The sequence below is a fragment of the Candidatus Endolissoclinum faulkneri L2 genome, from assembly GCF_000319385.1.
In the GTDB taxonomy this organism is placed as follows: domain Bacteria; phylum Pseudomonadota; class Alphaproteobacteria; order Thalassobaculales; family Thalassobaculaceae; genus Thalassobaculum; species Thalassobaculum faulkneri.
In genome coordinates this window covers 1-57,671 of sequence record NC_019566.1, presented here as the reverse complement: position 1 = coordinate 57,671, position 57,671 = coordinate 1, and the positions used below count along the sequence as shown (strand labels likewise).

General features: G+C 33.1%; 39 protein-coding genes and 1 tRNA gene (1 of these 40 running past the window's edge). 14 read left to right on the top strand and 26 right to left on the bottom strand.

The window, feature by feature from the left end; genetic code table 11:
* Both A1OE_RS00200 and A1OE_RS00195 read left to right on the top strand, forming a co-directional pair.
* Positions 1-397: the end of an aspartate-semialdehyde dehydrogenase gene (locus tag A1OE_RS00200; RefSeq protein WP_015087769.1), read on the top strand. It extends 629 nt beyond the left edge of the window; the window shows 397 of its 1,026 coding nt (coding positions 630-1,026); its start codon lies off the left edge, out of view; its stop codon occupies positions 395-397.
* 2,226 nt (positions 398-2,623) lie between these two features.
* Positions 2,624-3,931 (top strand): M16 family metallopeptidase, encoded by a 1,308-nt coding sequence (locus A1OE_RS00195; protein WP_015087764.1) that lies wholly within the window; start codon positions 2,624-2,626, stop codon positions 3,929-3,931.
* Between the two features lie 1,279 nt (positions 3,932-5,210).
* On the opposite strand, the gene A1OE_RS00190 is transcribed toward A1OE_RS00195, so the two are convergent.
* From A1OE_RS00190 to yajC, 8 genes are all read right to left on the bottom strand, one after another.
* A complete protein-coding gene (locus A1OE_RS00190) occupies positions 5,211-5,846 on the bottom strand; it encodes a LolA family protein (RefSeq protein ID WP_015087761.1) in 636 nt (211 codons plus the stop codon).
* 101 nt (positions 5,847-5,947) lie between these two features.
* Positions 5,948-8,353 carry an FtsK/SpoIIIE family DNA translocase gene (locus A1OE_RS00185; RefSeq protein WP_015087760.1) on the bottom strand — a complete coding sequence of 802 codons (2,406 nt, stop codon included), beginning with the start codon at positions 8,351-8,353 and terminating at the stop codon, positions 5,948-5,950.
* Between the two features lie 680 nt (positions 8,354-9,033).
* Positions 9,034-9,876, bottom strand: coding sequence for a phytoene/squalene synthase family protein (locus tag A1OE_RS00180; protein WP_015087757.1), 843 nt, complete (start codon positions 9,874-9,876; stop codon positions 9,034-9,036).
* Between the two features lie 41 nt (positions 9,877-9,917).
* A complete protein-coding gene (locus A1OE_RS00175; protein WP_015087756.1) occupies positions 9,918-11,069 on the bottom strand; it encodes a 2'-deoxycytidine 5'-triphosphate deaminase in 1,152 nt (383 codons plus the stop codon).
* A gap of 208 nt (positions 11,070-11,277) precedes the next feature.
* Positions 11,278-11,682, bottom strand: a complete 405-nt coding sequence (locus A1OE_RS00170; RefSeq protein ID WP_044283165.1) for an Mth938-like domain-containing protein — start codon at positions 11,680-11,682, stop codon at positions 11,278-11,280.
* Between the two features lie 28 nt (positions 11,683-11,710).
* Positions 11,711-12,619, bottom strand: coding sequence for a protein translocase subunit SecF (gene secF, locus A1OE_RS00165; RefSeq protein ID WP_015087754.1), 909 nt, complete (start codon positions 12,617-12,619; stop codon positions 11,711-11,713).
* 6 nt (positions 12,620-12,625) lie between these two features.
* Complete coding sequence (gene secD, locus A1OE_RS00160; protein ID WP_015087753.1) at positions 12,626-14,167, bottom strand: protein translocase subunit SecD; 1,542 nt, start codon at positions 14,165-14,167, stop codon at positions 12,626-12,628.
* Positions 14,168-14,217: 50 nt separating this feature from the next.
* Positions 14,218-14,634 carry a preprotein translocase subunit YajC gene (gene yajC, locus A1OE_RS00155; RefSeq protein ID WP_044283164.1) on the bottom strand — a complete coding sequence of 139 codons (417 nt, stop codon included), beginning with the start codon at positions 14,632-14,634 and terminating at the stop codon, positions 14,218-14,220.
* 1,422 nt (positions 14,635-16,056) lie between these two features.
* On the opposite strand from yajC, the gene A1OE_RS00150 reads away from it, so the two are divergent.
* Positions 16,057-16,689 (top strand): flavin reductase family protein, encoded by a 633-nt coding sequence (locus tag A1OE_RS00150; RefSeq protein ID WP_015087751.1) that lies wholly within the window; start codon positions 16,057-16,059, stop codon positions 16,687-16,689.
* 883 nt (positions 16,690-17,572) lie between these two features.
* On the opposite strand, the gene A1OE_RS00145 is transcribed toward A1OE_RS00150, so the two are convergent.
* The 3 genes from A1OE_RS00145 to A1OE_RS00135 all read right to left on the bottom strand — a co-directional run bounded on the left by A1OE_RS00145 (position 17,573) and on the right by A1OE_RS00135 (position 21,625).
* Positions 17,573-18,319 (bottom strand): pyridoxine 5'-phosphate synthase, encoded by a 747-nt coding sequence (locus A1OE_RS00145; RefSeq protein ID WP_015087750.1) that lies wholly within the window; start codon positions 18,317-18,319, stop codon positions 17,573-17,575.
* Between the two features lie 381 nt (positions 18,320-18,700).
* On the bottom strand, positions 18,701-19,699 hold the full coding sequence (locus A1OE_RS00140; RefSeq protein WP_044283163.1) for an RluA family pseudouridine synthase: 999 nt from the start codon (positions 19,697-19,699) through the stop codon (positions 18,701-18,703).
* 624 nt (positions 19,700-20,323) lie between these two features.
* A complete protein-coding gene (locus A1OE_RS00135; RefSeq protein ID WP_015087748.1) occupies positions 20,324-21,625 on the bottom strand; it encodes a replication-associated recombination protein A in 1,302 nt (433 codons plus the stop codon).
* Positions 21,626-22,545: 920 nt separating this feature from the next.
* On the opposite strand from A1OE_RS00135, the gene proC reads away from it, so the two are divergent.
* From proC to ychF, 5 genes are all read left to right on the top strand, one after another.
* Positions 22,546-23,385 (top strand): pyrroline-5-carboxylate reductase, encoded by an 840-nt coding sequence (gene proC / locus A1OE_RS00130; protein ID WP_015087746.1) that lies wholly within the window; start codon positions 22,546-22,548, stop codon positions 23,383-23,385.
* 678 nt (positions 23,386-24,063) lie between these two features.
* Positions 24,064-24,999 carry a ribose-phosphate pyrophosphokinase gene (locus tag A1OE_RS00125; protein ID WP_044283313.1) on the top strand — a complete coding sequence of 312 codons (936 nt, stop codon included), beginning with the start codon at positions 24,064-24,066 and terminating at the stop codon, positions 24,997-24,999.
* Positions 25,000-25,120: 121 nt separating this feature from the next.
* Complete coding sequence (locus A1OE_RS00120; RefSeq protein WP_044283162.1) at positions 25,121-25,738, top strand: 50S ribosomal protein L25/general stress protein Ctc; 618 nt, start codon at positions 25,121-25,123, stop codon at positions 25,736-25,738.
* A 116-nt stretch (positions 25,739-25,854) separates the two neighbouring features.
* Positions 25,855-26,466: an aminoacyl-tRNA hydrolase gene (gene pth / locus A1OE_RS00115; protein ID WP_044283160.1), complete on the top strand. Its 612-nt coding sequence runs from the start codon at positions 25,855-25,857 to the stop codon at positions 26,464-26,466.
* Positions 26,467-26,517: 51 nt separating this feature from the next.
* On the top strand, positions 26,518-27,621 hold the full coding sequence (gene ychF / locus A1OE_RS00110) for a redox-regulated ATPase YchF (RefSeq protein ID WP_015087741.1): 1,104 nt from the start codon (positions 26,518-26,520) through the stop codon (positions 27,619-27,621).
* Positions 27,622-28,017: 396 nt separating this feature from the next.
* On the opposite strand, the gene A1OE_RS00105 is transcribed toward ychF, so the two are convergent.
* From A1OE_RS00105 to murJ, 8 genes are all read right to left on the bottom strand, one after another.
* Positions 28,018-28,108: transfer RNA gene (locus A1OE_RS00105), tRNA-Ser, on the bottom strand.
* An 830-nt stretch (positions 28,109-28,938) separates the two neighbouring features.
* Positions 28,939-29,598 carry an imidazole glycerol phosphate synthase subunit HisH gene (gene hisH / locus A1OE_RS00100; RefSeq protein WP_015087740.1) on the bottom strand — a complete coding sequence of 220 codons (660 nt, stop codon included), beginning with the start codon at positions 29,596-29,598 and terminating at the stop codon, positions 28,939-28,941.
* Between the two features lie 7 nt (positions 29,599-29,605).
* Entirely contained in the window at positions 29,606-30,205 is a 600-nt protein-coding gene (gene hisB / locus A1OE_RS00095; RefSeq protein WP_015087739.1) for an imidazoleglycerol-phosphate dehydratase HisB, read from the bottom strand.
* A gap of 1,211 nt (positions 30,206-31,416) precedes the next feature.
* Positions 31,417-32,475, bottom strand: coding sequence for a ferrochelatase (gene hemH, locus A1OE_RS00090; protein ID WP_015087737.1), 1,059 nt, complete (start codon positions 32,473-32,475; stop codon positions 31,417-31,419).
* 1,587 nt (positions 32,476-34,062) lie between these two features.
* A complete protein-coding gene (locus A1OE_RS00085; protein ID WP_044283159.1) occupies positions 34,063-34,542 on the bottom strand; it encodes an NfeD family protein in 480 nt (159 codons plus the stop codon).
* Between the two features lie 18 nt (positions 34,543-34,560).
* The gene (locus tag A1OE_RS00080) at positions 34,561-35,553 is read right to left on the bottom strand and encodes an SPFH domain-containing protein (RefSeq protein ID WP_015087735.1); all 993 of its coding nucleotides are present in this window, start codon (positions 35,551-35,553) and stop codon (positions 34,561-34,563) included.
* Positions 35,554-37,084: 1,531 nt separating this feature from the next.
* The gene (gene trpS / locus A1OE_RS00075) at positions 37,085-38,089 is read right to left on the bottom strand and encodes a tryptophan--tRNA ligase (RefSeq protein ID WP_015087732.1); all 1,005 of its coding nucleotides are present in this window, start codon (positions 38,087-38,089) and stop codon (positions 37,085-37,087) included.
* 1,004 nt (positions 38,090-39,093) lie between these two features.
* Positions 39,094-40,641, bottom strand: coding sequence for a murein biosynthesis integral membrane protein MurJ (gene murJ, locus A1OE_RS00070; protein ID WP_015087731.1), 1,548 nt, complete (start codon positions 40,639-40,641; stop codon positions 39,094-39,096).
* Positions 40,642-41,279: 638 nt separating this feature from the next.
* Between murJ and A1OE_RS00065 the strand changes: the two genes are divergently transcribed.
* Positions 41,280-41,495, top strand: coding sequence for a Trm112 family protein (locus tag A1OE_RS00065; RefSeq protein ID WP_044283158.1), 216 nt, complete (start codon positions 41,280-41,282; stop codon positions 41,493-41,495).
* Between the two features lie 311 nt (positions 41,496-41,806).
* Complete coding sequence (locus tag A1OE_RS00060) at positions 41,807-43,009, top strand: UbiH/UbiF/VisC/COQ6 family ubiquinone biosynthesis hydroxylase (RefSeq protein ID WP_015087730.1); 1,203 nt, start codon at positions 41,807-41,809, stop codon at positions 43,007-43,009.
* A 795-nt stretch (positions 43,010-43,804) separates the two neighbouring features.
* Here A1OE_RS00060 and rnhA read toward each other — a convergent pair.
* Both rnhA and ispH read right to left on the bottom strand, forming a co-directional pair.
* On the bottom strand, positions 43,805-44,242 hold the full coding sequence (gene rnhA / locus A1OE_RS00055) for a ribonuclease HI (RefSeq protein WP_015087728.1): 438 nt from the start codon (positions 44,240-44,242) through the stop codon (positions 43,805-43,807).
* 608 nt (positions 44,243-44,850) lie between these two features.
* Positions 44,851-45,807, bottom strand: coding sequence for a 4-hydroxy-3-methylbut-2-enyl diphosphate reductase (gene ispH, locus A1OE_RS00050; RefSeq protein WP_015087726.1), 957 nt, complete (start codon positions 45,805-45,807; stop codon positions 44,851-44,853).
* Positions 45,808-46,665: 858 nt separating this feature from the next.
* Between ispH and gcvT the strand changes: the two genes are divergently transcribed.
* From gcvT to gcvP, 3 genes are read left to right on the top strand one after another with little or no spacing between them, the layout of a single operon-like run.
* Positions 46,666-47,763, top strand: coding sequence for a glycine cleavage system aminomethyltransferase GcvT (gene gcvT / locus A1OE_RS00045; RefSeq protein WP_015087723.1), 1,098 nt, complete (start codon positions 46,666-46,668; stop codon positions 47,761-47,763).
* A 24-nt stretch (positions 47,764-47,787) separates the two neighbouring features.
* A complete protein-coding gene (gene gcvH / locus A1OE_RS00040) occupies positions 47,788-48,153 on the top strand; it encodes a glycine cleavage system protein GcvH (RefSeq protein WP_015087722.1) in 366 nt (121 codons plus the stop codon).
* Positions 48,154-48,192: 39 nt separating this feature from the next.
* A complete protein-coding gene (gcvP, locus tag A1OE_RS00035) occupies positions 48,193-51,087 on the top strand; it encodes an aminomethyl-transferring glycine dehydrogenase (protein ID WP_044283156.1) in 2,895 nt (964 codons plus the stop codon).
* Positions 51,088-51,350: 263 nt separating this feature from the next.
* Here the strand turns inward: gcvP and lysA are convergent, their stop codons facing one another.
* Complete coding sequence (lysA, locus tag A1OE_RS00030; RefSeq protein WP_015087719.1) at positions 51,351-52,631, bottom strand: diaminopimelate decarboxylase; 1,281 nt, start codon at positions 52,629-52,631, stop codon at positions 51,351-51,353.
* A 1,375-nt stretch (positions 52,632-54,006) separates the two neighbouring features.
* Between lysA and secB the strand changes: the two genes are divergently transcribed.
* On the top strand, positions 54,007-54,483 hold the full coding sequence (gene secB / locus A1OE_RS00025; protein WP_015087718.1) for a protein-export chaperone SecB: 477 nt from the start codon (positions 54,007-54,009) through the stop codon (positions 54,481-54,483).
* Positions 54,484-54,494: 11 nt separating this feature from the next.
* Here the strand turns inward: secB and dnaQ are convergent, their stop codons facing one another.
* Genes dnaQ through A1OE_RS00005 form a run of 4 tightly spaced genes read right to left on the bottom strand, consistent with a single transcriptional unit; the run spans position 54,495 to position 57,271 of the window.
* Entirely contained in the window at positions 54,495-55,193 is a 699-nt protein-coding gene (dnaQ, locus tag A1OE_RS00020) for a DNA polymerase III subunit epsilon (RefSeq protein WP_015087717.1), read from the bottom strand.
* On the bottom strand, positions 55,154-55,819 hold the full coding sequence (gene coaE, locus A1OE_RS00015) for a dephospho-CoA kinase (protein ID WP_015087716.1): 666 nt from the start codon (positions 55,817-55,819) through the stop codon (positions 55,154-55,156). The genes dnaQ and coaE overlap by 40 nt, the downstream gene beginning before the upstream one ends.
* Positions 55,816-56,457 carry a Maf family protein gene (locus tag A1OE_RS00010; RefSeq protein WP_044283155.1) on the bottom strand — a complete coding sequence of 214 codons (642 nt, stop codon included), beginning with the start codon at positions 56,455-56,457 and terminating at the stop codon, positions 55,816-55,818. Before A1OE_RS00010 ends, coaE begins: the two co-directional genes overlap by 4 nt.
* The gene (locus tag A1OE_RS00005) at positions 56,450-57,271 is read right to left on the bottom strand and encodes a pyruvate, water dikinase regulatory protein (protein ID WP_015087714.1); all 822 of its coding nucleotides are present in this window, start codon (positions 57,269-57,271) and stop codon (positions 56,450-56,452) included. Before A1OE_RS00005 ends, A1OE_RS00010 begins: the two co-directional genes overlap by 8 nt.
* Between the last annotated feature and the right edge of the window lie 400 nt (positions 57,272-57,671).

The following is a 57,671-nucleotide window of genomic DNA, read 5'->3' as shown; positions in this document are numbered from 1 at the left end:
TAAAGAAGAATGGAAAATGACGTTTGAGACCAAAAAAATCCTTGATCAAGATATTGAAGTTGTTGCTCACTGCGTTCGTGTTCCGGTTTTTATTGGCCATTCCGAAGCTATTTTCATCGAAACTAAAAAACCAATTACTGCTCAATTAGCTCGTCAAGCTATGCAATCTTTTCCTGGTTTAGTAGTAGTTGATGACCCAGCAAAAGAAAGCTATTCTACTCCGTTAGACATTGCAGGCGAGGATGCAGTTTATGTCAGTCGTTTGCGCCGCGATCCCACTGTAAATAATGGACTAGTGCTTTGGTGTGTTAGTGATAATCTCCGAAAGGGTGCTGCACTAAACGCTGTACAGATTGCTGAAAATCTGATAGCTAACTTTTTTAAAAAAATTGCTTAATTTGCTTTAGTTTAGTTTCTGTTAAGCGAAATTCATAATAATTAAAGGATATAATTAATAACCGCATTAGTATTCGCAGAATCTTTATCGATATAAAATTATAAAAATTAATCTACGAAAACAAAAGAACAGGTATTTATAATACTAACTAGAAAAACTTTTAAAAGTGCTTAACTATTATGTAGATATTACAAATATAATTGTCAGTTTTCTTCTAAAGAAATATGAATAAATAATTTAATATTATTATATCGGCTAAGCCAATTGCAACTAATTGTCTAAATAGAAAAATACGCAAATTATTATGCATTATTAACAATATACACAATTACTTTTCTGTGCTAATATCTTTAGTTATAATTATCATATAATAAAATTATTTTTAAAAATTATAGTCAAAAAAGACATAAAAATCCCTAAGGTAAATTTAAACACATAAACACTAATTACAGTAGAAATTGCCAATTATTCTGGCTTTTTAATAAGAGATATATACATATAGTTATGTTATAACATAACTATATGTATATATCAAAAAAAACAAATTATTCAATAGATCAACATAGATAACAATCATCAATTGATATCATATACGAAAATACACATGTAAGAATTTTCGATGGTAATCGATAAAAGGTCGATTATATATAACAGTGAAAATCAACATTAAGTCTGTGATTTGTTTATTAAACAATGGTGTTCGATCTGTTGGAACAACTGACAGATATAGTTTTTTTAATGTATTTTCTGGTAATTAACTTTCGCGCAATTGCTTTTTATCTTTTTTCCTAAGGCGTTAGGTCGCAGAATGTAATTTAATAATCTTTATTACGCAGACGATGTATTTTAACTGTTTACTTGAGCCAATAAAATTTTTTTATTATTACATACTACTTTTATTATTAATATGATAAAGTACTTCTTTTTTATTATCTATTATTACGATGTAACTGATATTTGCTACTTTACTAGCACATAGTTAAATACTATGTGTAATGTTGTTAGGTTTTTCATTAAAACAGGAATTAATAATAAATGCTGCTTAATAGCAGCATTTATTGCTTGTTTATTGTTTATGCTTTTGTTTATAAATATAAAGAAGATTTATTGTAGAATATTATAGTATATTTTAATTAAATGTAACAATTATGTCAGATATGTTAATTGTTGTGTAGATACAATTAACATATCTGACATTTGATTGCACTTAAGTAGTCATAATTGTTTTGAACAGCTGTTTATCGCATAATGATTTGTTTTTTATGTGCTAGCATAAATAGGATTGTGCATATGATAGATTTTTTTGATCATTTATTGCAAACTTGCAAATATTATATAGTAAAGATTATTGATTTTCTCTTTAATTAAGTTAAACTTATTGCGTTTAGTGTTAATTGTTAAATGATAAATTTATTATTGATTCTTGACTTAAACAATTAACTGAGGGGCGGTATTGTAGCAATCGATGCTAATAACCATTAATGCTACAGTATATTTTGTATATACTAATACTAATTTACATTTTGTGATTCATTAATTTAATTAACTAGTATAACAGCAGGTATTAACTATAAATACTCTAAATTATTATGTGATAATTTTGATTGATTGAACTATATTCTGTTCTTCTTTTCTATAAGATATTATGCTAACAAAACGTAGTTCTATGCAGAATACATCCTCATACGAGAATGTATTCTGCATTTATTGTTCGCAGTATATTCTCTTATCTAATTAAAAATTTGTGTGATGTGTAAACTTTTATATTTAATCTAGTATAACGGGTATTCTAATAGCTTTAAGACACTCGTTAGTTTAATGCAATGATTAATTGATTAAGTTGATTGTGATATATCCGTTAGAAAAATTAATTCTTCTTTCTAATTATCCAATACTATAATTCTTATTTTATATGTTTGATAATCAATTTAAAGAAGATGTTAATTTGCATAATTTCTCTAATATTTACTTACAAAGTTATAAGCTCTTCGTAAATGTATTCGGTATTTTGAATTTGTATAATGAAATATCATGTGAATTGTACGCTTTGATGTAAATTAGTTATTTTTCACTTGTATATGTGCGATAAGTTTGATGAATAGGCTAAAAGATAGGTGAATATATTTACTTATTAAACCAAGCGTGATATTAATCGTATGCCACTTGTAATGATAATTACATCGTATAATTAGTGCATTTAAAATCTTGGTTGGATCTTGTGCCTTGATGTGTCAATTGAGTGGTGAGAAGGATAGCAATTTGAAAAAACTTTCGTTATCTAACATTCATCTAACTACACTTGATAACAAGCTGACTGTAGCTAGTGATGCTATGGTATCCGTAGATACTGCGTCTGTCGGTTTATGGATTGGTGTAGGGACGCGTCATGAAAAATTATCTGAAAATGGCTTAGCTCATTTGATTGAGCATATGTTATTTAAGGGTACAGTCAAGCGCGATGCGATTACTATTGCGCGTGAGATTGAAAATGTAGGCGGTCATATGAACGCTTATACTGCGCGCGAACAAACTGCTTACTATGCAAAAGTGCTATCCGATGATTTGCCGTTAGCGATCGAGCTATTGGCTGATATAGTACAAAATTCTGTTTTTGACACATCAGAGCTTGACTGCGAGCGATCAGTTATCGTACGGGAAATAGCTCAGATTAACGATACGCCTGACGATGTTATTTTCGATTATTTTCAGGCAGCAGCATTCCCTAATCAAACTTTGGGACGTTCTGTACTTGGTAATGTAGAAGTAGTACGTTCAATAGAACGCCAGTCTCTAGTAAATTATATAACGCGGATGTATCAGGCGGAATCTTGTGTTTTAGCAGTAGCCGGTCTAGTAGATCATGAACAATTGGTTAATATAGTAGCCAAGCGCTTTAATACCTTGCCGAAAGGCACTATGAAAGAAGTGGACTTTTGCCATTATGTTGGCGGCGAAATAAGAGTCGAACGTGAATTAGAGCAGCTTCACATTATCCTTGGATTTAGAGGAACTTCTTTTTTTGATCCAGATTTTTATACTATTCAAGTTTTATCAGTAATTTACGGCGGTGGTATGTCTTCTCGTTTGTTTCAAGAAGTACGAGAGAAAAGAGGTCTTGCCTATTCTATTTATTCTTTTACTTCTGCGTATTTAGACGATGGTTTATTTGGTGTCTATCTAGGCACCGGTGTTAAAGAAGTGGTTGATGCAATTCCAATTGTTTGTGAGCAGCTTATGTTAATTCCAGATACTTTAAATGAAAGCGAGCTTGCTAGGGCTAAGGTTCAGATTAAGTCATCATTGCTAATGAGCCGAGAAAGTACTAGCTCACGTAGTGAGCATTTGGCAAATCATTTTATTATACATGGTAAAGTTCCTAATTTAACAAAAATTATTGATAACGTTGAGGCGGTAGATCAATCTTCAATACGTCGAATGGTAGGAAGATTGCTTAAAAATCCCCCAACCCTTACTTCAATTGGTTTTACAAAAACACTTGAAGATTACGATAAGATTTGTGCTCGACTGAGTTAGTTTTTATTTCTGACATATTTTTATTATTAATTTAAACTAGTGTAATCAGTAGAAGGATGATTAATTTTGCTGTTTAATACATTAAATATTTTTATATAAATTAATCTAAAATATCTAGTAGATTGACTTTTTAAGTAGTGATATTGTATTAACGATAAATTATTCAGTTGTTTGGCAACTGAATGAACAATACTATCTAATATAACTTTAGATGTCTTCAGCAATTCGACAATTGTAGTAAATATAGTTTAATATTTCTTTCCGACTAAAAGGTAAGTTCTCTATAGAGAATAATATTATTTATTAACAGTTTTCAAATCTTTTTTCTTAATTTTTATCTATCCTAGCCAAGAGAATATTATAACGCTAGTATTCTCTTGGCTAGGATAGATAAAAATTACTAATAGAAAAATATTTCTTCAAAAATCAAAATAGTAAAATAATATATCGCTAATCGACTAATAATTAATCGTTTATATTATGTAATTATTCTTATTTGTAAAATCTTACAAAAAGACTTCAGACAAAATATCAGCTAAAGGTTGAATTGATGATTTCTGAGGATTTTATCGCATAGTACGCTATGTTTGTTGTATTAATTCAGTGCTAATACTATAGAACTTTACACCTTATATCCTAAATCAAATTGTATAAATTTTACTCAAGCTATTATATAGCTATTTAGATATAATTATTCATATCTATTGTAGTTGATACCTTTTAAGGAAATAACTGCTACAAAATAATATACTCCCATACCGATTTTATATCGGTAAATAAGTCGATGAAAATAGCAAAATAATTTCTTTATTATAAGATTAATTATTTTAACTTAGCTAATGTGCTATGTATTAAAAATACTAAGTATACACCACTAATGTTAAAAATAATTTCGTTATAATTTGTTAAAATTAAACAACAAATACTATTTTTTAAGTTAATTTGATGATACGAAAACATATGAAATACTATGAATATTATTTTAATGAATTTTTAAAATTAATTCTAATGATCTAGTTAGTTTATACAACACTTGATTAAACTACAAAAAATAATGCAATGAGTTTCATTTAGACCAATTTTATTTAATAAAGTAAACTAAAAATAATTTTACTGCGTTGTTTTATCGTTCGGCCTTGAACTATATTCAGATATAATGGAGTAATACTATGCTTAAAATTAACATTTAACATTCATTAATCTTTCAAAATATTAAATAAAAAATTAAAAAAATAATAATTGTCAATACATCATTATCGTACAATAATAAGTTTATTTGCTAGCGTTCTAGCGCACCAAATTTTTGACCAAAGTCTTTCGGACGCCAAAGCTTAGAAGGAAATTTTAGATCAAAGACGGGATTAAGCAAAACCACTTTAACTTCTGAGCCGTTATTATCAATTATACTCCATTGCGTTAATGATAACGGATTATCTTGGAAAGCAAGTATTATCTTACCTTGAGTCGGATCGTCACGTTGATAAAGTTGTACAAGCAACATTTCACAACTTTTGTTCAAGGTTTGTACCACCAAATCGTCCGTAAAGCTAATATATTTAGAAAGTAACACAGAAAATGGTGAACTTATTAACGGAATCTGAGTGGTTTGTTTTAGCTCATTATCTTGATAAGTTAACCAAATACCGTCAGAGGTAAGCAAAACTGAAGATGGCGGAGCATATTCAAAACGCATTTTACCTGGCCGCTCAATCCACATCACGCCACGAGAAATTAAACCAGCAGAATTAATCTGTAAAAAATCTGAGTGTATAGTAATAATTTGATTGAAATAATCTTCAATACGCTGAATATCATCCTTTTGTATGACCTTCAATACATGGCCAAAAGCAGAAATAGGATTTCCTGTAACTACAATAAAAAAAATAGCAAAAAAACAATAAAATCTGCTTGACATAAAAATTAAATAATTTTTATGTCAAGCAGATAATAAATAAGAATAATCATAATAAAATTACCATTTCAAGATAGAACATATACTGTCAATATCTTTAATTGTTAATAAAGTAAGGATTTATCAACTAAGACCTGACGCTTGCCTACATGATTAGCTTCGCTGACTACTCCTTTATACTCCATGCATTTGATAAGCGCAGTGGCTCGTCGGTACCCAATGTTTAGCTGGCGTTGTATTAAGCTATTGGATACTTTGCCATCGCGTAAAACAATATCAACAGCCTGACTGTACAATTTATCTTCCAAAGAACAATTAGCTTCTCTATCTTCAAATAATTCTGATCCATTCGATAATAAATTATATTCGTTGATAATAGTTTTTTCGTATTTAGGACTGCCAACATTGCGTTTTATTTGACGGACTATATCTTTTACTTCTTTATCGGAACAAAATGGACTATGCACTCGAGTAATTCGTCCTCCACATGACATATAAAGCATATCACCCATTCCCAAAAGCTGTTCAGCACCAGATTCACCTAAAATGGTGCGGCTATCAATTTTTGAAGCAACACGAAATGAAATACGAGCAGGAAAATTAGCCTTTATAATACCAGTAATGACATCAACCGATGGGCGCTGGGTTGCCATAATAACGTGAATACCAGCAGCACGCGCCATCTGAGCAAGACGCTGAACAGCACCCTCAATTGCTTTACCAGCAATCATCATTAAATCGGCAACTTCGTCAATGACTACAACAATATACGGAAGCGCTACTAAATCGGAGATTTCTTTCTCAAATAATGGATTATTTCTATCTATCACCAATCTTGCTTGTGACGAAGGCTTTAATGAGTAATCTTTTTTTATCGCATCAGCAATTAAGGCATTATAACCTTCGATATTCCTTACACCAAGCTTGGACATAATGACATAGCGATTTTCCATTTCTCGAATGGTCCATTTTAATGCGACAATCGCTTTATTAGACTCCGTAACCACCGGTGATAAAAGATGAGGTATGCCGTCATAGACTAATAATTCTAGCATTTTTGGATCAATCATGATCAAACGACAACGCTCAGGAGATAAACGGTAAAGTAATGACAATATCATTGTACGAATTGCCATAGATTTTCCTGATCCAGTAGTCCCAGCAATCAAAAGATGTGGCATACTAGCAAGATCAACTACGATTGGTGCGCCTCCTATATCCTTACCAAGTGCAATAGCTAACTTGTGTGCCGAGGACTTCATAGCACTGGATTCTATAACATCGCGAAAATATACAGTTTTACGTTGAGGATTTGGTATTTCAATGCCGATCACATTGCGGCCTGTGATTACAGCAACGCGAACTGAAACCGCGCTCATATAGCGAGCAATATCATCAGATAGTCTTATAACACGTGATAGCTTTGTACCAGGAGCAGGCTCGAATTCGTATAGATTGACAAATGGTCCATAGCGCACTTTACTAATAGTACCTTTTATACCGAAATCACTCAACACAGACTCTAGCAAGCGTATACTATTTGTTAGACTATTCTCTTCTTCTTTTTTGATAAATTTTGATCTATCATTTAACAAGCTTGTCTGAGGAGAGACATTTTCTTTATGTATATTGCCAGAAAATTGGCGTTGTTTTAGCTTATAAATACTAAAAATATTTAACATTTTTTTAAATCGAGGAAAGTATTTATGGTTAGATTTAGAAATATGATCCATCCTACGTGGTAACTCAAACTCTCCTCTTTCTTCTTTGCAGAAGGAACCATTATCTTTGTTAAGATAATCATCTACTTTACTTGTAAACCGCTTCTTATGATGTATCTCTAAGCATGGGTCAGTATTTTTTCTCCTAGTTATTGCTCTAAAAATAGTAAGAAAGGTATAGCTAAACAAATAGATTATTCTACGTTTAGCTTTTAAAAAGTTTATACCAATCGAAGAAATGCCAAAAAATAAAGCCAACAAACTGTACACAACAACAATAGGTAACAATTCGTCAATTGGTGTAAAATAGCTAATTAATACTATAGAAGATGACAAAACAATTAGCCCTAATCTTCCACCTAATCCATAGTGCAGTAACCAAGCCTTGGGCGGAGTGATTGCAGCACAGGCTGCAGCAGTAAAAAGTATGGATAAAAATAGGAAAACAATACGCAGAATGTAACTGCTAATCTGCTTGTGCTGAAAGATGCGACAACCCCAGATTAAGGGGATAATTATAAGGCCAGCACTCGCTACCCCTAACGACTGAAGCAGAAGATCTGCAATCAAGGCACTGGCATAATCAAAATGCTGATAAATCTTATTATTTCGATTATTGTTGTTGAGTAATGAACTAGCATTATTATATCCTCCTATAATAATTGCCAATATCCCAGCAACTACAATCAACGTCAAACCGCACGCTTCTTCTCCACGTCGTCGCAAGTACCTGACTAACTTAACACGCAAAATCGTGCTTTTCTGATGGCTGCAAGACGCGCGTGCCATGCATTATAACCCTCCCTTAAGGTTATTATACATATATTAAGGAAAATGTATATAAAAATAAGCTGTTGATAATTAAGTATAAAAAAATATTAAAAGCTACTGGTGAAGATAGAAAAATATTCAGTAGTATATTTTATAAATACAAAAATACAAAATTTATGACTAACAATTTTAATCTGATTTAAATACAGCAATATTATTACTGTAAGATCAATCTACCTAGAAATCAAAAAAACTAATCTGCAGCACTAAGCTTGTTATTAAAATATTTCGAAGATTAATATTAACGAAAAATAAATAAAAAATAATTACTTATTTCTCAGTTAATTTTATATTAATTAATATAATTTCTAATATAAAATTAACAAATAATCAAACTTTAAATATATGGTATATTGTAGAAAAGCACATACAAACGGTCATGTTAGAACATAAAAATATTAATCTCTGTAGTATAGTTATTCAAGTACGAATAATAAAAAATCTTTGCTTTTTGAGTATTGTGCCAAGGATAATTTATATACAAAATCGAAGTTAATCATAATCTACTAAAATTTATAATCTACATTTAAACTACATAATATTACATAATAGTAAATCTGCTAAGTTACTATAACATAACAATTTGGATAATTTTTGCACATATTACAAAATATGCGAGCGTAGCGCTTATATATCGATTATTGAAACTGTGAACGCAAACAAAACCAAACTGATCTCATGACATGGCGCCAAATAAGGCCTGTAGGAATCTCGGCGATAGGGAAACTTCGCGGATTATAGTAGGCACTTTCAATGTTGCGCGATATATCATCTGTTCGTGCCGCCAACAGCCACATTACATGGGCTGATTTCTGCATTAGTGCAGAACCTGACAAAGCGGCATCCAAACGAATTCTACTAAGTTCAATGATTGGCTTACATAGCGAAATAAAATTGAATGAAAAAGGATGATCTATTAAGCTAGATGCTTTAATGCCGCTTTTATCAAGGATCGACTCTGGTATCATGAATTTTCTTCTTTTATTTATTACTGGCAGCGTGCGCACTAAATTAATAAGTGACCAAGCCGTGCCAAGCTCTCTGGAATTTTTCAATTGCGCACCAAGAATATGCGCCATAGAGTTAGTTATCAATCCTTCCGTCATAGCAGCATAATTTTCAAGTGATTCTAAATCTGGCAATAATCTATCTGAGAAATCTGCTTCATGCGCATTGACAACTCTACGCAAATCGTCCAAAACTGCCGGATGGCGTTCAGCTAGTCTAGCTAATGACAAAACTACCTCATAAGAACTAGGAGTGCCTAATTCAATTGCATCAAATGATTCTTGCCACCACTGCAGACGAACAAAGCCAATTAATGGATCGCTTACTACATCAACAATTTTAGTGATCTCATGATTAACAGCGAGTACAGTAAATAAATCTTCACACATCTCCGGTTGTGCGAAAAGAGATACAAGATATCGCTCGCGATCATAGCGTCGCACAATTCTTGCACATTCTGTAATATCTCTCATGATAAAATCGTCAATTTTTAATCTACTAAATCAACTTAATATTAAGTATCGATGACAAAATGCCTAGCAAGAGCTATTTTTTGACCTTGATAATTAGAGTTTACTGCTGCACCATAAATAATGTCAGTTTGACCGCTAGCAATACGAAGATAATGTAACCAGCCAACGATTTGTCCATGCTCTAAGACAAAAGGAGCACCATAAGATCGCACCTCAAGTACAGCTCGACTTCCTTGAGCTTGACCATTAACCCAACCAAAACCAGGATCAAAAAAGCCAGCGTAATGCACTCGAAACTCTCCAGATTGATTGTTGAAAGGAAGCATTTCAGCAGCTAGATCAGGTGGTACAGCTAATTCTTCACGCGTACCGAGAATATAAAACTCATCCTTTTCCAATATCAATTGCCCATGATCCCAATAAAGCTGCTCCCAAAATTCACTAACGGGATAAGTGTATTTACGCTCGATATCAATTTTACACGTATTTTTTTTAGCTTTATATCCTACTATCGTTCCTTTTCCTGATCCTTGCAAGTCGATCGAGCATGGTAATAGCGTACCGCGCGGCGATATTAGTATATCACCATCAGCAACCTTGGCAAAATGACCAAGAGCGTGGCGTTTGCGCATCTCCTTAGAAGAAATCTTACTTTCGCCACGTTGAAAACGTAGCTGATTTAAGCTAGATCTATAACTAACAACTACATTGAATGATAATGATACTATCTCCAGAAATAGTCTACCTTTATAGCCTTTATCAATCCGATCAAAAGCTGTACATCCATCAGTAATCAAGCGTGTCAATATGTCAAGGCGGCCAATCGAGCTTTTCGTATTAGCTAACGCTTCGACATCATGTGGCAAATTAAGAGTTTCTAATATTTCAATAATATACACACAACCACGTTCTAGTAAGGCGCCATTAAGTAAATCCAATACTAGATCTCCGTCTAGTTGATCGATCTTATCCATAACCGCACTGCTTAAACCAGGCAAAAAGCTTGCACGCATTTGATAGGCTAATCTACCAAGACGCAAATCTAAGCTAGCTGGCTGAATTTGCGAAGAATCAACAGCGGTAGCACACCTGATTTGACCTTCTTCAATCATTCGCTTTATCTCCTGATATGGCATAATACCGCTTATTGAGTTGTTCCAATAGGAGTGAGTGTTATAATGATACTTGGTCAATTTTCCTAGCGCGTAAAATGTGTTGGGTGAAATGATGATTCACTAAGGTCATATGAAAGTAATATACACAAGAAAGACTGCAAAAGGATAATTTTCCAAAATTGTAATTATTATTCTAGAGAATAATAGCTGATTATTGAGTTGAATAAATTGGTCAGTGAATTAAAAATAATCTAGCCATAAATAAAATAGCAATGAATTTAAATGGTTAAGCCTCTATCAACCAACCAATCGGCAACAAAGCTGCTGCTACCCGTCGCCCTTCGGCCAGTAATAATGAAAAAGTACGACAAGCCGCTGCAGTGCTCATAACTTCGACAACAGGACCTTGCTCTCGAATGCGCAAGCGCAGAGAAGGTGGAAAAAAAATCTGCCTACTGCCACTACCGATGAGAAGAATGTCATATTTCTGTTTAGCCTCAAAAATTGGTTCTAAAGTTAAAAGATCAAACTTTGACCATAAAACATTACTCTCTATATCCCAGTGCCGAATATTCTCCTGATCTACTAGAATAGGGCCAGTATAATTAATGTCTTTAATAGTAAACCTACTTTTATCATAGCATTGAATAACTTGCATGTTATCAGTTAGCATAGGAGTGACATTAACCATTGTCTTCTTTCTTTTTACTTTCAAGTATCTAGCTAGTGAGTATTCTTTTATCCCGCACACCAGTGTATAAAAGTAGTGGCACAGCTATGAAGATGGATGAATAAGTACCAACCAATATCCCCCAAATCATTGCAAGCGCGAAATCTGTTAATCCAGCACCTCCAAAAAAATACACCCCTGCCAGTGCTAATAATGTAGTAAGTGAAGTTATAGTAGTTCGTGATAATGTTTCATTAATAGATAATTCTAGCAATTTAGTTAATAACATATTTTTATATCGCTGTAGATTTTCTCGGACTCGGTCATAAATCACTACAGTATCATTGACAGAGGAACCAGCTATCGCCAATAATGCTGCAACAGTTGCTGTATTAAATTCGTGTTCAATCAAAGAAAACAGACCTATAGTCAAAATTATATCATGAATCAATGCCAAAATAGCGCATAGACCGAATTGCCATTCAAAGCAAAACCATATATAAATCATGATTGATAACAAAGCCAAAACTATCGCCAATACAGCAGCATTAATCATCTCTTTACCGACAGTTGGACCCACAAACTCAGTTCGTCGAAATTTAATATTAGATGGAATAACCTGACGTATTTCTTTGATAATATTTATCTGTTTATTTTGATCGTTTTCTTGACAACCCACGCGAATTAATATCGCGCTGTCTTCGCTGAACTCCTGCAAAATAACTTCACCTAATCCAAGTTTATTCAAGTCTGAACGAAGCCGAGCGATATCGGTTGAAGCGTTAGTTTGTACTTCGATTACCACTCCACCCTTGAAGTCGATGCCAAAACTCAGCCCAATGCTAAATATAGCAAAAATTGAGCCAATTAGCATCAAAGCCGAAAATAAAAAAGTAATTAAATGGTATTTAATAAATGGAATATTGGAGTTCGGAGGGACGAGATGAAGTAATTTCATTTACAGTCAAATAGGTAACCTAGTAGGCTTATAATATCGCAGCCAACAAACAACAAACATTCGGGTAATCATAATAGCTGTAAACATCGATGTAACGATACCGATAGTTAAAGTCACGGCGAATCCTCTTATTGTACCTGATCCAAGTACAAAGAGAAACAAAGCAGCCAACAAAGTTGTTACATTGCTGTCTACAATGGTTTTTAAAGCACGCCTGTAGCCAGCATCCAAAGCTTGGAGCAGTTGCCGACCAGCTTTGTATTCATCGCGCATTCGTTCAAAAATAAGCACATTAGCATCCACTGCCATGCCAATAGTCAGCACGATACCTACTATACCAGGCAGCGTTAGAGTAGCTTGTAAAGCTGACAACGCACCTAAGATTAAAATAATATTAACAAATAGGGCAGCATTGGCAAATAATCCAAATAAACCATAAAAAGCTATCATAAAACTGATAATTAAAATTAAACTAATTACAGCGGCCATACAACCTGCATTAACTGAATCCTTACCCAACCCAGGTCCAATTGAGCGCTCTTCTAGTACTTTCAGTGGTGCAGGCAACGCGCCCGAGCGTAATAATAGCGCAAGATCATTTGCTTCCTGAACTGTAAAACGACCACTGATTTGGGCAGAACCACCAAGAATCGGCTCGCGTATCACAGGTGCGGAGATCACTTTCCGATCTAGTACTATAGCAAATGACTTTCCTACATTTTCTGTCGTCGCCCGAGCAAAATTATAACTACCAAGAGTATCAAAACGTATAGTAACAGCCGATTGATGATTTTCATCAAAAGAAGTCCGAGCATCTAATAAATTTTCACCGCTAACCAAAGATCGACGATCTATTGAGATACTACCGCCTTCTAACATTGGAAGAGTAAGCACATTTGAAAATTGCTGATTAATTTCAGGGGCGTTAGTAACTAAATGAAAAGTTAGCTTAGCTGTCTTACCGATTAAGTTCTTGATTCTTTGTGGATCATTTATACCAGGCACTTGAATAAGTATTCTATTAACACCCTGACGCTGAATCAAAGGCTCGCGCGTGCCTGTTTCATCTATTCGACGACGTAAAATTTCAATGGCATTCTGAGTCGCGTTAGTCTTAATTTGGCGAATTGCTTTCTCCTGTATCGATAATAAAATGATATTACTATTCCTATCGATTACCAATTCACTACCGAAACTACTCACAATTTTTTCCACAATTGTTTTATCTATCTGACTAAGCAAAGTAAAACTAACAACATCACCACGTATTCCCAAACCAACATAACCAACTTTTGCTTCACGCAAAGCTTTACGAACAGATCCCAGGACAGATTCTAATCGCTCTTGAATGAGAACATTAGCATCAACTTCCAGTAGTAAGTGTGCTCCCCCTCGAAGATCAAGTCCAAGACTAATCTGCTTGCCTGGAAAACCTATCGGCCACTCATCAGCAATTGTTTTATCTAAAACGTTAGGAATTGCGTAAACAATTCCAATCAGACAAACAAATATATTAATGATCGCATTCCAAGTTTTGAACTGCATCATGGGAAAATTCTACAATAATCTTTTAATGATGTATGACATCAGGCAAATTATTAAATTTTATTTCCATCAATCATCGGTGGAAGTACATCAGCTTCATTTACTTTTGCTGTAGCTTTAGCATTAATTGCATCTTTGTCAGTATGGCTATTCGCTAAATTATTTTTTCCTCGCACTTCTGCAAGCATTGAACGTAAAATCTGTACACGCACACCATGGGCAATTTCGACGGTTAGCATATCGCTTTTAACATGAACCTTAGTAATTATACCAATAAGACCACCATTGCTAACCACCTGATCTCCGCGATGCACATTTTCAACCATTTCCTTGTGCTGTTTAATACGTTTTTGCTGCGGGCGAATCAATAAAAAATAAAATATCGCAAAAATAACAATTAGAGGTAGAATTTGGATAACATATGAAACACTACCATCGAAAGAATGTGCGTAAGCTATCGAGATAAGCATATAGAGATTCTCCTCAAACTGCATTCTTCCCGTCTATTCCAGCACATAACAAGACGGGAATAAAATTGCTGAAATTAAGTTGTAGCGACATAAAAAAATAACGATGCAATAGTTTGAAACGATTTAATTCTCAGTAACAAATACGCCTAATGATGAGTTGTTCTGTGAAATATATATATTCATTATTCATAGACTATGGTTAACTAACAAATTATATTTTTGTGTTGTATTAACAAATTAACTATTTTTTAGACTTAACAATAATCATCCCATTTATATTGATATCCTGCAGCGATTAAATCTAAATTTAACTTTTAAAGCAACAACTTGATACTTAGGAAGCTTGCATTAAACCTGTGAGTGTTTTTTCCTTACAGCACACATGAAATAGACTATTAAAATTCATAAACTTAAATCTGTATTTTACTATAAAAATTAAGTATCCAAATGATTTTACCCTAGCAAGGCTACAAAGTAGCTCTACTAGTTAGTATAAAGTTTTAAATATAATCGAAAGTATTGATGCTATAATTGAAAATCATTTCGTATAGCACATATTTAGACGATTATTAGTTATGTATTTACGGTAAGATATTATGTGATTTAATTGTATTAATCAATTTTAATTATCGATGTCAATTCCCTGGTTTAGTTTCGTCATGTTTTAGTAACTTTATCAATGAGATGCATGTAAAAATAAGTTTATTAGTAGTAAACTAGGTGTTTTTTGGCATTATATTTTATCCTTTATAATAAATTATTAGGAATAAGTAGGATTTATTTACTTTTATAAAGTAGCATCTTCGTTGATGTTAACTATTTTACATTATTGTCAATATAGATTTTAGACTAGCCTGAGATTATAGAATGCGTAATAGAAATAATCTTACTGATTAACTAGAATATTCGTAATGTCAAGATTTTTTTATTAGGAAATAGCTACGATTAAAACAAGCGCATTCGAGCATAGCTATCTAAAATAAGTGCTAGTAAAATAAAACTATAATGTTGTCAACTATAATGTTGTCGAAGAATATTAGTTTTCATTAATAAATTCTAATTAGTTGATTGTAGCGCTTAGCACATCCAATATGTATAAAAAAATCAATATATAAGCAACTTAATAAAAATAATTTTGCCGTGATTTCTTCAAAAGGCGAGTATTTCTGCTAATGAATAGCACAGTATTTAGCTTATTAAATAAAGATTATATTGTGCTGCCGTCAATAAATAATAAATTAAAATTTTTTTGATAACAGTAAACTAACAATAAATTACCTTTCCAATAGACAATTAGCTACTCCGTGCTATAACTGATTTCTGCTATCTTCGTGGTAATCAACTAAATTGTTTAATAAATTATTTTTACTTTCATGTTATCAAATAACATGCGCTAAATAATAGAAAAACGCAGTATAGATTATGCTAGGAAAAACAAACATGATTTTTTACGAACCGGGACAACACAAAGAACATGGATTTAGTCAAGATCCATTTAAAGCTTTTTGCAGCCCGCGACCAATCGGGTGGATTGGTTCGATCGACAATCATCATCGTACAAATCTTGCCCCATACAGCTTTTTTAATGCTATGGCTTCAAATCCTCCCCAAATAATATTTGGTAGTGGTAGTCGACCGGATGGCAGCAAAAAAGATAGCCAACGCAATATAGAAGATACAGGTCAGTTCACACTCAGTATTGTTGGCCATGCACTTAAAGAAGAAATGAATGCTACTTCTATTGCCTTGGCTCATGGCGAAAGCGAGTTTGAATCGGTCGGGATCGAGGGTGCAGCTTCGTACCTTATAAACCCGCTTTGGGTTGCTAAAGCACCGATCGCATTTGAATGCGTCTATCGCCAAACAATCGACTTGGAAAGTTGGGATAGTGCACAAAGAAACTACGCGCTAATTGGTACAGTCGTCGGTATTCATGTTTCCGAAAAGGTAATCGTCAACGGCAAAGCAGATGTAACTTTATGGCAACCAGTTTCACGGCTAGGTTATTATGACTATGCTACAATTACTGAAGTATTTGAAATGCTTCGTCAATAAAGGAGAAATGCTAGATAAAATAAAAAAACATATATGATTTATCCATAACAATTTTTTAACCTTGATTAGCTTTAATCTCACAACCACTAGTAGAAACTTTTATTGCTAGTTATGTAATCTCATTCGTTTGGGCAATGCCTAAAATATAATGTTATTAAGGTGACCTCAGTTCTCACTAACAACCATATTCAGTAACATAGCACTATCTAAAATGTAACTACTAAGGATTTTAATTTTAAAAAATTTAGTTAGTGCGGCAAACAAATATAGTTCATAATATGCGGAAATTTACTATGTACTGTTACACTCTAACAAAAAAAACAAACCAGCACATTGAACAACAATAATCATCTTTACATTATACATTATTTATCTTTGTTATTATATAATACTAAAATTAATTAATTTGCTGTTTGTATTTATCCATTAGCATTGTGATGCTTATGTAGGCAATAAAGCATTTACTGTTATTTTCGATTGCAGCATTCTTTTTTCTAGAAAAGTGATAAAAATCAACACTATCCCTTCAGTTGTCGATTAAATTAGTAATGGTCACAATTAGTAACAAAAATTACTTATTATTTTAATTTATAAAATTTAATTACTGCTACAAAGCAGTATGAAGTAATGTAATTTCGTTAGTGGAAAGTTAGTCATTGTAGTAATTTTACTATTACTTTTTTAAGTAATCATGTGTATTTAAACTACAAAGCAAATTAATCTAAAGTAAATAAAACATGTGCAAATTCAAGCATTCTTTTAAATTTACAACTATTGGCTTAAAGCGATATTGACAAGAAATTAAAATAAATTTCATGATACTTGTTAAATAAATAAATAATTGATTTCATATCCTATTTAACGTAATGCTAATGTATTTATACTATGTACCTTTTAATACAAGTTTAGCATTGTAAGCCCATACAGCCTCTTCTAGACCCATCCATAATGCTTCACCAATAAAATGGTGGCCTATAGAAACTTCATCTATCCATGGTATTGACTTTACTAAAGTAGGCAAATTTTTTAGTGTTAAATCATGTCCCGCATTAATACCAAGACCAAAATTACGTGCAGCTTTGGCAGTATCGGCAATTTTCTTAAGAACTAATGCATTTTGCGGTGTATCGAATGTATTAAAATAATAACCAGTATAAATTTCGATCCGATCGGAACCTATCTTAGCTATTTCCTCAATAAAATCTGGCTCAGCGTCAGAAAATAGTGAAACCCGGCAGCCTATACTTTTTAGTTCAGCTACTATAGGAAAGAGAAAGCTATTTTGATCTAGTAAATTCCAACCATGGTCTGATGTTAATTGACTAGGCGTATCAGGTACCAAAGTGACTTGATTTGGTTTAATTCGTTTAACAAGAGCTAAAAAACGCGCATCTGGATATCCCTCTATGTTAAACTCCCTTTTACTGTATGATGGTTCTTTCATTAATTCAGCCAAATCTAGCACATCTTCCTCAAGAATGTGGCGTGCATCAGGCCGTGGATGGATAGTAATCCCAGCGGCTCCCGCATCTAGAACTGTACGAGCCGCACGCACTACGGATGGGTAATTATATGTGCGAGTATTACGAAGGGTAGCTACCTTGTTAAGGTTAACACTAAGTGCAATCATGTTAGCTCCACGAATATAAATTTTTATTTTGTTAATTATATCAAGAACAAAAAACTTAAATTAGTTATTCACTAATTTAAGTTTTTTTACAAAGTAACCGATCTAAATTGTAATAATTTATACAGCCCTTTACCAAAGAAAAAACAAAGGTATTATTAAATTCCTAGTTTTAATATTCGCTCAGATGATCATTGATTAATGATCACAGTCTCTACTAATCTAGATAAACAAAATCTATTCATTTACTAGCACAACAATACGTCCGATCCTTTGTTGTCATTTTCTATTAAGTCAAATAAATAACACCTTCATACACTAATTAAAATAACTAATTGTATTAATTAATTAGTGTAAGAATATTTTTACCCAATGTTGCTAAAATTAACTTATATGATCAAAAAACCTGAATGGTAATTCATACCTCTCTGGTTTTACCCCAAAAAAGCGAAAAGACTTAATCATATGATCTCTCAAAGGAGCAGTTACTTCTAAATCATCTCCGCTATAACTTGGAATACGAATAGCACAGGCATGCAAATGCATATTTTTACTCACCAATTGACCTTTCAAGAAAGCTTTTACACCTCCATACTTACTGTCTCCAAGAATTGGTGTACCTATGCCTGCCATATGCACTCTAAGCTGATGGGTACGACCTGTGACAGGAAAAAGAGCAACAAGAGTTATATGGCAACTTAATTTTTCTAAAGTAGAATAACGAGTAAGGGCGTGTTTTCCATTTTCGTAATCTACCATCATCTTCTCACTCACTTTGTTTGCTACTTTAGCAATAGGTAAATTAATTTGACCAATTGCAGGCTTGGGTTCTCCGATCACTAAGGCTAAATAAATTTTTACCGCTGATTTAGCACGAAAAGCATTGATTAATCTTCTAGCGGAGCTTTGTTGACGAGCCAAGATAAGCACACCTGAGGTGTGCTTATCTAAACGATGAACTAGCCGTGGCCTTTCGCTTGCTTCGAAACGAAGACTATCAAGTGCTCCATCTACATGCTTAGTTAGTCCTGAGCCACCCTGTACTGCAAGCCCGGCTGGTTTATTGATTACAATTATTTCTTTATCACGATACAAGATCGATTTAATTAGTTTATTTCCAGTTTTAGTATCCTGTTGATATGATTTAATAAAATTATTTTTGTATATTAAATTATTACATAATGGTGGTACACGTATTGTTTGGCCCAATATCAAACGACAGTTTATTTTAACGCGCTTACCATCAACACGAACTTGACCTGTACGTAATAGTTTAGAAATTTGACCATGTCTAATAGCAGGGAAATGCTTATTAAACCAATGATCTAATCGCTGACCGACTTCATCAATAGCTACTATACGACTTTTTACATACCCACTCATAAAAATAATTTGCTTTGTGATGATTAACTTAAAAAGTAAATTTATCAAAGGTGTAAAAAGGGATCATACATTATACCAAACTCCTTACCAAAAAATGCTTATTGTTATAGACAATCACACATAAAGTTATAATAACTAAAATAGATTATTTACTGCTAGTGAATAATCTATTTTAGTTATTATAAGCACAAGTAATTTTACTTATCTTGTTTGTTAATATACAATAACACTTTACCGTAATTACCTAAAATATCATCTTATATTTATTTTACATAACTTAACGCTTTAAGAATAACTGGTGCTGGAATAATATCATGTAGTATTAAAAATTTAACGAGGATAGCTAACTTATTTGAAGAAATCAAAACACTAAATTTTAATTAATCGGAAAAAACAATTAATCTATAAAGTTAATCAGAAAACTTAAATATATAATAGAGCATTGACAGAGACCTATTTCCCCTAAAAGCGCTAAACAATTTTAAGATCAACCATTATTTGTAAACTTATCTTGCGCTAATGCTTTGCTCGCTGCTAAAATTCAAGTCTTAATTAACCTATTGTGGAAAACTCCTCTAAGGTCAGGCAATAGTTTTATAGTTATTTGTTTAAATTAACATGGTCTTAAGTTCGCTCGTTCCGACGCTTGCAACGCAGGCTATCAAAATAAGCTAGTCTATTACTAATCTCTAGCTCAAAGCCAACTTTTACGGGATTATAGAAACGCTGGCGAACCATTCTATCTGGAAAGAAATTTTGACCAGAAAAGGAATTATCTATTTCATCATGATAAGAATAATCTAATCCATACGATAATTTTTCCATTGACCTGGTAGGTGAATTAAGAAGATGGTTTGGAGGCATTAGCGAATGTGTTTTTTTTGCCAAATGCTTAGCAGCTTCGTGAGCTTTATACGTAGCATTTGATTTATTTGCGGTCGCAAGATGTATAACAAGATAACTAATCACTAAGTCTCCTTCTGGAGAGCCAAGTCGCTTATACGCTTCCCAACAAGCAATAGCAGTGGTAATAGCTGTAGGATCAGCCATACCGACATCCTCCACAGCGAAGCGAGTAAGTCTACGTAAAATATATGTTGGATCCTTACCGCTATTAAGCATACGTGCTAACCAATACAATGCCGCATCTGGATCTGATCCACGCATTGACTTATGCAACGCGCTGATTAAATTGTACTTTTCTTCTCGATTTTTTTTATAATTAGTTGCAGCATGAGATTGCATTCTTGATATAATTCCAGAGGAATCTAGGGGTTGATTCGGAGAAAGATCAAATACTTCCTCGGCCATCTTCAATAAACAACGTCCATCACCATCAGCGATCTCTCGTAAAGTAGCTTTACCATCCTCAGTTACAGGTAGTTCCCTTCCCTCCTTTTCAATAGCACGGCTGAGCAGTAGATCTAAAGCTGTGTCATCAAGTCGACGAAGTACAAAAATTTGAACACGAGAAAGAAGCGATGCACTAAGTTCAAAACTAGGGTTTTCTGTTGTAGCCCCAACTAGGATCACTCTACCATCTTCTATTACGGGAAGTAAAGAGTCCTGCTGAACTCTATTAAAGCGATGAATTTCATCAATAAATAGTAAAATGCCTTTGTTGCCAACAGCATGCAATACTCGAGACTTCGCAAACACTTTCTTTATGTCGGAAATACCAGAAAACACAGCTGATAGTGACATAAATTCCAATCCAACTTTTTTCGAAAGTAACAAACCAATTGTCGTTTTTCCACATCCTGGCGGCCCCCACATAATCATTGATGCCAACCGCCTTTTAGCTAACATGCTGCTAATTAGACCTGATTGACCCAGTAGATGATCCTGACCAACCACTTCATCTAGTTGTTTTGGCCGCAATCGATCAGCAAGCGAACAAATAAATTGATTTTTAAAGAGGTCCATAAAGAAGATTTTATCTTAATGTTAAAATAGCCATCAGTTTAAAATGCAATTATGGCTTACAGCTAACTAGCAATAATCTTACTGCTATGCGATGACTAAATTGCTGTTCATTATTATCTATTGAAACAAGACTACATGCACAATGTTATGGAAAAATCATTGGCATCAATATTCAATATAATAATTTTTACATTATAAACCAGTTAATAATTTTTTCCTAATTTCTTTCTTCTGTTCATGCACAATCTGAAATCACACCTTTAACGCCATAGTAGAAGTTAATTAAGCTTATGAGCTTATTCCAATTAAATCATTGTCTTAGCTATAAATAACTAACTCATCTTAAACTACTAATTATAATTAAAGCATTATTGCTTAAAGTATTAAGCAATAATTGAAACTACTAGTTCATTCGAAATATTAAAACCGCATGATACAAGAAATAATTTATTGAGCCTAAATCAATACTTTATATTAACATTCATCTTTAAATAATTTTACGATCTTTTTTTTTATTGAAACACAGGCGCTATCGTTTTTTTGTCAAAAATCAGAGTTAAATCAACTGAGGATTTTTTTTGACTACATTACATTAAGATTTAGAAATTTTTCTCATTTGTAATATCATTGACTCTTTTCTTAAAAAAGAATAAATCAGCAATTTATTCTAAAAAAAATGGATTGTTAATCTGATATAAAAGAATTATAATTCTTTATCTGTAAGGTTTTATCTTGATACTAAATTTATAATTTTATTAATTAAACTATCTATACAGTTTAGCGTAGAAATTACGCATCTTATGAAATAATAATAAAACAGGAGTCGATAGTCAAATTTATTAATTTTAATCAAATTAAACTCATACTTCATATATTTATTACTCAATATATATTCAGTTTGTCACATAACAGTTTCATCCATGTATTCACTAAATAAAATATTTAATCCATTATTGCTCATTGGCTGTGGCAAAATAGGAAAAGCATTGGTGATTGGTTGGCTAGAAAATGGTTTAGAAGCTGACAGTATTCATATTGTTGATCCTAATATTCAGAATACGAAGGCTATATCTCAGCAGTATGGCGTAAAAATTTATGATCAAGTTGAAGCAATGCCTCAACATCTTGTCCCCATTATTGTGGTCATAGCTGTGAAACCACAAATGATGAATAAAGCAATCGTATCAGTGTCTAGGTTTAGTCATTTCGGAACCTGTTTTCTTTCCATAGCAGCCAGTAGCACTATTAGTTATTTCGAAAACAAGCTTGGCAATACTGTACCGATTGTGCGTGCCATGCCAAATATTGCTTCTGCTGTTGGGCATGGAATAACAGCTTATTTTGCTAATTGTAATGTGGTAGGTGATCAAAAAATTCACATTCACCAATTACTTGAAACCATTGGTGAAGCGATCGAAGTTGATAACGAAGAGCAGATTAATGCTGTCACTGCTCTGTCAGGCGGTGGACCGGCCTATGTCTTTTTGTTAATCGAAACCCTTGCAAAAGCTGGTATAAAATCAGGTTTACCAGAAAAAGTAGCTATGAAATTAGCACGCACGACAGTTATTGGTTCTTGTGAGCTATTAACACGATATCCATCTCAAGAAGTTTCACAACTTCGTCTTAACGTCACTAGTCAAGGCGGCACGACAGCAGAGGCGTTAAAAGTACTAATGGACGATCATACTGGTATTCAGCCAATATTTAATGCTGCTCTTGCTGCAGCTACTGAACGTTCAAAAGCTCTTACTTGTTAGTATAGTTTTTTATATTAAAAATTTTAGCAAACAAAAAATTCTTCTTTTTGCGAAAAGAAAATTTGATTTTCTGCAAGAAAGATTAGCAATGATTTTGTCTATCGTATTATTTGGGGAAAATGACAAATAATAAGGTAATCTATTATAGGAATAAATTAGATCTAAATTATTGATGCATGCAGTCAAACTATTAGTCATTACACTGGATATTATTTATTACAAAATTTAATATGCCGGTAGTGCTAAGTTCTATATTAGCGCTGATATATTGAGCTATTTAAATTAAACTAACATATAACTATACCTTCACAAGTGAAAGAAATTTATGCTTACTTTAAAATATTAAATAAAAACTTTTTTGTTAATTGAGGAATGTTTAGCAATATGGGAATTAATGGTATTTTAGCTCTAGCATTTGAAAATTTTGGATACCTGGATACAGCAGACTAAAAACTAATAGTAAGCATAATTCGTAAATATTAGCAGCATTATATTTAAAATAAAGATTATGAATAAAGCCAATATAATCTTAAATAAATTAAGAGCTAGTTTAGTAGTAATAAAGTATTGTGTTAAAATTTCTAATTTAAAATAATAAAAAATTATTACATACTACTATTTTAGCTAGATTTTATCTTTTTATTATTTTTTTTGGGTGATTTTATGTCCAAATCTTCTATAAAAATATTATCCTGCAACTCTAATCTACCATTGGCTGAAGCAATTTCTGTTTATTTAAATTTACCTTTGACTAAAGCCAACATATTACGCTTCTCCGATATGGAAGTTTTTGTTGAAATTCAAGAAAATATACGCGGTAAAGATGTTTTTGTAGTACAATCTACTAGCTATCCAGCTAATGATAACTTAATGGAATTGTTAGTTACTTTAGACGCTCTGCGCCGTAGCTCAGCTCGCCGTATCACTTCAGTGATTCCTTATTACGGTTATGCCCGTCAAGATCGAAAGTCTGGTTCTCGCACACCGATCTCCGCTAAACTAGTTGCCAATCTTATTACTAAAGCAGGTTCTGATCGGATCCTAACTATCGACCTACATGCTGGACAAATACAGGGCTTCTTTGATATCCCAACAGACAATTTATTCGCGGCTCCGGTATTTATCGATAAAATTAAGAAACGCTACGAAAAGGATGATCCTTTAATCGTCATATCTCCAGATATTGGCGGTGTAGTACGTGCACGCGCAATCGCTAAACAAATCCATGCAGATCTTGCTATTATAGATAAGCGCCGCGATCGCGCTGGCGTATCTGAGGTGGTGCAGATTATAGGAAAAGTGAATAGTCGCCGTTGTTTGCTGGTTGATGACATCGTCGATAGCGGTTGTACACTTTGCAAAGCAGCTGAAGCGCTGATAGATGAAGGTGCAATTTCCGTTGACGCGTACGTTACTCATGGTGTTCTGTCTGGTGATGCTATAGCGCGCGTAACATCATCACCACTAAAATCTCTTCTGACCACAGATTCTATACAAGCCACTGAAGCTATTCGAGTAGCGCACAACATCCAGCAGTTGACAATTGCCCCACTACTTGGTGAAGCGATCCATCGTATTAGCGAAGAACGCTCAGTATCCAGTCTATTTATCTGAACTTAATCGTTAACCAGCTTATGTTATAAGACATTATATAAATAATTTTTTAGAGATTTAATCGTAATCTTTACGATTCCTTCATTTGGAAAATACATTATTTTATCTAGAGGAAGAGCAAATGAGCAAAGTTGCTATTTTAAATGCCAGCGTACGAGAAAGATTAGGTAAAGGATCAGCTCGCGCAGCACGTCGTCAAGGTTTTGTGCCGGCTATTATTTATGGTGAAAAAAAAACTCCAATTGCAGTCCAAGTGCTTCGGCGAGAACTTGATAAAATTTTGAATAGGCCTGGTTTTTTTTCACGCTTGATTTTCTTAAAAGTTGGTACAGAAAATTATCGTGTTTTGCCGCGTGATCTGCAAAGACATCCAGTTAGCGATTTACCATGGAATATAGATTTCTTACGCGTTTCAGCTTCTGCTGTTCTAACGGTTGCAGTTCCCATAGAATTTATCAATAAAAATATATCTCCAGGCGTAAAAAGTGGTGGAGTTTTAAACGTTATGCGTCATTCAATTGAGGTTTATTGTCAAGTAGAAAATATTCCAGATAAGCTTACCATTGATTTAAGTGATGCTAAACTCGGTGAATCTATATATGTTTCTTCAATTTCTTTGCCCAATAATGTAAAGCATACGATTAACGATCGCTACTTTACTATTGCGACCATTGTTCCACCAATCTTACTTACTGATATTAATGTAGAAGAATCTCAAGGAGAAAGTGAAAAATTCTAAATTAGAATATCCTAGTAACATCAAAATTTGAAGATGTATGGCGTAATCATCAATGATCGACAAAAATATTTAGTTTATCGCATCATTTGCTATATATTTATAATATGGTATTAATAATGAAACTATTTGTAGGTTTAGGCAATCCTGGTTTACAATTCAAATACAATCGCCATAACATTGGCTTTATGGTAATTGACAAGATTCTCGATCGCTATAATTTTGGTTCATGGAAAACTCATTGCAAAAGTATTACCAGTGAAGGTATAATTGCTGGTGAACAGATAATAATTTTAAAACCAATGACATTTATGAATCGGAGTGGTTGCTCGGTTGGTGAAGCAGTTAGGTTATTTAAATTACCTTCAGAGAACATTTCAGTTTTTTATGACGAATTAGATTTATCCCCGGGCAAAATACGACTAAAACGCGGAGGTAGTAGCGGCGGCCATAACGGTATAAATAATATCAATCGGCACATCAAAAACAACTATCGCCGAATTCGGCTTGGTATTGGCCACCCTGGTGATAAGAGCAAAGTTAACAATTATGTGCTGTCAAACTTTTCCAAAGCAGAAAAAAATGCTTGGTTAACTACTCTTATTGATACCGTGGCTAATGAACTAGAGATGCTTATACATGACGAAGACATTAACTTTATGAGTAAAGTTTCCAATGCAGTATTTCCTCGACTACTGAATCTATCTGATCTTAGACTTACAGTAAGTTAGTGATTAATCCAAAAAAAAAGACATTTGAGTCAATAAATTGAGCATAAAACGATGGGATTTAGCTGCGGCATAATTGGATTACCAAATGTGGGTAAATCAACACTTTTTAATGCGCTAACCGCTACTGCTAACGCAGAAGTAGCAAATTATCCATTCTGTACGATCAAACCTAACACAGCTAGCATAGCTATGACTGATCCGCGTTTGGATATCTTAGCTAAGATCGCTAATTCTTCTAAAATTTTACCCACCAGAATTGAATTTATCGATATAGCTGGCCTAGTCAAAGGTGCTTTCCGCGGTGAAGGTCTTGGCAATCAGTTTCTTGCCAATATTCGTGATACTAACGCGATTATTCACGTGCTTAGATGCTTTGAAGGTCAAATTACTCATGTTGATGGATCCGTTGATCCTATTCGGGATGCAGAAACAGTGGATACTGAGCTAATATTAGCCGATCTAAACAACTTGGAAAAACGCATTTCGATACTTGATTCTACTATCCGAAGACAAGATAAGAATAGTATTCACATGATGGCACTTATGAAAAAAATACTTAGTTTCATCCGTGAAGGTAAACCCGTTAGGATAATGCTTCCCACATTAACCAGTGAAGAAACCATCCTGCTAAAACAATTGCAGCTCCTTACTGCTAAGCCAATGCTTTACTTATGTAATGTGGAAGAAGAGAATGCTGTATCTGGTAATCTACTATCCGCCAGGGTGGCAGATAAGGCTGCAGATGAAGATGCTAAGACTCTCGTAATTTCGGCTGCTATTGAAGCGGAGATCGCACAAATTTCTAATGCAGAGGAAAAAAAAGAATTTTTATATAGTTTAAATCTTGATGAATTTCGTCTAACTAAGCTAATTAGCAGTTGCTACAAACTGTTAAATTTACTGACATTCTTTACAGTTGGATCTAAAGAAACACGCGCGTGGACTTTACGCCACGGTACTAAGGTAGTAGAAGCAGCTGGCAAAATTCATAGCGATTTCCAGCGTGGTTTTATCCGTGCAGAAACCATATCTTTCGCTGACTTCGCAGAGGCAGGTGGAGAACAAGCAGCTAAAGAAGCAGGAAAAATGCGAATCGAAGGTGCTGAATATATTGTACAAGAAGGTGATATATTTTATTTTCGTTTTAATATATGAATAACATAATTCTTTACTAAAAAGAACAGAGAAAAAATATAAAGTAATAGTATAAAATATTTTCTTCATATTTTTTAATCTTGAGATTGAGAAAATAGCTTTTAGTTATTTAAAATAAATCAAGAACAATTTCTTAAGCGACATAATATGCTGCACTAAAATACTCACTGACGTACGAATCAATTGTTATCGATAAGATAAACTTTTATTAATCACCTACTGTTATAATATTTTTACTGTAAGTAATTATATTACATTGTTTCTATTCTTTATTAATTATTTGATTTTTTTACCGTAATAATAAATCTAATTTACTATTATTGGCTTATGTTAAACTTATAAAAATCCCAAAATCAAACCAAAAAATTTATTAATATACGAACTGCTATAAAAAAATGGCGGAGGGGATGGGATTCGAACCCACGTTAGGAGTTAACCCTAAAACGGTTTAGCAAACCGTCGCCTTCAGCCTCTCGGCCACCCCTCCGCCGAGGGCGGAATATACCTGACAAGCATATTAATATGCTTGTCAGGTATATTTAATATAAATTAAATATCTTCTAGAAAAACAATTTTGCTAAATTTTATTACTTAATAATTATTAATATTATTTATTAGTTTACGTAGACTGCAGATGTAATTTAATTTCAAATTAACATTTGAATCTAAGAAAGCAATGCTACTCACATTTATAGCATAAATTTTTCATTACAAGTTAGTTAAAAAAACTAAAAATACGTGTAACAAAAGCAAAAAAATTTTTACTTATTAAGAATAAATCACGTACATAAAAATCCTTTATCCGTTTTCTAATTTTTTCTTAGATAACCCATAAATTGCAGCATAATCGATACTACTTCTTAATATAAGAACACTAAAATAACAAAAGTACAAGAATAAATTGATTTATAAAAGCATAATGATTAGCCAGTAATCTACTAAAAATTTAATAATAATAAATCAATAGGTAATCAGAAAATCCCTATTCTTTTATTACTCTAAAACAAGAATATGTATCTTTTTTATCTTGCATAAAAAAATGATTGCTTAAAGGTTTACAGCTTACAAGGCAAAGTTAAACTATAACCATATAATATCAATTGGGATCAAAATCTGTTAGGCAATCATAGTTAAAAATAAATTTTTACCCTAATACAAAACATATTTTTATTAATATACTCTAAATATGCTACTAGCATTAATTAAAATTACTGTTACAATTTTTCATGTGAATTTCATGTAAAGCATACCTTCACGAGTTACCAATATAGCAAATTAATATATTAATTAAAATATTTTGGAGTACAGTAAGTTATTTTACGGTGACCATTTGATAAAGTTATAGATAAGACGCAAGCCAATTGCCTGGCTTTTTTCCGGATGAAACTGCGTACCGATCATGTTGTTTCGACCAACTATTGCGCATATCGAACCACCATAATCAGTAATTGCAAGCTGCTGATCGGTATCGTGAACGCGTATAGCATAAGAGTTGAGAAAATATACATGGTCTCCATCTTGTAAACCTAATAGTACTGGATGATAGTTAGTGCAAAATTTAAGCATACTCCAGCCTATAAGCGGTACTTTGTAAATTTGCCTTTTTTCTTTATCTTTCGGAATTATCCGGTGTACTTCCCCGTCGATCCATGAAAACCCCTTAGTAGTCATATGTTCAAATCCAACTTTAGCCATCAGTTGCATGCCTACACAAATACCAAGAAATGGTATTGAATCGTGAATTACTCTCCTCTCCAAGACATCATACAATCCATGCACTCGATCAACCCAGGACCGACAGTCCGGAAAAGCTCCCACACCAGGAAAAACAATGCGATCAGCTTTAGCGATGATCCCAATATCACTAGTCACTTTAATATTAACTAATATGCCATAATCTCGAGAAGATCGTTCAAAAGCTTTCGCTACTGAACGTAAATTACCAGCACCATAATCAATAATAGCAATAGTGTTCATTAATCCTTTAACCTATCTGTAAACTACCCTTGGTCGATGGCACAGAATTAGACTTACGTAAATCAATTTCTACAGCAGCACGTATGGCGTAAGCAAGACCTTTAAAACAAGTTTCCATTATATGATGGCTATTTTCGCCTTTAAGATTATCTATGTGTAGACTAGCGCCAACATTTTGTGTAAACGCTCGAAACCACTCTTTAAACATTTCGGTATCTAAAGCACCAATTTTTTGTGTTGGGAACCTAACACTCCAAGATAAGAAAGGTCTACCTGATAAATCGATAGCCACACGAGTGAGCGCATCGTCCATTGGTAATACGCAATAACCATAACGTGTAATACCGTGTCGTTCACCAAGTGCTTGAGCAACAGCAGAACCAATTGCATAGCCAGAATCCTCAATCGTATGATGATCATCAACATGTAAATCACCATATCCATTAACAATCAAATCAATCAAAGAATGGCAAGATAGCTGTTCTAGCATATGATCAAGTAATCCAATGCCTGTTGAAACATCATAAGACCCAGAACCTTCTAAATTTACAGATACAAAAATACTCGTTTCATTAGTAATACGTTTAACTTGAGCAGTTCTTGCCATTGAAGATCATTAATAATTGAAACAATAAAAACAAAGACAATAATAGCTATTATAAGCTAATTAGAAAGCTTGTTTTAAAAAAACAAGCTTAACAGATAAATTTAACATTTAGTAATAATTAAGATAAGGAGATTGTGCTTCGTAACACGCAATCAAAATAATAATAACAGTAGCTTAATAATAATTAAGGCCACAAGGATATCTAAAGCTAAACTAAAACTTTTATATTAATGTTTAAATAATTTTTTAAAATATTAGTTAATAACTCCTAATGTTTCTCCCTAGTAGGATACATTAATAATATTGTATGCTTATTGGAAAAATTGTATAATAATTTACCCTTCTTAAGAGAGATTTGTTATAATCTTTAACGATATATAGCGCCTAATAATCAGTGCTACATGGTGAATGACAAGGATAATCTTTATATCTTAAATAAGGATAAAATAAATTTAGCACATAAAAATAACACTCATAGCAATTGGATAATGGTATAAATTGGTATCTCTTAAGCAATTTTAATTATTCACTGTTCAGAAAGTAATTTCAAATCTATTATTTTTCTTATTATATTAGTACGCCATATTTTAATAATATACTTAAGTATCGAGTAAAATACACGTCATTTTTTTTAAAATTGGTATACATTAAAATTAGTTTTTACACATAAAAACTAGATTATGTTATACGTCATTAGGTTTTTTTACTTAAAATTCCTAATGCCTACTAATGAGCAATCTTTAAGTCTTTAATGACAAAATATCTATTAGTTTTAACTAGAATAAAAAAACATTTCATTAGTATAACTATTTTTGCAGTAAACATTAAAAATACGAATATCAAAACTAACAAGTCATGTTATTACCTACCATAGTAGCAAAATTTGAATACACATACACTATATAGCTCATAAAATAATTATATTATTTATACAATTATTTTCTTATATCAATAAAAATAATTAGTCAGTAGACTAGCAGTTTTCCTAGGGAAATATAACGTATCTACTGCATAATTAAACATTAATTTATTCAAAACACAAACAAGATTATAATCCAAAATTGTCTGCTTAAAAAGTTACAATCGCTATTATTAATACTTCAATATTATTCATTAACAGTGGCTTAATGAGCATTTTATTGGATTTCTATTAATTGAATAAGCCAAACAACTATAAATTTTAACTTTATTATAAATTATATGATCGATACTTAACATTTACTCCACCAGCCGCATAATTCATTAATAATGAGAGTTTCTAACATATTGATTGCAGCGTCACTATAGTTAACACAAGGAACAATAGAAAAATGAGTGCCGCCAGCTTTTTTAAAAGTTTCACAGCCCTGCATACCAATCTCCTCTAAAGTCTCTACACAATCAGCGATAAAACCTGGCATCACTACGACAAGACGTTTAAATCCATCATTTTGCGATAAAGCAGCAATAACCTCATCGGTATAAGGTTGTAGCCATTCTTCTTTGCCAAACCTGGACTGAAATGCCAGACGGAATGTATTTGTGTTTAATCTTAAGCGCTCTCGCAACAAGCGTGCAGTCTTTAAACAATGGCAATGATACGGATCACCAGATAGCAGATACCTTTTAGGTAATCCATGAAATGAAGCTAAAATTACCTCAGGTTGCCATTTTAAAGTGGATAAATGTTTTTCAACACAAGTAGCAACTGCTTCGATATAAGCTGGATCGTCATAAAAAGCAGGATGAATACGAATTGCTGGTTGCCATCGCATGGTTAGCAACTCACGAGCAACTTCATCAATAACTGTTCCAGTTGTGGAAGCAGCATACTGCGGATAAAGCGGTACAATCAACATTCGATCACAGCCTTCTTTCTGCAACGCACGCATACGATCCCCGATAGAAGGTCTTCCATAACGCATAGCCCAATCAACAATTAATGTTGTTTCTGTCGGATCAAGTCTTTGTTTTAACTTAACTGCCTCTTCGCGAGTATAATGGCGTAAAGGAGATTCTTTGCTTTCCTTCATCCAAATAGCGCGGTAAGCTTTAGACGTTTTCTGTGGTCTTGTGCGAAGAATAAAACAATGCAAAATCAGCTTCCATAAAATCGGATTAAATTCAATCACACGACGATCTGACAAAAACTGAGCTAGATAACGCCGCACATCGGGGATATCAGTTGAATCTGGAGTGCCAAGGTTAACCAATAGAACCCCGATAAGACCTATTTTGAGAGTAGGATGATTAGGTACATCAGAAGTCGGACAAACAGTGCGATAAATCATTGTTCTTATTTCTTAAATAAGTGAGCAACAGCATTATAAATTGTTGATTTTTATAAAAAATTAAATAATGTCGACTATTTCCGACAATATATAAAGCCTAGATTTATAAGATGCAGCGATTCTTATTTTATACCAAACATCTATAAGCCGTAAGGCAAAGTAAATCTCAATAGGTATCGTCTCATCCTGTTCTCCGCTAATAATTACAAACTGGTATTAGATAGATAATCTACGATTGTATCTTAATTGAGCATTAGTAGAACAAGTTTATATGTTGAAAAAATAAACGCGGGGTTGTAAGATAAATTATTTACTAAAGTTTGTATGAAAGATATTTTTTCATCAAGTCTTATATTTGGAAACCAGTCAAATTAGATAAGCAAAAATAAAATTGATCTGAGGATCAGATATAGGCAATAAAAATTCACATATATAGAGTAAAAAATGTGACATTCTAATACTAATATTGATATTAATAGTTTAATATTATTTTATATCTTATTAAGTAAGATCAATTCTAGAAATTAGTGATGTGAGTAACTTCACTAATTAGTTTAGTTGAATTTCCTAATTCTAAAAAAAAATAAAAAGCCTAATTTGATATTATTCCGCAATGCTGTGTAAGGGTATTAATATAGGATAATTAAAACTTAAATGTATTAAGCTAATAAGTTTTTTTATTACTTAAGATTAAATTAATCAACATATAATTCACCATTAGATATCATTAAATCAAAAATAATATTCTAACCTTCAATATACTACAAATTATTGATTAAATCATAATTAAGTTATCATATATAACATTTTATATCTTATAGATAATTAGTTTATTTTATTATATTAATAATGTTGCATTTCATACAATCATCTACTATAGAGGCATTAGATATAACATTATTTCTTGAAAATAATCAATAAAGCGCGCCTATCCTTAAGCTTTGTTAATAGCAATTAATAAAGTAAAAAAATAAAAAATTTTGCTAAACAGCCAAATCATTTCTATAAATAAAAAATTATTGATTGAATTATCATTTATAATCACTAGCTAATTCATTCTAATGTCCACAGTTTACCATATATTGCTCAATATATGCAGCGAATGCTAAAATAATCTTGTTTTTTATAAACGAATCCGGAGATAATATTACAATATTTATAATCAATAATACGTTTATATATGAAAAGTAACATCTTCATTAATGTTACTTTAAAAGATTCCTAAAAGTCTTGGCTGTAATATAAAAAAAACCTACCAATTAATTTTAATAAACGGCTCATCGAATAATGAATAGCCAAAGAATTTTTTACATATACCCTGATATCGTCAGATACTCACAAATTAAAACACGCAAATAAAACATTTAAATACTTCTATCAAAAGATAGAAATAAAAGGGTAAAATGAGTAAATATACTTACCTATTATTTAACAGTGCTGGATAAGTTGTATAAATAAAAAATAACTAAAGATCTATGATTAATAGGAATTAATAAGCTAATTCACATCAACAAAGTCCTAGTAAATAAATCGACCTAATGTATAAAAACAAAAAATTAAAATTTTCCCCTGTTCACAAACATAAATTTATCGAGTGAAGGAAGCTTCATCAATTATAGAAGAAGTCCGACGCACCTGCAAAGTTATACCAATCACTGAGACCACCTCAACTAATGATCCAACTTCAAGATTCTCTTCACAAGCAATTTGCCAACGTAAATCACTTACTTTGGCGGCACCAAAACCATTAATCACTGCCTCACTTACACTCACACGATGGCCAATGAGGGAATAGGCACGTTGATTAAGATCTGCAGCCGCGGCCCAATCATTAGACTGTTGGTGATCAGTAGTAAAAAACCTTATTGGCCAATAAGAAAGCAAAGCAAATAAGCTAAATAGCGCAATTTGGTAAGAAAAAGTCACATCAATTAAGAGGAGGAAAAAACCTAGTACGACACCTGAAAAACCAAACCATAAAAGTAAACTACCCGGTAGCACAATTTCCAAAGCCATTAATAATAAGCCTAAGGCAGTCCAATGCCAAGCTTCTGGATTTATCCTCAAGGATACATACTCCAAAGATTAACTACTCATTTTGGGTGGAGTTTGTTGGATGTTAGGAGGAGGAGATGATAATTCAGCTCCAGCCGAAACCGTATTTAGCAATTCCTTAATTCCGCCAATAGAGCCAATGATTGAAGACATCTCCATTGGAATAAAGATAGTTTTTTGATTTGGTGATTTGGCAAAATCCGATAAAGCCTCAATATATTTCTGAGCGACAAAATATTTTACAGCATTATTGCCAGTCGAGCCAATTGCTTCAGCCAAAAACTTAGTAGCATCGGCTTCAGCTCTAGCTAATCGCTCTCTGGCTTCTGCTTGTCTCTGAGCAGCAACTAGCTCACCTTCAGCATTTAGAATGTCAGACTGCTTTTTACCCTCAGCACGCTGAATAGCAGCAGCTCTATAGCCCTCCGCATCTAAGATCTGTGCTCTTTTCCCACGTTCTGCTTTCATTTGGCTAGCCATTGCATCTAGCAAATCCTTAGGTGGAGTAATATCTTTAATTTCTACGCGTGTGATTTTTGTACCCCAAGGATCAGTAGCCGCGTCCATCACCTTCAAGATATGATTATTCATCTCATCGCGCGAAGATAGAGCTATATCAAGATCAGTGCTTCCAAGCACCGATCGGATGTTAGTTAGAGCTAAATTTACCAAAGCCGATTTTAAATGCCTAACCTCATAAACCGCCCTACGTGCCTCTATTACTTGATAAAACACAATAGCATCAACCCGACAAGGTGCGTTGTCTTGAGTAATAACATCCTGTTCAGGAATATCAAGTACATTTTCCATCATATTAACTTTATTACCGATTCGACTAAATAATGGATTGATTAAGCTCAACCCTGGTTCTAAAGTATATACGTACCGACCAAACCTCTCCACTGTCCACTGCTCACCTTGTGGTACAGTTCTAATCCCTTTAATGACTAAGATGATGAGAACGATTGCAAAAAAGATAATTGTAATCTCTCCTCCGGAGAGGAGATTTAACATATAGTTCATAAAAAACCTCGCATACCTAACTCATACATAAGCTAATTTTAATAAGTCAATAATCCGTTTTACTGGCCAAAGCAAAAACTATGAATTACAAATATCATAAACTCCGTTAAACGGTAACTAAGCTATGTTTATAATCATCATTAATATAAATATAAATTTTTTAAAAAATTAACGCATCGGCCATTATGCTGTTTATCCAATAATAAAAAAGTATTAAATAAATAATAAATCTTATATAAATGCTAATTTAATTTAGATGTTATCTACATTATTAACTATTTAAACATTCTTTTTAAGCAAAGATTTTATTAAATAAATCAAACTATCTGTTTCATAACATCAAAGCATTTTATTAAGATAAATTTGAATTATTTCAAACCATTGAAATAGCAACTCACTCATTATAAAGTATCAATAATAATGTACGTATTTAAAATATACACAGCATTAAGCTACAGCTATTAACTGCGATAAGTTAATGTTTTATTGCTAACATATAAGTGATTTTATTCTAGCTTTCATTTGTAAAAATTTTATCAAACTACTATTAATAGTTTTTTAAATTACTCACCATACAAGCAAACTCTCACTTATCTGATTAATGAAAGAAATTATGATATAGCATATAAATTTTTAGACTAAGAATTTAACTAGATAAAAATACATGTTTGTTATTCAATCAATAAAAGTAAAAATAACTAATATTCATGGATATTAGCAATAATTGCTTTTTCATTTAGTTTAATAGGTAAATATACAACATGTTATTCTTTTAAGATAGAATCCTAGAAGTGGTTTTTTGCTTACGCTCGTATAACAAAGCATAATTAAAGAATTTTTTAAAAAAAAACTGTAATTTTTTTACAAACGATAGCGTTTTATTAAACGCCAATTGAATAAAATTCATATAGATTAAAGATTATATTGAATATATAAACATTAAGCAAGCAAAGCTTAATTTGCATAACAAATGCCTATGATATTTAAGTATCAAATGAATAGATTAAATCGATTCAATATAAAGCTAAGTAAATAATATAAAATAAATTTTATCTAATACTAATCCGAATAATTAAATCACGAATAAACTATAGCAGAATATAGATATAAGCAAAGCTATAGATTAGTTAAAGACCATACTTTATCACAGTTGATCACTGTGCTGTAATATTCTAGATTTATTTATAATTTTCCTATGTTCCAAGCGCAAAACCACACTTGCACGACCGCCATCGACTATCTGATGTAATATTCAACAAGACGATACAAGTTTAGATCACTCAGCATGCTAAGATTTTGTTCGACAGATCAATATACATTGCTTTTTTGATAAAACATTTAATTGTAATCTGAAATAGAAATAGCGCTTGCAAGCTCTGCTATCATAAAACAGCTTATTTAACAATAACTAGCAAAAATAAACCAAGCTTTACTCAGATTTATAGTTCACTTAACTTATCTAACCAATTTAGTAATCATCTATAAAAATGATCAATATACGTTGATATAATCTAAGTTAAATAGATAAGGTTTATGTAGATAAGAAACCAATAGTATCATAAACTTCCTTAACAATTGGCTTGGAAAGTGCGCTAGCCCGTGCACTACCTTTTTTAAGCACATTATCGATATACTTAATATCGGACATAAGCCTATGTACCTCCATGCGTATTGGCCTTATTACCTCTATTGCTAATTCAGCTAGGTCTCGCTTAAGTCGGCCAAAACCACAGCCACCATATTCTAATAAAGCTACCTCTACACTTTTGTTTGATAAAGCAGCATAGATAGTAATCAAGTTTTGCGCTTCAGCTCTTCCAACTAAACCACCTGTTTCGCTTGGCAAAGAATATGAATCAGTCTTAGCCTTTTTAATTTTATGAGCAATAGTATCAGCATTATCAGTTATGTTAATGCGTGACATATCAGAGGAATCTGATTTGCTCATTTTCTTTTTTCCATCACACAAGCTCATTATACGAAATGATTTACTTAAAATTTGTGCTTGCGGTAAAGGAAAAAACTCAACGCCGAACGCAAAGTTATAGGAACGAGCTATATCTCTGGCAAGCTCTATATGCTGTTTCTGATCATCGCCGACTGGCACATGTGTGCCTTTATAGGCCAAAATATCAGCGGCCATCATAACTGGATACCACCACAAACCAGCGCTTGCATTATCCTTATCTTGATTAGCCTTATCTTTGAACTGAATCATGCGATTCAACCAACCAACCCTCGTCAAGCATCCAAGAACCCAAGCAAGTTTCATATGTTCTTCAACTTGTGACTGGTTGAACAATATGCTATTCACTGGGTCGATACCAGCTGATATCAAGCAAGCTGCTGTCTCCTGGGTTGATCGTTTTAACGCACCTATATTCTTTTGAACGGTAATTGCATGCTGATCAACTACACAAAAAATACAGTCGCATGATGCTTCATTTTGTAGTGCCACCCAGTTCTTAATAGCTCCGAGATAATTGCCCAAAGTTACATTGCCAGTCGGCTGAATACCAGAGAATATACGTTTCATAAATCAAAAAGGACTAGGTGCTAATATTCAATTATATTATTCAATAAATACATTTGAGAATCATCGACAATTAAATTGTCACAATATGCTAATATTTAAATTTACTATTTTGAAAAGATATATCTACAGTACAACAATAAAAAAAGAAAAGCTGCAGTTAATCTAATAAAACCTGTGCCTAAAACTTAAAATCTATCAGATTTTATACTAGTTAATTAAGTATTTAAGGCATTTTGACATTAATATATTACTTCTTATCAAACTTTATTTCCCCTCTTCTAATGAAGAAGCCTATAATCATAAAAAGAAAGATACTATATCTTCAATCTACAGCTCCATAAAGTGTAGGTTGGCTTTACGAAACTAAATAAAACTGTCTAAGGCATACTAAAATTATCTATTACCCGATAGCATTTTTAGCTAGGAAATAACTACTAAAATCACTTATAAAAAAAACAAACAGATAAAATCCTAAACCATGCTCTATAATAAAGAAAGCAAAAACATCTATTTAAATTTTAATAGAAAAAGCAATAGACACTAGGTAATACAGAACGTTTAGAATATAAATACTAAAAAACACTATTTACAATAATGTTTTTTTTAAAAACTAATACAACAGTCAAGCAAAATAACTTTGATAGTCAATTAAACAATTTTAGTCTAGGGCATAATTAGCTTTACCTAACTTATCCAATGTAAGTTTACATTTTATTACACTAAATAATAAATTACCTACTTTTATTACAAATAATAACAGCTATAAAAGCAACATTTTAGTTATGGATGTCAGGTAAAGCAACTAAAACTATACTGAGCTGAAAATTCACCCATGTGGTTTAGTAGCTATGTTAGCTGATTACTGGATAAAAAGTAACCCCATAGCCGAAGAGAAAATACCTAGTTAACATTCTATTCTCAAGATGAACCAAAATTAACCACTGAGACTTCACTTATTTTAAAGTTTAAAGAGAATTTTTAACGATCATTAATAAAACTAAAAATTATCTGTAATTGCGCCACACGATGGCATAATTTCTTAGATAGATTATTTTCATCATTAAGCAAGCGATAATGTATAGTACGGTACCGCATACAGATAAACAGAGAACAGCTATAGCTTGCTCAAACTTATCGCCAATAAGCCAATGATTAATTTTATTCATCAAAAAACTAACTCCAGAAGCCATCGCTGTGGCTGATAGAAATATTTTCAGCGTCATAATAAACAAGCGCTTATCTATCATAATATGTCTACGTCTATAAAGCAGGGTAGCGAGCATAACCGCGTTTAGCCAGGAAGATATTACACTCGCAACAGCAATGCTGATTTGATCAAATATAGGTAAAAACATAATGCTACAAAAAACATTAACAATCACAATCACAATTGCAATCTTAACAGGAGTAGATGTGTCTTGACGAGCAAAAAAACCTGGCTGCAGTATTTTGATTAGGACGAAAGCAGGTAAACCAGCTGCATAAGTAGCAAGAATGCTAGCAGTTTTTTCGCTATCTATAACTGAAAAAGCACCACGTTGAAATAGCAAAGCTATTAGTGGATCAGCGAGCAAGTAGAAAAGTATAGCAATAGGAACAGTCAAAAATAATCCAATTTCCATAGCTTTATGTTGGGTTAGCAAGGCTGTTTCAGCTTCCTTAGCACGTATTTGGCGAGCCAGCATAGGCAATATAGCGGTACCAATCGCTACACCAACAACACCCAATGGCAGTTGAATAATTCGATCAGCATAATAGATGTAGGAAATAGATCCAGTTGGTAGCAATGAAGCTAACCAGATGCCAATAAAAGCGTTTAATTGAATTACACCAGCTCCAAGAGCAGCTGGGCTAATTAATACTAGTAATCGCTTTACTTCAGGCGTCAAGTGTGGAAAAACCAATGGGGGTAATATGCCTTCTTGATGACAGGCTACAGCTAAAAAAAATGCTTGGACAATACCAGCAACAGTAACAGACCAAGCCAATGCGTGGCTTGGAGTTTCTAAAATTCCAGGAGTGATTAGCAGGGAAGCTATCATAATTAAATTTAACAGTATAGGTGCTGCTGCCATCGCCGAAAATTTGCCTATACTGTTCAGCATACCACCCCACAACGCCACAAGTGAAATCAGTACTAAATAAGGAAAAATGATTTTAGTTAATTCAATGGCAATGCTGCAGCGATTATCATCTCCAATAAAACCAGGAGCGAATAACATGATTAAATTAGGCGTGGCAAACTCAGCTAAGGCTAACAAAATTAGCAGAAATAGTAGCAATATAGATTGCACTTGACCTGCAAAGGTAATAGCTAAATAGTTGTTTCGAGACTCAATCATTTCTGCAAACATTGGAACAAAAGCAACTGTTAACGCACCTTCACCTGTCAAGCGACGAAAAAAATTTGGAATTTGAAAAGCTACAAAAAATGCATCCGCAGTCGGCCCAGCACCTCCAATCGAAGCTATCAGCATGTCGCGCAAAAAACCTGTTGCTCTACTTATCATGGTATAGCCGCCAACGGCGGCAATAGTGCGTACAAAATTCATAACCAATTGATTAATATGATGATCAACGATATGATTTTCCTAAAATATTAAAATAAAGATAATTGTATCTTTTTAATAAAACCATTTATACTTAACTCGTTAAATATGCTGAAGTTAGGCGTAAAAATTAGATTTGGGGCAATTCAAGTTAATTAAAAACTTTTACATCGCACTGATTGTGTTAAATAAAAAGATGATTTTTAGTATTCTAAAATACCTTTAGTTAATTAAACTTAGAAAAGTATCTCATAACATCGGAAAGATTTGTTTTTATTAATATTATGAAGCGATATTTGACAAGATAAATATACTTTGCTATTAATCGCTTTGATGAACAGCAAGAATACAGTTGGGCATAAGTCTACTTAAAATAAAATTTGTGTTCTTATTGCACCAAGAATAACTGTAATTGTATAGCAATCTACTTGAAAGCAACCAAAGATAATATAAGCTAAAAAGCAGCTCACTGAAATATTTTTAAAATTATTTTTTAGATTAAGTAATGGCCAATAAAAAAACGATCATTGTATTAAACTTTAAATTATTGCACTAGTTGATATCTATCAACATTTCTCAGCGATGGTTGTTCTTATCTAAGTTTAACATTATTTGGCGTATATTGTTAAGGGGCAACATTTATGAACAACTCCGATGTTCCAGTATTAGTCAAACAATACGATACCATAGAACTTGATCATAGGCTATTAAAAATTCTTGTATGCCCCGTCACAAAGCAAGCTTTAGTATATGATAAAGTAAAGCAAGAACTTATCAGCGAACATGCAGGACTTGCTTTTCCAATTCGGAATGGTATTCCGATCATGTTAGTAGAAGATGCAAGAAATATTGTGTGATATAAAAACTACGAAGATGATCTGCTACTATCAAAAAAATAATCAGGTACTAATTTGCTATGAATTGTATTAAAAAATATAATATACATTGAGGATATTAACTGACTAATATCACAAATAAATTGCTTGTATGCTAATATTATGTCGTTATTAATATCAAAAATACATAATAAAGTGTATTTAGAGGGCTAAATTACTTACTAGTTAAGTTAAAATCGGAACAACATTTAGCTATTGTTTTAATTTTATAAAATTAATATTTTATAATAAAAACTATGATTTGGTATTCAATCAGAACGGATTAAGCAGCTATGGATGTAACTATTGTTGGAGCTGGTTTGTCTGGACTAACATTAGCTTTAGCCTTAGCTAAAGCCGGATTACCTAGTCTTCTAGTCGACAAAATTAGTCCACATGCAGCCGTAGCAAAAAAAAACGATATACGTACCACAGCTATATCCTTATCCTCACGACGCTTATTCACTGTACTGGGCGTATGGCAAAAGATCGCTGATAACGCTTATCCTATACATGATATATTGGTTTCTGAAGCTGGCTCGGAGAGCATTCTACATTACGATTCCCGAACTATCGGCCAAGAACCAATGGGGCATATTATTAATAATAATGCCCTAAAAAAATCTTTATTAAGTCAATTAGAAAAATACTCAGATTTTGTTAGTTTTATTGACAACCGATCAGTTATAGCTTTAGAGATCAGAAAAGAACAAGCTTTACTGACTCTTGATGATGGAAAAGTGATTGTATCCAAACTTGTAATTGCTGCCGATGGACGTGATTCCCGCATAAGAACTCTAGCTGATATCCAGCATACCACTCTAGATTATCACCAGAGCGCCATCGTTGATACCATTCAACATTCAAAAAGACATCATAATTTAGCACATGAGCGCTTCCTTCCAGGTGGTCCTCTAGCCTTACTGCCATTACAAGAAAATCACTCTGCTATGGTTTGGTCTGAGCGAACTGCCGTAGCCAAAAGAATTGCTAATCTAGATGACGAATTTTTTTCTACAGCACTAAAAGAACGATTTGGTGATTCCAGAGGTATCCTAAAGTCAATAGGACCAAGGGCAGTATATCGTTTAGCAATAACTGTAGCGCAGTCAGGAATTTCCAAGAGAGTAGCGCTGATTGGTGATTCATTTCATTGTTTACATCCTATAGCAGGCCAAGGCTTTAACATAAGTGTACGAGATATTGCTGTGCTCGCAGAGCTAATTGTGGATGCAGGAAGGCTAGGATTAGACATTGGCAGTACTCCAGTTCTGAAAAAATATCAGCGTCAGCGAAGATTCGACATTATGACTATGGGAGCTGCTACTGATATGCTAACCCGGCTATTCTCTAATGATTTTATTACATTAAAAACAATTCGTTGTTTTGGATTGTTCGCCATGAATAATATTAAACCACTAAAAAATATTACTATGTTACATGCCATGGGGATGCTTGGTATCCTGCCCAAGCTGTTAAATGGAAAGACAATATAAAAATATATTACACAATATTTAAAACAGAAATGCTATAAAACACCTGTCATTATAATTGCCGAATCAATTGTCAGAAAAAATCTAGATTAAAATTAAATTTATTAAAACAATTTTTAACGATGCATTATAAATAACCTTATATAACTAACGGTTGTCATTCTTGTAATTTTAGCAAGATTGTAAAGATTCTAAACACATATAATCCCAAATTTTATTATTAATCGAGTTCATATATTCCAAATACAAAACAATTCATGTTATCTTCTCTAAAAGAGAAGCATTGAAAATGCTAGTAACTAATATAAAAATACAATAAATAAATGCAATTTAGCTATGAAAATTATTACCTAACTTGTAAAATACGATTGATTTGGATTATTTACTTAACTATTTTATCATTATCAATATTTACTTGATGCATTTTGCTAGCTAGTTTTTATCTCATCGAGGTTCAAAGTAATAAAATAATTAATTATCTAACAATAAAATATATTACAATCTCTTTAGAGAAGGTTACAACTTTATATTATCAAATAATCTAAAGCAAAATTATCATAAGTAAAATAATTATATTCCAATTCTTTTGAATAACTTCAGCCTAATCAATCAAACTTTCAAAAATATTTAGCAACATCTTTCAAAATTTACTTTTGTACTTGAATAAATTGATATATACAACAGTACAATATTTAGATCAAATATTAAAAAAATTTACTCTATCCACTAAACAATGCGAGAAATAAATTTAAGTGACATAAATAGCAAGTTCTCCAGACTTTGGTTTAAAGATTATCTTTAACTTATATCCTTTATAGCTGCGCGAGCGAGCTCATCACAACGTTCGTTTTCAGTACAACCAGTATGCCCCTTAACCCAATGCCATTCTACAACATGACGATGAACAGCAAGATCAAGGATTTCCCAAAGATCACGATTTTTTACAGGTCTCTGATTGACTGTTTTCCAACCACCAAGCTTCCAAAGAGTTATCCATTTAGTAATTCCATTACGTACATAGGTGCTGTCTGTAGTTAGATCGACTGCCATGCACCTATTCAATGCTGTTAGAGCAGAGATTACTGCCATCAACTCCATGCGATTATTAGTAGTTTTAACTTCATACCCAGATAACTCTTTTACCTTTCCGCGCCAACGTAAAATAGCAGCCCAGCCTCCTGGCCCAGGGTTGCCAATGCAAGCGCCATCCGTAAACATTTCAACTTTATTCTCCATTCACTACAGCCCCTAACGAGCAGAATATCTAAAATCCTAATAAAAGCAAACCTCATTATTATCTACTAAAATTGTTTGGATAATTATTGAATATTCATTCAGAATAACTTAAGTCAATTATACTAAACATATAGTATAAATATCACTCTGCTAATGCTATAATTGGGAAAATTGTGTTTCTTATAACCAAAAGAGCAATTTATTTTAGTATTTCTAAAGTTATTAATTTTTTAGTTAACCTGAAACAACATAATATAAAAACAAGTCTAATTTTTAAGATAAAAACTAAGCTTGTCTTATAATTAAATCTTAGCTTTAAAAGCTGAGAACATTGATGAATTAATTTAAAATAAAAAATAAACAACAACACATTTAAATTTTAAGATTGCATCAATTTAACTAGATTATTTTCAGAATAGAAATATCGCTATTCTTCATGTTTTTTATAAATTAGAAAACTCATGATTGACGAGAAAAAAATGAAATTAATTTTTTATAAAAAGTTAAAGTTAGTGAATGTTAATTAGATTCATTTGTTGAAAACAAACTCACTATCAAATTATTATAATAACTATAAGTTAGAATAAAGTGCTATTTTTATCATAATTTTATGCGATTAAAGGTGGTAGTTTAAAACGAATATCTTCTTGAACAACCTCTACCTCCTCCAAAGTTACTGTATAATGCAAACGACAAAAAGCAATCAACTGCTCTACCAGATGCTCTGGTGCAGAAGCACCAGCAGTAATACCAAGCCGATGTACTCCAATCAACCATGCTATATCTAAATCTGATGCTCTCTGAATCAACCGAGATTTTTCACAACCACAGGCTTTAGCAACTTCAACTAAACGTCTAGAATTAGATGAGTTTTGCGCGCCGATTACTAAGATCGCATCACAATTTGATGCTATAGCTTTTACAGCATTCTGTCGGTTGGTGGTTGCATAGCAGATATCTTCATTCTTAGGGGCAAAAATTGCTGGAAAACGTCGTTGCAATATCGCAACAAGGCGAGCGGTATGGTCTATCGAAAGAGTAGTTTGGGTGATTAAGGCGAGACTCTTACTCGACTCTGGTTGGGTAAACTTTTCTGCTTGTGTTTCGTCTTCTACTAAACTAACTGCTCCGTCAGGCAGTTGACCAATGGTTCCTATTACCTCCGGGTGGCCAGCATGTCCAATTAGAATTACGTGACTACCTAAGCGATAATAGCGCTTAGCTTTCAGATGCACTTTGCTAACTAGTGGACAAGTAGCGTCAATATACGTAATCTGGCGTCGCTCTGCTTCAGAAATTACCGATTGTGGCACACCATGAGCACTAAACATAACTGGTCGATCAACAGGGCACTGATCAAGCTCTTTGACAAAGACAGCTCCTTGAGCTTCAAGATTTTCTACAACACATTGGTTATGTACAATCCAATGACGAACATAAATCGGAGCACCCCATTTGCTTAATGCCTGTTGAACAATATTAATCGCGCGCTGAACACCAGCACAAAAACCCCTGGGAGAAGCAAGCAGCACAGTTATTGGTTGCTTTTGGCATAATGCAATCATATCTGAATCTTCCTTTGTAGCAAAATCGAATTTTCTAAAATGAAATTAGTAACAATAGTATTCTTAGCCGTCATAAAAGACATCTGTCGGAATAAACGAAAAAAGTTTATTTAAAAACTGCAATCATTAATTAGGATCGTAAAATTTCTGCCTTACTTCTGAATATTAAAAAATTACTTAAATATTGTACTATAGCTATAAAATATGTGGATTTTGAACACAATAAGTATTTTATAATATTAATTTTTAATGTTTAGCTTGCTTCACATTAGATTTTTGTATTCAGAATGACAGTCAATACTATAACTAACGAAATTAATGTTAAGTAAAAAAGATCCAAATGTAGTTAACGATTTATAATTTTATTGGATGTAAAAAAAAACTAATTTATTTAATAAATACTGGGCACTTAATTCAAATAAGAAATTTTATTTTTTGAATTAACCTGTTCGTAAAAAAAATTTAGTATGCAGAGTAATAAGGAGAATAAGAGTTAAAGTGCAGTTTATGAATATAAAGATTTTTATAAATACCAATACTTATTATCTCACTAAGTATATATTTAAATTGATAAAAATTACATTTAGCGAATCGCTACTCTATAACACCATTTTTATAAGATATTAGTTTAGGCATACTAATAGTTTGCCTACTCTAATTTGTTCAGGTATTCTATGAATCTTAAAAATATTAGGTAACAAACTAAAATTTGTCTTCGTCCTGGAAGTGATGGTAATTACTTTCGCTATAGATCGAAAAAAAAATAACATTATATTAAGTTAGTATTTTAATATTGAGGCACCAAATTAGGTTAAGTCTAAATCTCTAGACGTACACGTAATCCATTACGGAATATCGATGAGCGATGCTAAGCTAAAAACTACCCCCCTTAATCATCTTCACCGAGAGCTTGGCGCCACAATGGTGGCGTTTGTCGATTATGATATGCCTATGCAATTTCCTCTGGGAGTGCTTAAAGAGCACAGACATACACGTGCTAAAGCCGGATTGTTTGATGTATCTCATATGGGACAAGTACAAATCTATGGAAAAGATCGGGCAAAAATTTTTGAAACATTAGTGCCAGGTAATATCAGGGGATTAAATAGGGGATGTATGCGTTATACGCAGTTTACTAACAGTAATGGAGGCATTCTTGATGACTTGATAATAACCAATGCAGTTGATCATCTATTCGTTGTGGTTAATGCAGCCTGTAAAGAACAGGATATTGCAATTATGGAATCCGCTTTCGGCGAAGGACTAAAAATACTAGATAATCGCGCGTTATTAGCCCTCCAAGGGCCTATAGCGGTTAATGTGCTTGTTAACTTAGCGCCAAAAGCTGCTAATCTAACATTCATGACCGGTGCATCAATGGATGTAGGGGGATTTCATTGCTTTGTAACCCGTTCAGGCTATACTGGAGAGGATGGATATGAAATCTCAGTCCCAGCAGAGAATGCAGAATGCTTGGCACGCGAATTATTAAATTATACTGAAGTAGAGGCTATCGGGCTGGGCGCTCGTGATTCCTTGCGGTTGGAAGCAGGATTATGTCTGTATGGCCAAGATATCGACATTAGTACCTCACCAGTAGAAGCATCTTTGCTTTGGTCTATCGGTAAACACCGTCGTAAAAATGCTGATTTTCCTGGAGCAAGTCGTATCCAGAAAGAAATTATCGAAGGTACTTTGCGCCAAAGAGTAGGTATAAAAACGAAAGGTCCCGCCTTAGCTCGTCGAGGTTGCAAAATTCTTGATGAAAATGGCAATATTATAGGGAAAATAACTAGCGGCTGCTTTGGCCCAAGCGTCCAAAGCCCTGTCGCCATGGGTTATGTTGTTAGAGAATATGCCGCAGCAAATACAGTCGTATTCTTAATGATACGCGATAACTTAGTACCGGCGAATATAGTTAAACTGCCTTTTATCACTCCTGGGTATAAACGCTAAAACAAATTACTTTAGGAAAGTATTATGTTTGTAAAATATACTAAAGACCACGAGTGGATTTCTATCAATAATGACATTGGTACTATTGGCATTACTGATCATGCCCAAAAACATTTGGGGGATATCGTGTTCGTAGAACTACCTAATTTATATAAGATAATTGCCAAGGGCGATGAAGCTTGTGTGATTGAATCTGTAAAGGTAGCTAGTGAAATCTATGCTCCAGTTAGTGGTGAGATCATTGAGATCAATGAAATATTAGGCAATACACCAAGCATAATTAACATGGATCCATTATACGAAGGTTGGATATTTAAGATTAAGATGTCAAATACAGAAGAAATCAACACTCTAATGGACGAAATTGCTTATAGAAATTTTACAAGCTAATTTGCTTCCATCAATCCCCGCTACCGCAGAGAGCAAATTATGACCGATTACAGAAAAAAGATTGACCATTTGTATGAGCAAAGTGCATTCATTAGACGGCATATTGGCCTTAGCAAAAAAGAAATCTCTCAGATGTTATCATTCCTAGGATATGATAGTCTGGACTCATTGATTACTGCTGCTCTACCTCAATCAATACATTTAACAGAATCCCTCGACCTTGATTCTCCTAAGGGAGAATATGAAACTATTAACGAATTGGCTGAAATAGCATCACTTAACAAAATCGCAACCTCATTAATCGGAATGGGATACTACAATACGATTACCCCTGAAGTGATTAAGAGAAATGTATTAGAAAATCCATCTTGGTATACTGCATATACCCCATACCAAGCAGAAATTAGTCAAGGCCGACTTGAGGCATTGCTAAATTTTCAAACCATGATAACCGACCTAACTGGTATGGATATTGCGAATGCTTCTCTGCTCGACGAAGGTACGGCAGCAGCAGAAGCCATGGTGCTTGCATATAAATTAGCAGCAGAATCTCATAGCACAGTATTTTTTGTCTCTAGTGGAGTTCATCCACAAACTATTGCCGTACTTCGCAATCGAGCTGAGCCAATCGGAATAGATATAGAAGTTGGAAATGAATTCGCTGAATTACCTGCCAAAGCATTTGGTTATTTACTGCAATATCCGACAACCCGTGGGGCGATAGAGGACTACCGAGAATTTGTCCAACAAGTTCATGATCAAAAAGCTATCGTAGTAGTTGCTTCCGATCTTTTGGCTTTGACTTTAATCACTCCACCAGGAGAATGGAATGCCGACATAGCCATTGGTACTACTCAGCGCTTTGGAGTACCAATGTTTTTTGGCGGCCCACATGCTGCTTATTTTGCTACTCGTGATATATATAAACGTAAAATACCTGGACGTCTCGTTGGAGTATCAATCGATGCCAATGGTCGCCCTGCATACCGCCTCACACTACAAACTCGTGAACAACATATTCGTCGCGAAAAGGCAACCTCTAACATATGCACTTCTCAAGTGTTGTTAGCAATTATTTCATCTATGTACGCAGTTTATCATGGCGCTGAGGGTCTAACTCGAATTGCTAAAAGAATAAATCGACTTGCTACAATCTTAGTCGCAGGACTTAAACAGCTCGACTGCAAACTAGACAGTAATACCCTATTTGACACTATAACAGTTAATGCGACGGAGCATCATGCTATTACTATCTGGGAAAAGGCTAGATCTGAGGCTTTAAACCTACGCTTATTGAAAAATGCCGTTGGAATTAGCTTAGACGAAACCTCAGACCAAAACGCAGTTGAACGTATATGGTCTTGTTTTTGTCAAAATTACAAAGCCAAATTTACCTTTGATCAGATCGATGCAATTAGCAATGATACTATTCCCGTTGAATTACGCCGCAAATCAGAGTTCTTAACACATTCTATATTTAAGCAGCATAGGTCTGAAACCGATATGCTACGCTATTTGCGCCGACTATCAGATAAAGATATTGCGCTTGATCGTTCAATGATTCCTCTTGGATCATGCACCATGAAGCTAAATGCTAGCACAGAAATGACAGCGATTACTTGGCCAAAATTTGCTAATATTCATCCTTTTGCCCCCACCGATCAAACGCAAGGATATTTGCGTTTGATCGGTGAGCTTGAACAAATGCTTGCAAATGCAACTGGATATTCAACTGTCTCCGTTCAGCCTAATTCCGGCGCTCAAGGAGAATATGCTGGCATGTTAGTAATTCGTGCTTATCATCGTTCGCGAGGTGAAGCACATCGTAATATATGTTTAATACCTTCCTCAGCTCACGGTACCAACCCAGCTTCAGCCGCAATGGCAGGCATGAGTGTGGTTGTAGTTAGATGTGATGATAAAGGTAATGTCGACATTAATGACCTGAAAAATAAAGCAGAAACATATTCCAACAATTTAGCTGCTTTAATGATAACATACCCATCTACTCATGGTGTATTTGAAATTAAGATTAAGGAAATTTGCCAAATTATTCACGAAAATGGCGGTCAAGTTTATACCGATGGTGCTAATCTAAACGCCCTCCTCGGCCTATGCAAGCCACATGAATTTGGCTCTGATATTAGCCACATGAACCTACACAAAACTTTCTGTATTCCGCATGGTGGAGGAGGGCCTGGGGTCGGACCAATTGGTGTAGCTCAACATCTAATCAAATTTTTGCCTACTACAGAAAAATACAAACGTAATGATCAATCTATCGGTGCTGTTTCATCTGCTCCTTATGGTAGCGCCGGTATTCTTCCGATCAGCTGGACATATATACGTATGATGGGAGCTTACGGTTTAAAAAAAGCAACTCAAGTCGCTATTCTAAACGCGAATTATATAGCAAAATTGCTATCTGATTACTACAAAATACTTTATTCAGGGCCAAACGGGCTTGTAGCCCATGAATGTATTATAGACTTGCGTCCTTTTAAGGATAGCTGCGGCGTTAGCGTTGACGACGTTGCTAAAAGATTAATTGATTATGGATTTCATGCTCCAACTATAGAATTTCCGGTAGAAGGAACTTTAATGATAGAACCAACTGAAAGCGAAAGCCAAACAGAAATTGATCGTTTCTGTGATTCGATGATCTCAATACGTAAAGAAATTCAAGCAATTGAGGAAGGTATCATGGATCTCGAATCCTCAGCTTTACGCCATGCACCACATACTAGTTATAACTTGATGGAAAATATTTGGGATAAACCGTATAGTCGTCGCCAAGCAGCCTTTCCGCTAAAAGGAATGGAAATGTCTAAATATTGGCCTTCAGTATCGCGCATTGATAACGTATATGGTGATCGTAACGTTTATTGTTGCTGTCCTACGATTGAAAGTTATCAAAATAAAGATAAAGAATAGTATGTTTATTTTTTTTAATTACTTTTACGTGAGTATTAATTGTTTTTTTTTTGACAACAAGTAGCATATATCTAGTGTATAAAAGCCGCAAAATAGCAATTGAATAAATTTATTTTTAAATAAATACCTATTTAGTAATAGTTACATGCTCTGTTAAAAAAAATAATAATCTAGCTTTAACATTGTAAAGAAAATTATCGTATAATATTAGTTATTGTACTAGATAGTTACTAAATTTTATACTAAAAGATAAGTCGGGATAATTAGTTCTCTAACAAATGATCATCATTTTCAAGAGATAACATCTCTTTAATAGTTTGTCGTCTCCTAACAAGACGAATATCCGAACCATCGACAATAACTTCAGGAATTAATGGTCGGGAATTATAGTTAGAGGACATCGTTGAGCCATAAGCGCCAGCATCAGCAAAGATGCAAAAATCACCAATCTTAGGCAACGGTAAATTTTTAAATTCAATTGTACCGTCTTTATTTTGAGTAAAGACATCACCAGCTTCACACAGTGGACCAGCAACTGCTACCTGATGCAAGGCACCAATAACTAGATTAGCAGCAGGATCGATGAAGCAAATGTGATGATAACTGCCGTACATAGCGGGACGAACTAAATCATTAAATCCAGCGTCTACGATAACAAAATACCTCTCTGCTACCTTTTTAACGGCTCGTACTTCAGCAATCAAATATCCTGCCTCAGCAACTAAAAATCGACCAGGCTCAATCTCAATTTGCACCGGTATTGTTTGACTGTCCTGAATTTTCAAACGAGCAACATTCCATTGCTGGGCATAGTAATCTATAGCAACATTCTTACAATCGCTGTGATAAGGAATTGACAAGCCTCCTCCAGCAGATACTGCTCTAATTTGCATTCCAAGTTTCATATAAGCCTCTATCATAGCATTACACACTTTTCCCAAATGTTTATAGTCTACGTCAGACCCAATATGCATATGTAATCCAACTAAATTAAGTTTACTTGATTTAATTTTACGACCAAGTTCTGAAAGTTGTTCGTGCCAAATACCATGCTTAGATAATGGTCCGCCAGTATTAGTTTTCTTACTATGTCCATGGCCAAAACCAGGATTAATTCTTAACCATATTTGATGACCGGGACTAAGCATAGCAAGCTGATCTATCATGTCAGTTGAACCGCAATTAACTGGAATGCACAGCTCTACTACTTGCTTTAAAGTTGTTTGATCAAATACATCAGATACAAATACAAGATCATTACTTCCAGCTCGATAACCAGCAGCTAAAGCGCGAGCAATTTCCCCATTAGAGACAGCATCAATTTTTACTCCATTGCGACGGATAATTTTTAGCAAATTAATATTACCATTAGCCTTTTGAGCATAACGAATAATATCAAATCCTTGCAAACGCTTAATCTGCCGTCTTACTATAGATGCATCGTAAAGCCAAAATGGTGTACCTAATTTTATTGCCAGAGTTGTCATCAATAGACCTTTGTTAGGGCTAACTGCTGAAGTAATAAAATCTGAAACATCTAGCATCTACTCTCCTTAAAGTGATTCCACTTGAATTTCATAACGATAACAAATTAATACATAAGAAAAAAATCTACAAAAGATTAAAATCCAGCTATTTATGAATTACTAATTAAACCCAAAATTAAATTGATTTAAATTAATAAAACGTAAAAATTTATTTTATTTTATTTTTGCTTTTGAAAAAAATATTAACAATATAACCTCGTACTTAATAATAAAAACTATAAAAGTTAATGTGGCTTAGTTAAAATTACCGAAAATGATTTCATCATATATTAATAATTACAATAAAATACTTACGAAGCTAATATTCTGTAATATACTCAGAGGAATATTTTAATCCAATATATTATTGCCTAAAATAAACATAACTTTTTAGGTTAAAACTAAAACACTTAAATAATTGTTTTTTTATATCAAAATTTAGACTAAATTATTAATAAATAATAAGTATAGTAAGATTACAATAATATGATTTATCATTATTTAATAATTTAAAAGAAATATTTTTCTAACCTATTCTAGTTTGCAAAAATAGATATCTCTAACTTTTCTAATTTAGACCTTTAGAAATATTTGATCATGTATTGTTTACTAAAGCTACTGAATAAACATAATAATTAATAAAATTATTTTATAAAATCTTTTTTCAGGATCTTCTATAGAAGATAATTACATTGTCGTTATTAAATAAAATTTACTTAACACTCTTAAGTATAATTTAATTTAATAAAATTTTAACAACAATAATAATAATGTATGCATACTACATACTACCCTTTTAAGAGAAAAATTTTTTTTATAAAAGTATAAATGTAAAAAACTACTAAATTAAATTAGTAAACTAAAAGATATTAATTATCAAGCAAGTATTAGGATTATTAATTGAATACTAATACCCATTAAATAGTTAATTACTTCTTAAAAAATTTTATTACATAAAACAATTTTAAAAAAAAAAGATTTTATGTATACTTTTGTATCATATACATACTTTTTAAGTCTGGAATAAGAAGACTATAATGTTTTATAAAAATTATTCCTACTATTGTTACAGCATGCTTGCCATAAGTAAAACTTACTTACATTGTAGTTAATGCATAGTTAAATAAAATAATAAATATACTACATCATATAAAATATCAAATACATCAGAAGATGGTATAATTTATACACTAGTAATCTTACAATTGTAAATCATTATTATATAAAACGTTTTAATAATTTATTAATTAACTAATTATTAAATTATTCCAAGTAAATTCATAGTAAAAATTTTGCTAAAATTATAATATTTACTATCTAATAATCATTAAACAAATAAGTTATTAAAATTAGCAATATCTGTACAATTACTTTTAATAAAAGGGATTTTTTAATGTATGAATCATTCATCCCCCCTAATCAAGTAATGCAATTGCATATTATTGCACAATACATTAAGGACTTTTCTTTTGAAAATCCCCACGCACCTACTAGTTTAAGGTTGGAAACCTTGCAGCCAAGTATTAAAGTGAATATTGATGTGGAGGCTAGTAAGGTTTACAATAATGAAGAGACATTTGAAGTTATCTTAAAAATAAGAGCTACTGCTAAAACATCCAAAAATTCTCTATTTTTAGCTGATTTATCTTATGCTGGGCTATTTAAACTTCAAAAAATTGATAAAAGATATACTAAAACCATTCTTTTGATAGAATGCCCACGTTTATTATTCCCATTTGCGAGAGAAATACTAGCTAGTACTACCAGTAATGGAGGCTTTCCGCCATTGGTGATACAGCCAATAGATTTTGCTACAATATATCGGCAAAAAAAAGCACAAGCGATCGATATATCAATTCCCTCTCCCTAAAATCAACAATATTAATTTGTCCAAATAGGGTTTTTGATTCGCTGTAAAAATGCATTATGCGCTGTTATCTCATCACCACTTGGAATATGAGGACGAGGATTTCGATGAACAACGTTATTTTTTTCAATAAGTTCTGGAGTATTAGAAGTTGTAGATAAATTACTAGATTTATTAGATAAGTTTGCAATCAAATCTGGCTGACTTCCACCAATCAATTCTAAATAAACAGAAGCTAAAAGATTTGCATCAATTAAAGCGCCATGATAATCACGGTTTGAATTGTCAATGTCAAAACGACGACACAAAGCATCTAAGCTAACATGAGCACCAGGATATTTTCTCCTAGCCATAGCACAAGTATCCAGCGCTCGACTTATCGGTATTTGTGGAATACCCACAAGCCGCAATTCATTGTTTAAAAATTTCATGTCAAAACTTGCATTATGCATAATCAATATTGCATCACCTAAAAAATCTAGAATTTTATCAGCTAATTTCGCAAAAACTGGATATTCGACTAAAAAGTCAGAAGACAAACCATGAACGCGAAACGTTTCCTCTGGAATATCGCGTTCTGGATTAAAGTAATAATGTAGGGTATGCCCGCTAGGAATATGATTAATCAGCTCTAAACAACCTATCTCAACGATTCGATCCCCATTTTCTGGGTTTAACCCCGTTGTTTCGGTATCAAGTACAATTTCTCGCATTTACTTCTCTTATAATTTTTAATCTTTCTTTTACACTTATTTCGCCAAATCTTAACCAACTTTTGCTTAACTAAGCGCATAGTATAACTTTTACCAAGCCCAGTATAAATAATTTGATCAGACAATTGACGCTTTTTGTAATCCGATATTTGTTTCGATAAAATTTTTACCAAAAGCTCTTGTGTAATTTCTGGACGTGCCAGCACACGCTGCTGTTGGATAAAGTTAGGTGCACTAACTACTACAACCAAGTCACAAATGTAGTGAAAATTTGTTTCTAACAATAGCGGAATATCCAACATAACAATCGGACAACGAAGAAGCTGACAGTTTCTTAGAAAGAGAGTAATTTGATTAGCAACCAGTGGATGAACTATAGATTCAAGCAAAAGTAAAGCTTCAGGATTTTTAAAAACCAAGGAGCTTAAAACATTGCGATTAACAACACCATGCTTCACCACCCCAGGAAATGCTCTATCAATACAAGCTACCGCTTCACCGCCTTGACACATCATTCCATGAACTGCGATATCGGAATCATATAGCGGAATGCCAAGTCGACGAAACATTCTAGCTGTTGTAGTCTTTCCCATGCCGATGGAGCCAGTTAAACCAACAACGATCATCTTACTAAAACACCATGAATACGTAAAAACTCCAATACTTGAAACAAAGGCAAACCAAGTGCCGTAAAATAGTCACCATCCAATTTAGTAAAAAGTTGACTACCATAACTTTCAAGCTGATATGCGCCAACTGAAGTATAAATTTCATCGCCGACAGCATCTAAGTATCGATCGATAAATGATTCTGACATTGCTCGCATTGATATAGTAACAACATCAATCGTCTGCCAAATTTTCTCTCCCGCCTTAGCAGCAACAACAGCTGTAACTAAACGATGGGATTTACCCGATAAATATCTTAACGTTAGCTCTGCATTAACTCTATCCACTGGTTTAGTAAGCCAGGAACCAACGCAATCCAATATCTGGTCGGATCCAATAACCAGAGCATTCGGATATTTATGCGAAACATAGATAGCCTTTAGTTCTGCTAAAAATATAGCAGCTTCCTCTGTTTTCGTCTGTTTTTTCTGCAGAGATTGTAGCAAAGATTTTTCAGCAATATTAGGTACTTTTATAATAAAAGGCACACCAGCATTACGTAACAGTCGTGCACGCGAATGGCTATTAGACGCTAAAATCACGGATCTTGAGCAATTGTCATTAGCCAAAGGATAAATAGCTCTAGTGTTAAACATGATTATGTTTCCAAGCATCTAAATGCTGCAATACAGCTGCAGAAGTCTCCTCTATCGAACGGCAAGTAATATCTATAATAGGCCAATTGTTCCGTGCTAAAATTTGTCGAACTGTAGCAACCTCTTTACGAACTTCCTCCATTGATACATAGTCAATTTCCTTATACTGCTTCATTGTTAAAATACGATTGCGACGTATTTCAACTAAACGAATTGGATCAGCAGTAAAAGCAACTACAAAAGGTCGTTTCAAACGAAACAATTCATCTGGTGGGGAAACGTTAGGAATAATAGGTATATTTGCAATTTTATAACCACGGTTAGCGAGGTACAATGAAGTTGGAGTTTTAGAAGTTCGCGACACACCAATAATTACTATATCTGCATTATCAAGATCGTAAATATTTCTACCATCATCATGAGCTAATGTGTAATTGATAGCTTCCATACGATTAAAATATGCAGCATCAGTTTTATGCTGAAGACCAGGTCGAGGATGAAAATCTCTACCGATATATTTAGCTAAAGCGGTAACCGTTGGGTCAAGCACTGGCAAGCAGGGTATATTAACTTTTTGACAAACTGCTTCTAGTCGTTCTCGCAAACAAGAATCCACTAAAGTGAATAAGACAGGACCTGGTTTTGCTTTAATTGTAGCAATTACTTTCTCAAGATGACTACGAGTACGCACAAGTGACCAAACATATTCTTTTACTTTGACATCTTCAAACTGGACTAAACAAGATCTGGCTATTTGATAATTAGTTTCTCCAGTAGCGTCAGATACCAAATGTAGGCAAAGAGCATCAGACACAGTTATTCACAGAACTCTTGTGGAAATTCTTTTAAATACGGGCATAAGTCAGGCATATTCAATATTAATTAGACCTTGTATAAAATTTTACTCTATTCACTGTACAAATCTATCTTAGTGTGGATAATAATTGTCCACACTATAGAATAACATTAATTATTTTCTACATAGAAATGCTATCCACCTAATTAACATAATTCAATTCATAAATTGACAATTTTTTTAAAATACATACAATTTTTATTATAAACTTATTTCACATTAATACGATAAAAATTTATGTTGTTAATAACTGCATTAGTAAGTAGTGGATAAAATTTAATCCCCAGCTTTCATCGAGAAAACAACATCTACAATTAACAATTGATCTAGTAGTACTAATAAAGAATATAAAAAATTG

Bases quoted from the DNA above. Each gene is read 5' to 3' on its own strand.
- A1OE_RS00080 (WP_015087735.1), bottom strand. From the start codon at position 35,553: ATGAACTATATGTTAAATCTCCTCTCCGGAGGAGAGATTACAATTATC.
- A1OE_RS00145 (WP_015087750.1), bottom strand. From the start codon at position 18,319: ATGATTGCACTTAGTGTTAACCTTAACAAGGTAGCTACCCTTCGTAAT.
- yajC (WP_044283164.1), bottom strand. From the start codon at position 14,634: ATGCTTATCTCGATAGCTTACGCACATTCTTTCGATGGTAGTGTTTCA.
- gcvH (WP_015087722.1), top strand. From the start codon at position 47,788: ATGTTTGTAAAATATACTAAAGACCACGAGTGGATTTCTATCAATAAT.
- A1OE_RS00190 (WP_015087761.1), bottom strand. From the start codon at position 5,846: ATGTCAAGCAGATTTTATTGTTTTTTTGCTATTTTTTTTATTGTAGTT.
- A1OE_RS00185 (WP_015087760.1), bottom strand. From the start codon at position 8,353: ATGGCACGCGCGTCTTGCAGCCATCAGAAAAGCACGATTTTGCGTGTT.
- A1OE_RS00195 (WP_015087764.1), top strand. From the start codon at position 2,624: ATGTGTCAATTGAGTGGTGAGAAGGATAGCAATTTGAAAAAACTTTCG.
- murJ (WP_015087731.1), bottom strand. From the start codon at position 40,641: ATGAATTTTGTACGCACTATTGCCGCCGTTGGCGGCTATACCATGATA.
- rnhA (WP_015087728.1), bottom strand. From the start codon at position 44,242: ATGGAGAATAAAGTTGAAATGTTTACGGATGGCGCTTGCATTGGCAAC.
- secD (WP_015087753.1), bottom strand. From the start codon at position 14,167: ATGATGCAGTTCAAAACTTGGAATGCGATCATTAATATATTTGTTTGT.
- A1OE_RS00140 (WP_044283163.1), bottom strand. From the start codon at position 19,699: ATGAGTGGGTATGTAAAAAGTCGTATAGTAGCTATTGATGAAGTCGGT.
- ispH (WP_015087726.1), bottom strand. From the start codon at position 45,807: ATGATTGCATTATGCCAAAAGCAACCAATAACTGTGCTGCTTGCTTCT.
- hemH (WP_015087737.1), bottom strand. From the start codon at position 32,475: ATGATTTATCGCACTGTTTGTCCGACTTCTGATGTACCTAATCATCCT.
- coaE (WP_015087716.1), bottom strand. From the start codon at position 55,819: ATGATCGTTGTTGGTTTAACTGGCTCCATCGGCATGGGAAAGACTACA.
- ychF (WP_015087741.1), top strand. From the start codon at position 26,518: ATGGGATTTAGCTGCGGCATAATTGGATTACCAAATGTGGGTAAATCA.
- gcvP (WP_044283156.1), top strand. From the start codon at position 48,193: ATGACCGATTACAGAAAAAAGATTGACCATTTGTATGAGCAAAGTGCA.
- hisH (WP_015087740.1), bottom strand. From the start codon at position 29,598: ATGAACACTATTGCTATTATTGATTATGGTGCTGGTAATTTACGTTCA.
- proC (WP_015087746.1), top strand. From the start codon at position 22,546: ATGTATTCACTAAATAAAATATTTAATCCATTATTGCTCATTGGCTGT.
- A1OE_RS00060 (WP_015087730.1), top strand. From the start codon at position 41,807: ATGGATGTAACTATTGTTGGAGCTGGTTTGTCTGGACTAACATTAGCT.
- gcvT (WP_015087723.1), top strand. From the start codon at position 46,666: ATGAGCGATGCTAAGCTAAAAACTACCCCCCTTAATCATCTTCACCGA.
- secF (WP_015087754.1), bottom strand. From the start codon at position 12,619: ATGAAATTACTTCATCTCGTCCCTCCGAACTCCAATATTCCATTTATT.
- A1OE_RS00170 (WP_044283165.1), bottom strand. From the start codon at position 11,682: ATGGTTAATGTCACTCCTATGCTAACTGATAACATGCAAGTTATTCAA.
- dnaQ (WP_015087717.1), bottom strand. From the start codon at position 55,193: ATGCGAGAAATTGTACTTGATACCGAAACAACGGGGTTAAACCCAGAA.
- lysA (WP_015087719.1), bottom strand. From the start codon at position 52,631: ATGCTAGATGTTTCAGATTTTATTACTTCAGCAGTTAGCCCTAACAAA.
- A1OE_RS00180 (WP_015087757.1), bottom strand. From the start codon at position 9,876: ATGAGAGATATTACAGAATGTGCAAGAATTGTGCGACGCTATGATCGC.
- A1OE_RS00010 (WP_044283155.1), bottom strand. From the start codon at position 56,457: ATGTTTAACACTAGAGCTATTTATCCTTTGGCTAATGACAATTGCTCA.
- trpS (WP_015087732.1), bottom strand. From the start codon at position 38,089: ATGAAACGTATATTCTCTGGTATTCAGCCGACTGGCAATGTAACTTTG.
- A1OE_RS00135 (WP_015087748.1), bottom strand. From the start codon at position 21,625: ATGGACCTCTTTAAAAATCAATTTATTTGTTCGCTTGCTGATCGATTG.
- A1OE_RS00120 (WP_044283162.1), top strand. From the start codon at position 25,121: ATGAGCAAAGTTGCTATTTTAAATGCCAGCGTACGAGAAAGATTAGGT.
- A1OE_RS00150 (WP_015087751.1), top strand. From the start codon at position 16,057: ATGCTAGGAAAAACAAACATGATTTTTTACGAACCGGGACAACACAAA.
- A1OE_RS00065 (WP_044283158.1), top strand. From the start codon at position 41,280: ATGAACAACTCCGATGTTCCAGTATTAGTCAAACAATACGATACCATA.
- secB (WP_015087718.1), top strand. From the start codon at position 54,007: ATGTATGAATCATTCATCCCCCCTAATCAAGTAATGCAATTGCATATT.
- hisB (WP_015087739.1), bottom strand. From the start codon at position 30,205: ATGGCAAGAACTGCTCAAGTTAAACGTATTACTAATGAAACGAGTATT.
- pth (WP_044283160.1), top strand. From the start codon at position 25,855: ATGAAACTATTTGTAGGTTTAGGCAATCCTGGTTTACAATTCAAATAC.